Below are 57,671 nucleotides of genomic sequence, written 5' to 3'. Positions count from 1 at the left end.
TGGCGAGCTGTCCTGCCTGGCGGAGCGCCTTGGTCAGGTCCGGGATCACGCTGGGGTCCGAGGCCGTGTCCGTATCCAGCGAGAGCACCGAGGCGACGCTGTTCTTGCGGAAGTAGGCGGTGATGTCGCCCTGGGTGGGGAATTCCACGGTCGCGTCGTGGGCGTCTTTGAGGGTTTTGCCGGTAGGTGCCTTGAGGCTGCGCAAGGCGATCTTCTGGCCGGCGTCCAGGCCCAGTTGCAGCCCGTGGGGCGGCTCGCGGAAGGTGATGGTGTCGGGGATGCCTTCGAAGAGGATCAGTGTGGTCTCGGAGGCCAGGTGGTCGTTGCGGCGCGACCACAGCCGTCCGCCCTTGTCGTCTCGGGCTTCGATGAGCACATCGGGCCAGTGCGCGCACAGCTGGGAGCGGATCAGGATGCCGCTGGTGGGCGCGGAGGGGACGGCGGAGTCCAGGGCGCGGCGGACTTCCGCGTCCAGCAGCGCGTCGAGGTCGGTATGCAGGCCGGTGCTCAACAGGCCGTCTTCGAAGGCCCGCAGCCAGTCGGCGTCGAGGTAGAAAAAGCGCAGGCTTTCGGGCGGCAGTGTGCTGGACACCTGAGGGACGAGATGGTCGAACGGCATCAGGGCCAGCAGTTCACCTGCCGCGTCGAGTTGCTTGGCCCACCCCGGTGTGGTCGAGGCGTCCTTCACATCGCCGATGCGGGCTACCAGTTCTCTACGGAAGACCGTGCGCACCTCCCGGTCGGCCAGCAATGCCGAGATCCGGGCAACCGGCGCCACGCTCTCCGGCACCGCAGGCTCCGCCACGATCTCAGTGGCGCGGGCGCCGGTGGCGGTGGTGGCGGTTGCGTAGGCGGCGGTCAGACGCTCGTGCAAGCCGTCAGCGAGCAGCGTTTGTGCCGACTGCCGCAGGTGGCAGCCCCGCAACGCCTCCCGCAACCACCGTCGGTCCTCGGCCGTGGCCTGGGGAACAGCGCGGCCTGGGCCTGCGGGCGTGGCTTTCGTGGCGCGGCGCGGGTGGGGTTGCTGCGCCGCATCCAGCCAACCCCGTCCCGGCCCGGTGCCGGGCGTGGGCACGACGCGGTGCGGGCCCTGGGACAGGCTCGCGGCGTGCAGCCGCAAGGCGAGGGTGCGGGCATACGCGCGGGCGCTGAGCACCGGGGCGGTCAGATCCGCGCGCGCCAGAGCCGTCAGCCGGCCCAAGGTGAAAGCGGCGGCGTAGCTGATGTCGAAGACGCCCTGGTCGGTGAGGTAGATCAACAGGTCGTCGGCCTGCTGGTAGTGCTCGCCCGCCTTGCGGGGCGGGGGCTGGGGCACGGTTGCGGTCAGAGGCCCCCGGTACCAGGCGGTGGTCCGTTCGCCGGAGAACGTCTGGTAGGCGCACGGCAGGTATCCGGCGTCCAGGCGCTGGCGGACCTGCTTGGCCGCGGCGTCGTTACCGCCACCAGTGGCGCCGGCGGCCCGCAACGGACCTGCGCCTTGGGCGAGATGGTTCAAGACGGTGGCGAAAGAGCCGCCTGCTTTCGGCTGGGAGGTGAAGGACCAGGTGTGCAGGCACACCAGCCGCACGTGCGTGACGTCCTTGGCCAGTTGCGCCGGGGGCAGGTGGGCCGCGTGGCCTTCCAGGGAGACGAGGAAGGCGTGCCAGGTGCCGGCCTCGCTGACGCGGGGGAAGCGGTTGGTGGCGACCACACTGATGTTCGGGTCGTTGCCCGGCAGGTGACGTACGTGCGCGAGGTAGCGCAGTTCGTTTGCGCGGGGCGCAAGTTGGGTGAACAGGGCGGCGGGCAGGTCCACCACCTGGCAGGCGGTGTTCTTCACGTCTGCGGGCGCGTCCTTGATGATCTGCTGGTCGGGCAGCAGCACGCCGGTTCCGGCCTTGGTCAGCAGGTCCTGGGCGACTCCGTCGGTCAGCGGGACCGTGTCAGAGCCCAGTTCGCCGGAGTGCACCAGCAGCAGGGCCAGCCATGGCGTCTGCCGCACCTCGGTGAGTTCCGCGTCGGTGTGGGCCTTGGCTGCCGCAGCCGGGTCCAGGGGCCGCTCCCACGGCAGCAAGTAGTGGCGCAAGGTGACGTGGGCGAGGTCATCGTCAAAACCCCCGGCAGCATTCACGGGCGGGTGGACACTGTGGACCACACCGGGGTTGAGGCGGAACTGCGGCGCCCGGATCTCGAACTGCTGGGCCTCGCAGGTGAACTCCCAGTCCTTCTCGCCCTTCGGTAGCCCCGTCACGTCCTGGGTGACGGTGACCTCATACAGGCCAGGCGCCGCCGGACGGACAGCGTCCGACAGGTCCAGGTCGCCGATCGGCTCAGGGCGCTTACCGGAGCCGATGGTGTCAGTCGGGCTCATTTGCTCTCCCAACCGGAGGCGAACAGCGGCTCACTGCACAGGCGCTGCCCGGCGAGTTCGGCGTAGCCGGTCATGGCGTCATCGGCCTTGGCCGGGCATAGGCCCTTCGGCAAGGCCGCCCACAGGTCCCGCCGGACCTCCTTGCGGCCCGCGATCTCCTCGGCAATCACCAGAACGTGACTCTTCTCCGGATTGTCTTTCTTACCTTCTTGGTTCCAAGGTTTGGGGCGCGGGCCGGCGGGCTTGTCGCTGGCGGACAGCGGCAGAGGCCGCTGGGTGGCGCTTTCCATCCCAAGGTCGGCCGCTTTGGTCTTCCACACCACCGTGGAGGTGGCGTACGGCGCCGGCACACCGATCCGCACGCCGGTGTAGTAGTCGCTGCGGGTCGTGTCCTTCTCCACGACCTTGGGCGTGGGCTCCTTTTTGCCCCACAGGGCCTTGGGCACCGGCGCGGACAGCACCTGCACCCCCCACTTCTCCGCGTCGATCGGCACTGCCGTCTTGTCGCGGGTGAGCTTGATGCGGTGGGCGCTGGTGGCGCCGTGGTCGCCGGAGACACCCATCGGGCGGATGTCCAGCAGGGTCTTGTCCTTCGGCTTGGCCACGTGCGTGCCATTGAGGTAGACGTCGGTGGCCGGCACCGCGCTGTGGGTCTCGAAACTGAAGGCCAGCGCGGACACCCGCCGGATGGCAGGCAGTTTCGCAGCCGCTTGCTGCTCAGCTTCCAGCCCCGTCAGCGGGCGCACGGCCAGCACGTTCTCCTGACTCTTGCCGCTGTCGCCCGTGGCATGGGGCAGGAGATCGGCACGGAAGCGCTCGCCGGTGAGCGGCTTGGGCTTGTCCGTCTTCTTCTCACCGATCTCGATGGGGAACTCATAGCCCCAGAACGTGAAGCGGGCGCTGATCCCGACCGGCGGGCCGAAAACGTCGATCGAGATGCTCACTTCCCCGCTGGGCTTTCCCGCCCAACCCAAGTCAACCTGGGCCGACGCCTTCAGGTCGACGGAGACCTCGAAGTGGAACGGCGCCCACTGCACCAACGCATTGACCTGGGCCTCGAAACCAGCGCTGAGGATCCACCATGCCCAGGCGACCTTCAAAAGGCTGCCGACCATGAACGCCGACGGCGTCAGCGCCAGGTACGCCGTCCCCTCCACCGAACCCACTGGGGTCTGCCAGGTCAGCGACACCCGCTTCGCCGTCGGATAGTGCGCCGGACGGTCTTGGTCGCCATTGGGAGTGGGGTAGTAGCCGCCCAGCGTGAACACGAAGTCCCCCGGATGGGCACTGCGGCCGAACCACGCGCGCACCGCGAGCTCGCCACCCACGTGGCAGTCCTCGGTCAGCAGGAACGAACCGTCCTTGATCTTCGCGTCCAGACTGAACGTGTCGGTTGAGGAGCTGTAATTCGCCGCCGCATCGACTTCCACCTGGCCGTAGGGGGCGGCGGGAGCCTTGGGGAAAGCAGCCTTCGCGTGCAGCAGCACCTGCGCCGTCAGTACGGAACCGAACTCCACCAGCGCCAGCGCCTGGGCTGTGACGAACTCGAACGCCACGAACTCCAGACCGGCCGCAACCCACACCTGCCCCGGCTGCGGGGACACCCACGCCTTTTGCCCCGCGGACGACTTCGTCAGCTTCTCAAGCGCCGCCAGCGACGTAGCCGCAGCATCCCCCGCCGTCTGCTCGGACTTCAGCATGCCCATGAAGGGGAAGTCATCCATCTGCGCGAGCTTCACCTCACGCACCGAGCTGTTGTAGCCGAACCCCGCGGCGAACTTCGTGATCCGAAACTGCGGTGGCCCGATCCCCCGTTGCCCGCAAAAACCCAGCGTGCCGAACAGGAACAGCGACGGCTCTCCGCCAGCCTGGGGATGGGCGTAGAAGCCAACCGCCTCCACGCTGATGGTCGGCACCTCAATGACGGCCATCCCCGCCACCGCGAACCGGTACCCCTTGGGCGGAGGGGACAGGTTCAAAAGCTCCCCGGTGATCGTCACCGGCTTGCGGGTGAACCCGATCCCCAACCCGTCCAAGTGAGGCGCCGGCGTGTGGGGGGCCTTCAGCGGCATCTCCACGCCCAGGCCCCGGGTTGCCAGCACAAGCCCGCCTGCGGAGACCTGCGCGTCGAGCAGAACCCCCACTTTGCCTGCGGTGTAGACGGCCCCGACCCGCTCGACGCGAACCGGCCCCACCGCCCGGCTGACCTCCCACCATCCCGCGATCTGGCCAGCCCCGAGTGTCCTCTTATGCTTCTTCGGCTTGGCCTTCGGGCGCAGCTCGATCACCTGCGAGACCGTGCCCAGCCGCGCCTCCACCCGCACCGCCCCACCCGCCACAAGCGGCTCCGGCAGCGCCACCGCGCTCTTCCCGGACAGCAAGGCGTTCACCGCCGCCGCCTCGGGCTGCGTGAAGGCCTTGGAAGCCGCGAGCACCCCTACCCCCGACAAGCCCACGTCCACCCCGGACGGCAGCAACGGCCCCACGACGGGCAGGTCAGACACCCCCACCGTGAAAGGCACCCACAACACCGCAGCGTTCTTCCGCCCCTTGGAACCGTCGGCTAAGGAGGCCAGCAGCACCCGCGCCCGAGCCTTATCGACCTGCGCCTCCAGCGCCAGCGCCAGCGACTTCTCCGGCAAAGCACACCCGAACTCCGCACTGGTCAAGACAGGCGACAACGCCACGACCTCAGCCGGCACGTCAACAAGATCCACACCCAGCGCTTTGGCTACATCAGCTAACCCGACCCCACCCTCATCAGCGAGCGTCATCTCACAGCCCCACTAGGCCGCTGCGTCGACCCACCGACACACCTGTCACTCATCATCGCGGCCCTTTCACTTCCACTCAGGCTCGACCACTATGCATATGTCTCAGACATAGAACGCCTTCCTCTTCTTCGCACCCCCACCACACCGCACCTGGGCCAGGAGGACGCATAAACCACCCACACAGCCCACGCCCCACATTCACCATGGACCTTTCGGCGACACACCCACAGGGAGTCGCGCAAAGGTCCACCAGCCAACGCTCCACCAGCCCGCACACTCACCGATGAACAGTGCCGGACGCTCGCTGGCACGGGAACAACGAAACTGCCGGACAAGGGCGATTCGCACGCCTACCCACCGGCAAGATTGCGCGAAGTGCGACCGGTACACCAGCAAGGCCAAGGCTAGCGGAACAAGCGAAAATGAGCTTGCAAGTACTCACGCTGACAATAACCCTTGTCTCGAGTACCATTGCGGCCCCACCATCTGGCATCAAGATCGAGATGCGAATGCCGCAGTGGCACTGTCCACTGGAGAGCCGTCACAAGCCCACACCCATGTGCGCGGCGGGCCCCCCATTCGACAGATCACTTCCTGACCCATAGCGCCCATATCGAGCGAGATGCGAGGTGGAATCCACCATGCCTGACCGATATTCTGGCATTCTCGAAGAGGGCCGACGAGCCACGAAAGGCAACAGCATCCTACGAGGCAAGAAGACCCTTTATCGGCGAAAGCACCTCTCCGCCCGGCACCTTGGCCGTCTCATGTTCATGTGCACAGCCGCGCTGCTCAGCCCGACAGTCGCCCCAACCACCGCCGCCCACGCTGTCCCCAACCCCACGAACCAGACAGGCCCTGGAGCACCGGGGATCCCGGCGAGCATCACTCGGGTCGCTCACCTTTGGCGCCACGCGCCGGCAAGCGTCGGCATCCTAATCCACAACCAACTCGCGACACCGCCGATTCCCCCGGCGGGTGCCCGGTGGATAAGTGTCGCCCCTATTGTTCGCCCCTCGCCCACAGCTCCCGCTGCGCCGGCAGTCGCCCCCCGCCTCCCCTCACGTGGGGCTGTACCTCTGCCCCCTGCGGGCCTCGGGGGAAGGTACTACTACCGCTACTACTTCAACGGCCAAGACCCAGTAAACCCAACGGCCGCCCTCAGGAATCGATGGGTCGGAACTGGCGGAAGGTTCAGCAACAGTGCCGAAACGTGCGGGGCAAACGGATACGGGCCGGCCGTGGCGGGAACGCAGCCCTTTCCCGCAGCCCAGGGGCCGTTCTACGAGTTCGACACCAAAGTGAACTCGATTGGGTACCTGGGGGATGATCGAGGGAATGGGCGCCTCGTTCTGGAAGTCGCATCAGGGGAGCTCTTTTACACGCCGGACCACTACTGTCACTTCTACCCCATCGTCTTCTAGCCCGAACGGATGAACGCGTAATGCCTGGTACCGGCGGCACATTGGGAAAGATCACCATCGGGAAAAACACCACCATCAACCTCGAATTGGACTCGACCGGACGGCACGAGGTAGGAACCGCCGAAAAAGTAGACGTAGGCGAACTGGCCACCTGGCTCGCCGGCACTTCAGGACTTCCAGCCCCGCCGGCACTCGGCAACTTCACCATCCAAAGCCTCATCGTCGACGTGTACACAGCTCCAGGTGCAACCGCCAGGACCTATTCCTTGGACCTCATCGTCGCATTCGACGTGGACGCAACGAAAGCCGACCTTACGCTCCACGTTGGATTCACCACGGGGAATAAGTCCAGCAACACGTCCACCGCTCTTCAGCTGGGAGCAACTCTGCGCCTGCAGCTAGAAACCCCCCAAGGGCCCGAAGAAATGGCGTTCACGGGAACGATCGAGAAATCAAGCACCGGCTGGAGACTGGCTGCAGCCTGGGAAACATCGGTTGAAGGGTGAAAATCCTGGATACCGTCAAAACCTACTGGTGACCAGCAACTTCACCACCCGCAACCCTCCCAGCTTCACCTCCGCCCCGTCCTGTGCCCCACGGTCTGTGCATGCTGCCCGCAGCCAGCCCGCCAAAGGTCGGGGCGTTTCGCTGCACCAACGGATGGACGGGCACTGTCGCGAAGGAGGGACTGAGGAGGAATGACCCGGCAGGACCCTAGGCCACCGAGGGCGAGGTGAGTGGGTGTCAGGGGGTGGGAAGCCCGACGCGGATGACGAAGGCGCGTACACCCAGAAGGCTGCGGCCGCGGCGAAGTAGGCCGCTGGCTAGGTCTGCGACCGCTTCACGACTGATCTCTTGCGAGGCGGCGCGCTCGGCCGCCAGCAGCGCGGGAGGCACAGTTCGGAGTTTCCCCACTGTTCGAAGTCACGCTGACTCACGGGGTACGCGGCTGAAGTCGAGCCGCTGGAATCCACTGCGGGTCATTCAGCTCGTCGGTGAGCTGATGTGGCAGAACTGCCCCGCCGTGACCTCGACGGGCTCCGGCACCATAGGGGCGGAACGGACATCTCGACGAGGGCAGCCTTGAACATCCAGGAGGCCGAGAAGCCTGCCATCCAGAGATTCGCAGGCAAGATCCCAGGTCAGAGGCACCCAAAGACTTACCGCGCACGGCGGCACCTCGCCGAAAGCTGGATCCGCTAGGCTGTGCGCAGTCAGTCGGCTGCCCACCGCAGCCCGTGTCCGCTAAGTCGGATGACGGCTTGGAGAGCCCGGTTGACCAGTGGGTTTGCATAGCTACGTCTAACCCGAACCACTGGGTTTTCGACAAGCTTTTTCACAAGCCCCCGCCTCCGTAGCTCAGGGGATAGAGCACCGCTCTCCTAAAGCGGGTGTCGCAGGTTCGAATCCTGCCGGGGGCACCAGTGCGAAGGCCACCCAGGAACGTTCCTGGGTGGCCTTTGGCGTTCGCGTCTGCTGGCGTCAACGGGACGGTCGCTGCGGGCGGTTCACGACACGGGTCTGTAGGGGATTAGGCGGAGTCCTCGGGGCGAGGGTGGTGAGTTGTTGGTGGAGACGGTGGGTTTCGGTGGGGCGGTGTGGGGATGTGTAGAGGGCGAGGGCCTAGTGGTAGCGGTCGGCGGCCTCGTCGTGGTGGCCGGTGTGGTGGGCGAGCCGGCCGACCGTGCCGGTCGCGTTGTTGTGGATCCCGTCGGCACCCCTCGTCGCGCCCGTCATGGCGGTCGGTGTGGCAGGCGGGGGTGCGGTGGGAGGCCGGTTCAGTGGGCCGTTTGGGGGTGCCCGGCACCGGGGGCGGGGTGCGGTGGTGATGCTGCGGTCCGGTCGGTGGTGGCGCGGTGGGGGTGGAGTTGTCCACAGGCTCGGCGAGCGGTGGGGGAAGCTCGTAGGCTTTCGGGGTGGTACCGGCGGACGTGGGAGTGGTCGTGGGCGTGGAGGAAGACGTGCAGAGCGCGGCGGGCGTGGTGGGCGCGCCCGAAGGCGGTGTGCTGGCGGACGAGGCGGTGCAGGTGCTGCGCCGGGTGTTCGGGTACGACGCGTTCCGCGGGGAGCAGCGCGAGATCATCGAGCATGTCATCGGGGGCGGGGACGCGGTCGTCCTGATGCCCACGGGCGGCGGGAAGTCGCTGTGCTACCAGATTCCCGCGCTGGTGCGGCCGGGCGTCGGGGTGGTCATCTCGCCGCTGATCGCGCTGATGCAGGACCAGGTCGATGCGCTGCGGGCGCTGGGCGTGCGGGCCGGCTTCCTCAACTCGACGCAGGATCTTGAGGAGCGGCGGCTGGTCGAGGCCGAGTTCCTGGCCGGCGAGCTGGACGTGCTCTATCTGGCGCCGGAGCGGCTGCGGGTCGAGCAGACGGTGCAGTTGCTGGAGCGCGGGAAGATCTCGCTCTTCGCGATCGACGAGGCGCACTGCGTGGCCCAGTGGGGCCACGACTTCCGGCCGGACTACCTGGCGTTGTCGATGCTGCACGAGCGCTGGCCGGACGTGCCGCGGATCGCGCTGACCGCGACGGCGACGAAGGCGACGCACGAGGAGATCACCTCCCGGCTGCGGCTGGACGGCGCCCGGCACTTCGTCGCCAGCTTCGACCGGCCCAACATCCAGTACCGGATCGCGGCGAAGAGCGAGCCCAAGCGGCAGTTGCTGGAGCTGCTGCGCAGCGAGCACGCGGGCGACGCGGGGATCGTGTACTGCCTGTCCCGGGCCTCGGTGGAGAAGACCGCGCAGTTCCTGGTGGACAACGGCATCGAGGCCGTGCCGTACCACGCGGGGCTGGACGCCCGGGTGCGGGCGGCGAACCAGGCGCGGTTCCTGCGGGAGGACGGGCTGGTCGTGGTCGCCACCATCGCGTTCGGGATGGGCATCGACAAGCCCGATGTGCGGTTCGTGGCCCATCTGGACCTGCCGAAGTCGGTGGAGGGGTACTACCAGGAGACCGGGCGCGCGGGGCGGGACGGCCAACCGTCCACGGCCTGGCTGGCGTACGGGCTGCAGGACGTGGTGCAGCAGCGGAAGATGATCGACGGGTCGGAGGGGGACGACGCGCACCGGCGCCGGTTGTCCGCCCATCTGGACGCGATGTTGGCGCTGTGCGAGACGGTGGAGTGCCGGCGGGTGCGGCTGCTGGCCTACTTCGACCAGGAGAGCGGCCCGTGCGGCAACTGCGACACCTGCCTGACGCCGCCGCAGACCTGGGACGGGACGGTGTCCGCGCAGAAGCTGCTGTCGACGGTGGTGCGGTTGCAGCGCGAGCGGGGGCAGAAGTTCGGTGCGGGGCAGATCATCGACATCCTGCTGGGCCGGAAGACCGCCAAGGTCATCCAGTTCGATCACGACGCGCTGAGCGTCTTCGGGATCGGGGAGGATCTGCGCGAGGCCGAATGGCGGGGCGTGGTGCGGCAGTTGCTGGCCCAGGGGATGCTGGCCGTGGAGGGGGACTACGGGACGCTGGTCCTCACCGGGGAGAGCGGCGCGGTGCTGCGCGGGCAGCGGCAGGTGCCGATGCGGCGGGAGCCGGAGAAGCCGGCCCGGGCGGCCAAGGCGAAGATCAAGGGCAAGCGGGCGCCGGTGGATCTGCCGGCGGAGGCGCTGCCGGTCTTCGAGGCGCTGCGCGCCTGGCGGGGCCGCACGGCCAAGGAGCAGGGCGTCCCGGCGTATGTGATCTTCCATGACGCGACGCTGCGGGAGATCGCGGTGACGGGCCCGGCGAGCATCGCCGAGCTGGGCGCGCTCAACGGCGTGGGCGAGAACAAGCTCGCCAAGTACGGCGAGCAGATCCTCCAGGTGCTGGAAGGACGGGAAGACGAGGCGGCCGGGGCCGATGTGGCGCCTGGTGCGGTCGGGACCACTGCGGCGGCGACGCCGCCGCCCGCGAAGGTGCCGGCGGCGGTGCCGGCCGAGGACGAGGAGGTGCTGCCGGAGCCGCCGGATGACATCGATTGGTGAGGAGTGCGCGGGGCGAGAGAGGGCGCTCAACTCCCGCGTCTGATACGGCGGGTGGCGCTCACGGGCCGGCCGCGGCGTCTGCCGGGGGCTGCTGCGGGAAGGTGAGGATCGCGCTGGCGCCGCCGTCGGGGCCGTTGCCGAAGTGCAGGCCGATGCCGAGCACGGCGGCCTGGCCGACGGCGATGGTCAGGCCGAGGCCGTGGCCCTTGCCGCGACCCGGGGCGTCGGTGCGGAAGCGTTGCGGGCCGTGGCGGAGCAGCGCGTCGGGGTAGCCGGGGCCGTGGTCGCGCACCTCGATGGTGGGGGTGCCGCCGAGTGGCGCGACGACGGTGACGACGACCGGGGGCCGGCCGTGCCGGTGCGCGTTGAGGACGAGGTTGGCGAGGATGCGGTCCAGGCGGCGGCGGTCCGTTTCGACGACCGTGTCGGTGAGGATGCGCACCTCGGTGTCGAGGCCGGTGGCGCGCACGGAGCGGACGACCAGCGGGCCGAGTTCGTAGGCGGCGAGGTCGGCGTGCTCGGTGCCGGTGTCCAGCCGGGAGATCTCCAACAAGTCCTCGGTGAGCCGGTGCAGGGCCCGCAACCGGTCGTTGATCATCTCCTTGGGGCGGCCCTCCGGGAGCAGGGCGGCGGAGGCGAGGATGCCGGTGAGCGGGGTGCGCAGCTCGTGGGCGACGTCGGCGGTGAAGCGCTGTTCGGCCTCCAGGCGGCCCTGGAGGGTGGCGGCCATGGAGTCCAGGGCGGCCGCCACGGCCGTCACCTCGTCGCCCGCCGCGGGCCCGCCGCCGGGGCGTTGCCCCGCGGCCTCGCCGACCCTGGCGTCCAGGTCGCCGGCGCTGATCCGGCGGGCGACGGCCGCGGTGGTGGTCAGCCGGCGGCTGATGCGCCGGGCCAGGAAGAGGCCGGCGAGGGCGACGGCCGCGGCGGCGAGGACGGCCGAGCCGAGGATGGCGGTGTCGAACTTGTCCAGCGTCCAGCGGGTGTTCCCGTACGGCGACCAGACGGCCATGATCTGGCTGCCAGCCGGTGCCGCCGCCCACATCACGGGCTGGCCGCGATAGCTGCCGACCATGCTGCCGCGCCGCCCCTTGCGCACCAACGCCCGCAGCTCGCCGGGGAGTTCGGGCGGGTCGAGGACGGAGTTGATGCCCTCGCGCGAGGTGCCGTACTCGAAGAGGTCCAGCGCGACGTCGAGGTCGGCGTGGGTCTGCTTGCGGACCTGGCCGACGGTCTGGCGGGCCACCGCGTTGTGCACGAGCACCCCGAGGACGGCGGCGACCGCGCAGCACACCGCGGTCACGGTCAGCGCGATCTTCCAGCGGAGGGAGACGGCGGGCCGGCGGCGCCTCATGCGGCGCGCCCCTCCGGAGTGGGGGGCGGCGAGGAGGGCCTGGGCTTGTGGGCCACGTCGAGGGTGAGGTCCCACAGGCCCATCGCGTGGCCGTCCCAGACGTAGTCGGTGACGCTGACGTAGCGCGGGTCCTTGGTGGGTTCGCGGACCGCGAGGTGGCCGGCGGCGAGCTCGACGCCGGCGAGCACCGCGCGCAGCGCGAGGATCCGGGTGACCACCGCGTCCCGGACGGTGTAGACGCGCAGTTCGCTGGTGCGGCGGTCGAGGTCGACGACGGCGATCAGGTCGGGCTTGCCGTCGTCGGTGAGGTCGTGCAGCACCGGGCGGCGCACCGAACCGGGTGGGGGCGGGGCGGCACCGGAGGCGGCGAAGTCGGCGTCGAGGACGGTGAGCGGGTCGACGTGGGTCAGGTCGCCGCTCGGGACGCGCGGGAGGGCGGTGAGCGGCTTGAGGGCGGCCGGGTTCTCGTTCTCGCGCAGCGGGGCGGGCGAATACTGCGGCCAGAGCTCCAACGGGGCGGTGACGCGGCGCGCCCGGCCCTCGTCCTTGAGTCCCTCGGGGCTGGCGCAGCCGGCGAGCAGGGACAGGGCCAGGGGCAGGCAGAGGGCGGCCAGGGTGAGCGGCCCGGCGCGGGCACGGGGACCGGGCGCCGGGGCGTGCGGGCCGGCGATCGGGGCGCTCTCTACGGGGCGAAATGCGGGCATAGCGTGATCAAGCTACCCAAGGTGCGGGCCCGGGGAATCTTTGGAACGGCCGTTCCGGCGGCGGGCGGACGGGACGGCCGGGCCGGTGGGTGCGGAGGCGGCCGCGGCGGGGCGGGGGGCGGCACGGCGACGGCAACTGGCTCCGGCCCGCCCCGGAGCGCCCCTGCCCGCCCCGGGCCTCGGGAAACGCCCCGTCCGTCACAGGACTGACCGCAGAGGTGGGGCTGACTGTTACACAACGTACGGACCGCCGTTATGGACCCTCCGTAGCGTGCTCACACGAACCGCACCCCTAGGGCGGCCGCCGGCCGCCCATGTCGAGGAGCCCCCATGCGTGCTCAGCGCCGCTCCGTGATCCGTACCGCCGTCGTCGCCGCCGGTGCGCTGGCCGCCTTCGCGCTCCCCACGGGAGCCGCGTTCGCCGCCGGCTCCATGGTGCCGACGGAGAGCCGGGCGTCGATCATGCTCCCGGACGACGGGCTGGCCGGCCTCGCCGAGAAGGCCGGGCACCTGCCGAAGGCGGGCGTCCTCGGCGGCGCGGCCGCGCTGGGCGCGGTCAGCGTGGGCGTCGCGGTGCAGCGCCGGCGGCAGGAGCCGTCGGACCGGTCCCGGTAGGCGACCGGGTTCCGGTAAGCCGGCCCCCGGTCGCACCCTCCCCCGGCGCCTCAGTCGTCCTCGCCGCCCCCTTCCGCGGCCAGACGCTGGACCTGCGCGTACCCCAGGGCGTCCCCGGCGGGTGCGGTGCCCGCGCGGATCGCGTCGGCCGCCGCGCAGGCCGCGCCCAGGGCCGTGCGGAACAGCAGCGAGCCGGTGCTGATGCGGCGGACGCCGAGGTCGGCCAGCTCGCGGACGGTGTGCCGGCCCGGTGCGAAGAGGATGTTCAGGGGCGCGGGGATGCCGTCGACGAGCGTCGCGATGTCCGCCGGGGCGGCGACGCCCGGGACGAAGACGCCGTCCGCGCCGGCCGCCAGGTAGGTCTCGGCCCGGGCCAGGGCCGCCGACAGCGGTGGCGGGGCGTCCACCAACCAGTGGGTGTCGACCCGGGCGTTGACGAAGAGGCCCGGGGTGCGCTCCTTCACCGCGGCGATCAACTCGGCCTGACGGGCCGGGTCTTGCAGCCCCCCGCCGCCGGGGAGCCCGTCCTCCAGGTTGATCCCGGCCGCCCCGTAGGACGCCAACTCCGCCACGAGGTCGGCGACGTGTGCCGGCCCGCCGCCGTAGCCGCCCTCGATGTCGACGGTGTACGGGCAGGGCAGCCGGCCGGCGAGGCGGCGGGCCAGGGCGAGGGTGGCGTCGCGGACCTCGGCCAGGCCCAGGCCGTCCGGACGGCCGTGGGCGGCGGCGATGCCCAGGCTGGTGGTGCCGACCGCCGGGTGTCCGGCGTCGGCGAGGGCGGCGGCCGAGGCACTGTCCCAGGCGTTGGGGAGCAGCAGCGGGCGGCCGGGGGCCTGGTGCAGGGCGTGGAAGGCGGCGGACCGCGGGTCGGGGCCCGGGGTGCGCGCGGGGTCGGCGTGGGTGGTCATGCGGGCACCGTAGGACGACGACGTGTCGGCGGTCGCCGAAACGTGGCGGCGGACAATGGACGTATGACCTCGTCCAACGGGACACATGGGCACGGGACGCCGGAATCGGCGACCGGCACCGGATCCTCCGGGACCGCTGGGAGCTCCGGGGCCTTTGGGCGCCCGGTCCCGGCGCCCGCCCCCGACCAGAGCCACGAGCTGGCCCGGTTGGCCGCGCTGCTGGCCGACCGCACCCGGGCCGCGTTCTGCCTGGCGCTACTCGACGGGCGGGCCTGGACCGCCGGCGAGCTGGCCGCGTACGCGGGGGTGGCGCCGTCCACCGCGAGCGAGCACCTGTCCCGGCTGACCGACGGCGGGCTGCTCGTCGAGCGGCGGCAGGGCCGGCACCGCTACGTCCAGCTCGCCGGGCCGCGCGTCGCCGAGCTGCTGGAATCGGTGACCGCGCACCTCGATCCGCCGTCGGCGCCGCCGCGCGGGCTGCGGGCGGTCAACGCGTTGGCGGCGCTGGCCCGCGGCCGGACCTGCTACGACCACCTGGCCGGCCGGCTCGGCGTCGCCCTCACCGACGCGATGACCGCGCGCGGACTGCTGGACCAGGACGGCGGGTTCGCGCTCACCGACACCGGGCGGCAGTGGTTCACCGACGCCCTCGGGGTGCCGGCCGACGCGCTGCGCGGCGGCCGCCGCCCGCCGGCCCGGGGCTGCCTGGACTGGACCGAGCGCCGTCAGCACCTGGCCGGCGCGGCCGGCGCCCGGCTCTGCGAACGGCTGCTGGAGCGGCACTGGATCCGCCGCATCGGCACCGGCCGGGCGGTCCGCCTCACCTCGGAGGGCACGGACGCGCTACGGGAGTTGCTGGGGATCGACGGGGCGACGGCGGGGCTGGCGCAACCGCCCACCGGTCCGTAACCGCCCATGGGTCCGTAACGGGCCGCGGGGCGCAGCCCGTTGGGCACGCGGGACGCCCCGTAGTGGCCGGCGTCTCCCACGCCGCCCATACGGAACGCTCAGCAATACCCCGCGCCCCCGGGACCGCCCACCCGCGTGTACAGCGTGATCCGCGCCCCCCGTACCTGGGTGCTCCGGCACACCACGAACGACCCGCGCAGCGTGGCCCGTTTGGCGAGTTCCTGGTCGCTGTCGTCGAGGGGCTGCCCGGCCGGGTCGGCGGCGACCACGATGCGGCGGCTGGCCAGCATCCGGTCGCGGATCGCGTCGCCGGAGACCTCCGTGCCGTAGAGGGTGTGGGACGCCACCGGGCTCTGGTTCAGGGCGAGATCGCGCAGCCCGCGGAAGTCGCGCGGCCGGGTCGCCGCCCAGACCCGGCGGCGGGCCGGGGCGAAGAGCAGCCCGTCGCCCGGCTCGGACAGCCGCCGGACGGACCGGGCGACCGCGGTGACGTCGTCGACCCGGCTGTCCGGGCTGCGCAGATGGATGTCCACCGGCAGCAGCGCGAGCAGCACCGCCGCCACCCCCGCCAGCCGCCGCAGCCGCCGGCCGCGGGTCTGGTCGCCCTCGCCGGCCGGCCGCAGCAGTGGGGCCAGCGCGGCGCCGGCGACCAGCGCGAACCCGACGACGTAGTAGAGGACGTAGCGGTCCACGTAGGCGGGCTCGACGTTCGACAGGAGCAGCAGCAGGAACGTGGGGAGGAGCAGCAGCGCGAGGCCGAGGGCGCGCAGGCCGACGGGGCCGCGGGAGCGGATCGGGACGCGGGCGCAGAGGGCGCCGACGGCGGCGAGCACGGCGAAGGTCAGCAGTTGGATCGGGTCCGGCCAGGTCAGCCAACTGGTCTGGGCCGCCTGGCGGGTGCTGAAGACGGCGAGCGGGACCAGCGCCGCGACGACGGTGCCGGCGGCGAGCGCCCAGGAGCGCCGCACGCGACGCGGCAGCCGGGCCAGGACGACCGCGGCGCCGTGCGCGGGCAGCGCCAGCGACGCGAACTCGTGCAGCAGACAGGCCAGCAGCATCAGCGCGGTGTAGCCGGGCCAGAGGGCGCGGTGCGGACCGGGATGCGCGGTGGCGCGCGCCGGCGCCGCGGCGTGCTCGACGGCCAGCACCAGCAGGTACGACGCCCAGACGACCAGCGCGCAGACCGTCGCGTAGGAGCGGCCCTCCTGCGCGTACTGCTGGACGACCGGGACCAGCGCGAAGGTCAGCCCCGCGCACAGCCCGGCCCGCCGGCCGGCCAGGCGCCACCCCAGCAGCGCCACCCCGGCGGCGGCCGCCGTCATGGCCGCGACGGACGGCAGCCGCAGGCCGATCACCTCGCCGAGGGCATCGCCGAGCGTGGCGTCGTAGACCGCGAACCAGCAGTGCATCAGCGCGTAGTAGAGGCCGTGCACGACGTCGATGTGCTGGAGGGCCGCCCAGAGGTCGGGCAGGCTGCGGTGCGCCATGTCGTAGGTGACCGCCTCGTCCCGCCAGACGGCGTCGCCGCGGCGGATTCCCCAGGCGCCCAGGAACAACATCAGCCCCGCGGGCACCAGCACCACCGCGCTCCGCACCGCCCATACGGGGCGGACGGCGACGAAGGCGGTGACCCGGGGGTAGGGCGGGGAAGCGGTGGCCGTCCCGGCACCGGCGGCCGGGGCGACGGCCCGGACCGCCGCGACCGCCCGGCGCGGCCGCGGCTTCGGCGCCGGATGCGGGTTCTGCGCGGAACGCGGGGGGTGCGACGAGCGCGACGGGTCGATGGCGGGCTCCGGTCACCTCGGGAACGGCACGGCCCGACGGGCGCGCGGCGGGCGAGCGATCAGGCGCCCACCTTAGGGGGAACGAGGGGGAGCGAGCGGCAGCGAAAACGGCCGGACGGCCGGGGGATGGCCACCATCCCCCGGCCGTCCGGCCGCCGTTCTCAGCCCAGTCGGGTCAGCTTCGCCCCGAAGGACGGCTTGCCGAGGTCCGACTTCAGCGCCACCGGGACCTTCTGCTGGCTCTCGCCGTTGCCGACGGTCAGCTCGCCGACGACGGTGCCGGCCTTGGCCTCGTGCGGAATCGCCTTGCCGTCGTCGCCGAGGCTCAACTGGAGCTGCTGGCCCGGGACTCCGCCCGCGCTCAGGTCCTTGGTCGCGACGACCGGCGTCTGCCCGCCGAGCCCGTCGTCGACGTAGCCGACGACCTGGCCCTTGGTCACGGCCTTGGCCGAGGTGAGCGCGGAACGCACCGCCTCGATGACCTTCTTGCTGTTGTTCTTGACCATGGTCAGGCTGTTGGACGCGTCGGGGTCGAGCCCCTTGAAGTGCTGGTCCATCATCGTGCCGAGGATCAGCCGGTCCTTGCCGTCCACGGTCTTGTAGGCCGCCCAGGACAGCGTGCCGCCGGCCGCCGAACTGGAGCCGGTCTTGATGCCCTTGATGCTCATCCCGGCCAGCAGCAGGTTGTCGTTGTTGTTGTTGATCCGATCCGGCAGGCCCGGGATCTCGGCGTTGGGCATGGCGACGATCGGCCGGAAGGCGTCGAACTTCATGACCGCCTCCGCCAGCTTGATCTGGTCGACGGCGGTGCTCACCGTCTTGGCGTCCAGGCCGCTGGGGTCCGTGTAGGTGGTCTTGGACATCCCCAGGTCCTTGGCCGCGTCGTTCATCTTCTTGACGAACGCCGCCTCGTCGCCGGACTGGGTGTCCCAACGGGCCAGCAGCCGGGCGATGTTGTTGCCGGACGGGATCATCAGCATCTTGAGCATGTCCTGCTCGCTGAACTTCTGCCCCGCCTTGAGCCCCGCGATCCGCGACTCGCTCTCGGAGTTGCCCTCCTGCACCGCCTTGTCGTCGACCTCGATCTGCGGACCCTTCTCGCTCTTCTTGAGCGGGTGGTCCCGGAGGATCACGTAGGCCGTCATGATCTTGGCGACGCTGGCGGTCGGCACGGGCTTCTCCTCGCCGAACGTGCCGACCTGGCCGGAGCCGACGACCTTGACGGCCGCCTGCCCCTGCTCGGGCCACGGGATGGACAGCTTGTCGCCCCCGAAGGTGAACGAGGACTTGGCGTCGCCGAGGGTCAACTTCGGGTCGGGCAGCGGGCGCACCGCCTGGACCACCGCGAAGATGATCACCAGCAGCGCCACCAACGGGGTCCAGATCTTGACCCGTCGGACGAGGGTGCGCACCGGCGTCTCGGGCGGTGGCGGGGTGTTGGTGAGCTTCGCCAACAGGTCGAGCGGCGGCAGCGGTTCCTGCCGGGTCCGCTCGGACTCGGCCTCCGCGGCGTCGGGCTTCCCGGCGTCGGGCTTCCCGGCCGGCTTGTCCGGCGCGGCGGCGGGCGGCATCGCGTCGGACGCCTCGCCGGCGGGCTCGGCCTTGTCGGCGGCCTTGCCAGCGGGCTTCTCGGCGGGCGCCGACGCGGACTTCCCGGCGCCGGCGGCGCCGACTGCCGTGCCGGCGGCCTTCTTCCCGTCCTTCTGCGCGGCCTTCTTCGCGTCCTTCCCGTCAAAGGGCGCGCCCGCTTCCTTGTCCTGGCCCTTCGCGTCGTCCGCGTCCGCGGCGCTGCCGGGCTTGCCGAGCGGGGTCTTGGGCGCGGTCTTGCCGATCGACCGCTCCGCCGAGCCGTCGTCCGCCGGCTTCAACGCCACGAACTGGCTGGTCCGCTCCGCGTCCTGCTCCTCGGCGCCGGCCGCCTCGGCCTTGACGTCGTCGCGCTTGGCGTCGCCCGGCTTGGCGTCGGCGGGCTTGGCCTTCGCGTCGCCGGTCGTGCCGTCATCCGGCTTGGCGTCGTCGGAACCGGCCTTCGCCGCGCCGGACTTGGACGCATCGGCCTTGGGGGCATCGCCCCCGGCGGCGCTCGCGGGGGCACCCTTCCCCGCGCCCTTGCCGGCGTCCTTCTCGGCGTCCCGCGCCCCGCTCCCGCCACTGTTGCCCAGCTTGAAGGTGGTGGTCGGCTGATCGGCGGGACGTTCCTGCTCCGTCTCCTCCGCCTTCTCGGCCTTCTCGCCCTCGCCGGAGGACTCCGACTTCCCGGCCTTCGCTATGGCAAACACCCGCGTCGCGTCGTCGGCCGGTGCCTCGTCGGGGCTCTCGCCCTTGCCCTTCTGCGCGCCGACCTTCTGCGCCCCGACCGTCGTGAAGACGGCGGTCGCCTGGTCAACGGCCTTCGCGGCCGACTCGGCCTTCTCCTTTGACTCGGCCTTCTCCGCAGCCTCGGACTTCTCCTCGACCTCGGGCTTCTCCGCGGCCGCGGGCTTCTTCGTTGCCTCCGGCTTCTTCGCCGGCTCGGCCTTGTCGGCCGCCTCGGACTTCTTCGCGGGCTCGGCCTTCTTCGCCGGCTCGGACTTCACCTCCGAGGGCGCGTCGGCCCGCTGAGCACCCTCGCCACCCTTGGCCTCGGTTTCACCCTCAGCATCGCCCGCCGCGCCGTCCTGGGCCGCCCCAGGCGCCTTCACGGCCCCCTTCGCGGGCTCCTTCGAGGCCCACTTCGGCTTCGACCCGTTCGCCGCGCCGGAAGCCCTGCCGGCACCGGAGCCCTCACCCTTGCCGCCGGAGGGCTTGCCGTCGGAGGTCTTACCGTCAGCAACCTTCGCGCCGGACTCGGGCGCGTCCGTCCCGCCGGCGGACGGCTTCTCGTCGCGGCGGACCGTCAGCCGCGGATCCCGTTCGGTGCGCGCCGCCCTCCCCGACGACTGCTCCTTGCCCGACTTCTTGTCCGACTTGTCGGGGGACTCGCCCGCCACCGATGTCTCCTTCACTACGTCGCACTGCCCTGCCTGTGCTAGCTGGCCCGAACGGAACCAGTGTTCCCAAGTGTCCTGTGTCCGAGCGGCCGGTTCCCACCGCCACGCGAACCGGTACAGGCCGCGCCCCTCGGAAGATGTCGCCGACGTGCTAGACGAGAACGACATACCTACCGGTTCCCTACCGAACCACCCACGCACTCTCGACAGATGAATGTGAGAGGGGTCACCCTGTCATTCATCCACGCGGGGAGGCTTGGATGGGCAGGAGCCGCAGAACAATTCCGGAGGAGCTTCTGCTGCTGGCTTTGGACCCGGCCACGGGCACCACAGCACAGCCGCAGTCGCTCGACCTCGGCCTGGCAGGGGCCCAGCTAGTGGAGCTGGCCCTGGCAGGACGGATAGCCCCAGATGGGGATCGTATCGCCGTGGTGATGGCACGGCCGACAGGAGATCCGACTCTGGACTCCGCACTCGAACTGCTGCGCAGGCGCGGCAGTCCGGTACGCGCGGTCCACTGGATCGGCGGGCCCCGACTGGGGCTGCGCCAGACCTACCTCACGCATCTCGAACGGTGCGGCATGGTCCATGCCGTGGCGGGACAGATGTGCGGGGTGCTGCCGACGACGCGCTACCAAGCGACGGAGACGGCGATCAGCCGGGAGATCAGGACCCGGCTCGACAACGCGATCCGCACCGGCGTCCCACCGGACCCGCGGACCGCGGCGCTCGCCGCACTGGCCCATGCGGTCGGCCTCGGCAAGCACCTCTACCCGGGGAACGAGGGGCGCTCATCGCGCTCCCGTCTGCGGGACCTGATCCGGCACGACCCCATGGGCGGCCTGGTCGCGCACGCCGTCATGGACGTGCAGAACGGCGTCGCGGCGCAGCCGCGGCGGGGCTCGGGTCAAAGCGGCCCGGCCGGCCGGAAGTCCACGGGCCGGGCGGCCGACACGACCGGAGTGCCGGGCCAGTCCCGGCGACACGGACACGGCAGCATGGCCCGGGTCGGCGCCCGCTAGCGACCGCCGGCGCGCACCACCGGGCGCTCTCGCGCAGCATCGCACCACCCTTTCCCGGACCGTTCGGGAGCCGCAGTGAGAGGCGCGGGGTGGCGGACCGAGCCGTTCGGACGACGGCCGGCCCGCCACCCCGCGCACCTGTACGTGCTCGCCTTCTGTGGTCATTCGACTGCGCGGCGTCCACATGAAGTGGCAGTCTGCTCAAGAGGAAATGACAGCAGTACGGAGCCGGAGGTGCACGTACCGTGGCGTCCAACGTCAACCCCACCGTCAGGCGACGCCGATTGGGCCAGGAGCTGCGCAGGCTCCGGGAGGACAAGGGCCTGACGGCGGAGCAGGTGGCCGAGCGGCTGCTGGTCTCCCAGTCGAAGATCAGCCGACTGGAGAACGGCCGGCGCAGCATCAGCCAGCGCGACGTCCGCGACCTGTGCGGGGTCTACGAGGTCGAGGACCGCCGGATAGTGGATTCGCTGATGCAGATGGCCAAGGATTCGCGCCAGCAAGGCTGGTGGCACGCCTTCGGCGACATCCCGTACAGCGTCTACATCGGTCTGGAGACCGAGGCGGCGTCGCTGCGGACGTACGAGTCCCTGCTGGTGCCGGGCCTGCTGCAGACGCCCGGCTACGCCGAGGCGGTCATCCCCGGCACGATCCCGGAGCTGGCGCCGGAGGACCTGGAGAAGCGCATCCAGGTGCGGATGCGACGGCAGGAGCGGGTCAACGACCCCGATCGTCCGCTGCGGCTATGGGTCGTCCTGGACGAGAGCGCGCTACGGAGGGTGGTCGGCAGCCACCTGATCATGCGGGAGCAGTTGGAGCACCTCGTCGAGGTGAGCAAGCTGCCGCACGTGACGGTGCAGGTGCTGCCGTACGGCGCCGGGGCGCACGCCGGGATGTCCGGCACGTTCTCGATCCTGGAGTTCGACGACGCGGCGGATTCCAGCGTGGTCTACATCGAGGGCGTCACCAGCGACCTGTACCTGGAGAAGACCAACGACGTACACAAGTACACGATCATGTACGAGCACCTGCGGGCCCAGGCGTTGAGCGCGGAGGCGAGCCGGGAGTTCATCGCGGAGGCCGCCAAGCGCCATGCCGATGCGCTGAGTTGAGGGCGGGCTGGCCGGGTGTCGACGGCCGCGATCGGCCGGAATGTTGAATTCCGGTGAACGAGGTCGCAAGGTACACCCGCGCCAGCACGCCTGAGAAGCGATCATTGAATATGCCATGCGGACGGGTGAACGGCCCTCTCCGGCCGGTGATGTTGGCGCGTAGCGTCGGTCTCACCGAATCCCCGGTAACTCAGAGTAAGTTGGAGTGAAAATGGCCGTTCAGCCCAATTCCGCGTTCTCCTGGACCAAGTCCTCGTACTCCGGCGCCAACGCCTGCGTGGAGATCGCCGTGCCGACCGCCGCGGCCATCGCGGTGCGTGACTCCAAGGACCCCGAGGGCCCGCGCCTCACGTTCGACAACTCCTCCTGGCACAACTTCGTTTCGGACCTCTCCGCCGGCGCGTTCGACCTCTCCTGACCCGCGCCGCAGCAACCCCATTCCGTGTGATCGCAGGCACGGATACGAGCCCTCTCGACTGGATCGCCGTCCCGGCCGAGGGGGCTCGGCCATGTCCGCACTCCGGCGCGCGCGGCGCAACCGCCGCCGCGTTCACCGGAGTTCGTCCACGTACCGGTCCGTGCCGGGGACGGTCGGGACGAACGGGGCGACCAGTTCCACCCGGCCCAGGCCGGCGGCGGCCACCTCCGCGTCCAGGCCGGTGAGGTGCTCCGGGAAGGCGCGGCGCGGGTCCTGTTCCAGGAACCACAGCAGGGTCAGCCGGGTGTCGACGCCCGCGACCTGTTGGACGTAGGGCATCCGGTCGGCGGGCAGCGGCGTCGGCCGGAAGACGGTGACCAGCGCCGCCGGCGAACTCGCCAACCGGCGGGGCAGATCGTGGTCGCGCAGCCAGGCCAGCAGGGCGGCGCGGTGCTCCGGGCCGTCGGTGTCGATGACCTCCAGGACGAGTCCGGCGTAGGGGTGGTCGAGGGCGTGGGTGTCGCGGGGGCCGGCGGCGCCGTCCCGGTAGACGGTGGCCGCGTGGTCGTGGAAGGCGGTGAGGACGTGGGTGCGGTCCTGGAAGATCCGGCCGTCGCGGTGCAGGCGCTGGTTGGTGGCGACGGTCCACCGCATGTGGGCGTCGTAGCGGCCGGCGGTCAGCCAGTAGGTGGTGAGGTAGCAGCCGGCGGTGACGGGGCGGGCGACCGTGGAGTGCCGTGGGTAGCGCAGGAGTTGGAGGTCGCGGGTGGCGACCCAGCGGCGGCCGGCGAAGATCCAGGGCATGGCCATCGCGCCGGCGATGTAGTGGTCGTCCTCGTACCAGCGGTTGTAGGCGCGTTCGTGGCCGGGGTGCGGTTCGACCAGGGTGATCAGGGCGTGGCCGGGGCGGGCGGCGTACGGGCCGGTGGCGGGCAGGGCGGCGTAGGCGGCGAGGTCGTCGGGGGTGGCGGCGGGGGCGGTGTGGTGGTCGTCGGTCGTCATGGCGGCAGGTGTAACTGACGTGCCATCAGAAGTGGAGGGGTGCGGAGGAGGAATCCCGGCGGCGGGGCGGTGGTTCACCATATGGGCAGTCCTGCGCGGGCGGCCGGGGTCTTCCTAGGCTGCCCGGCACCTGCGGCTCACGGTGGTTCACGCAGCGTCCGAGCGAGGAGAGTCGACATGACGGATCAGGTCCACACCGCCGCGCCCGTCCCCGAGTTCGCCGCCCGGGCGAAGCGGACCGGTGCCTCGCCCGTGCGCGAGATCCTGGCGCTGACCGCGCGCCCCGAGGTGATCTCGTTCGCCGGCGGGCTGCCGGCGCCCGAACTCTTCGACGCCGAGGGGATATCCGCGGCCTTCGCCGAGGTGCTGGCCCGGTCGCCGGAGCGGGTGTTGCAGTACTCGACCACGGAGGGCGACCCGGCGCTGCGGGCGGCCGTCGCGGCCCGCACCACCGCCCGCGGGCTGCCCACCGCCCCCGACGACCTGCTGGTCACCACCGGCTCCCAGCAGGGGCTGACGCTGTTGGCCACCGCGCTGTTGGAGCCGGGCGACGTGGTGCTGGTGGAGGACCCCTGCTATCTGGCGGCGCTGCAGATCTTCTCCCTCGCGGGCGCCCGGGTGGTGGCGGTGCCCACCGACGACGAGGGGCTGGACCCGGTGGCGCTGGACGAGATCGCCGCCCGCGAGCGCCCCACCCTCCTCTATGTCATCCCGACGTTCCAGAACCCCACCGGACGGACGCTGACCGCCGAGCGGCGCGCGGCGGTCGCCCGGGTCGCCGCCCGGCGCGGGCTGTGGATCGCCGAGGACGACCCGTACGGGGAGCTGCGGTTCGAGGGCGAGCCGCAGCCCTGGATCGCCGCGCTGCCCGGGGCGGAGGACCGCACGGCGCTGCTCGGCTCGTTCTCCAAGGTGATGGCGCCGGGGCTGCGGCTGGGCACGCTGCGGGCGCCGGCGGCGCTGCGCCGGGCCTGCGTGATCGCCAAGCAGGCCGCCGATCTGCACACCTCGACCGTCGACCAGGCCGCCGCGGCGCGGTACTTGGCGGCATCGGACCTGGACGCGCATCTGGCGCGGGTTCGGGGCGCCTATCGGGAGCGGCGGGACGCCCTGGTGGCGGGGCTGCCGGCGGCGCTCCCCGAGGGCTCGCGGTGGAACCGCCCGGAGGGCGGGATGTTCGTCTGGGCGACGCTGCCGGCGGGGTACGACGCGGCGGCGCTGCTGCCTCAGGTGGTGCGCCACGACGTGGCGTATGTGCCGGGGGCACCGTTCTTCGCCGGGCGGCCGGACCCGGCGGCGATGCGGCTGTCGTTCGTGACGCACGGCCCGGAGGAGATCGACGAGGGGCTGCGGCGGCTGCGCGCGGCGCTGGCCTAGGGTGCGGCGGGGCGCGTCGGGTGGCGGAAAATCCGCTTCCCGGCGGGCCCGGTGCGGGCGCAGACTGGAGGGTCCACGGCGCGCGCCCCGCGACGCACGACGAACCGGCGGGTGCGCCAACCACCCACGCCGCACAGGAAGTTGCCAGGCGTCCGCCCTGGAGGCCGGATGAGCAGTGGCCCCGACCTGAGGGACCCCGGAGATCCCCCGACCCGCCCGTCCCCGTCGCTGCGGCGCCGCCTGCGGACCGGGCTGCGGGACCTCGGATCGCGGTGCCGCGGCGCCGGGCGCTGGCTGCGCGCGCACGCCCGGCACGCGCTGGTGGTGGGCGTGGTCACCTCGGTCGTCGGCGCGCTCGCCACGTTCGGCGTCAGCCAACTCCCCAAGCTGTACGAGAAGCCGCCGCCCAGCTGCCCCGGGGCCGGCTGCGACGGCAAGGACCCGAACGCCACCGGGTGCGGGGTGGACGCGGTGACCTACGAGCCGGCGGCGGGCAATCCGGTCCGCCTCCACCTGCGGTACAGCAAGCGCTGCGGCGCCGTCTGGGGGCGGATCGTGGCGGGCGGGGTCGGCGACGAGGTGACGGTGAGCGTGACCGGCGGCTCGTCCCGCAGCGCCTTCATCGCCTCCTACCACGACGTCTACACGCCGATGGCGTCGGTCGGCGACACCTTCCGGGCGCGGTTCTGCGCGGTGCCGACGAACAGCCCCAACCGGTCCGGCTCCTGGGTCAAGTACTGCTTCGAGGCGACGCAGGTGTCGACCTGGGACTGAGCGGGGAGCGGCGCGGCTCCGGCCTTCTCTTCGCGGTACCGCGCGCCTACCCTGTTCCCTCGCCACGCATCTGACGTAGCGTCAGACACCCGCTCCGTGGCCGATCGACAGGAGGCCCGCGCATGCTGCTCCGCGACAAGACCGTCATCGTCTCCGGGGTCGGCGCCGGGCTCGGCCACCGGGTCGCGGCGGCCTGCGTACGGGACGGCGCCCGCGTCGTGCTGGGCGCGCGCACCGAGCGGAACCTCGCGGACACCGCGGCCCGGATCGACGCGTCCGGCGGGCGCACGGCCTGGCGGGCGACCGACATCGGCGACGAGGCGCAGTGCGCGGCGCTGGCCGAGGTGGCCGTGGAGCGGTTCGGCGGGATCGACGCGGTGATCCATGTCGCGGCGCTGGACGACCAGTTGGGGGGCGTGCGGGACGCCGACTTCGACGCCTGGCGGCGGGTGGTCGACGTCAACCTCTTCGGCACGCTGCGGATGACCCGCGCCTGCCTGCCGGCGATGACGGCGGGCGGCGGCGGCTCGGTGGTGCTGATCGGCACCCAGTCGTCGGTGGCCGCGCCCTCGCAGGTGCAGCAGGCGGCCTACGCGGCGTCCAAGGGCGGGCTGGTGTCGGCGATGTACTCGTTGGCGCGGGAGGTGGGGCCGGACCGGATCCGGGTCAACACCGTGCAGCCGGGCTGGATGTGGGGCCCGCAGGTGGCGGCGTTCGTGCGCCGGACCGCGGCGGATGAGGGGGTGCCGGAGTCCGCGGTGCTGGGGCGCCTGGCCGGGCGGATGGCGCTGCCGGAGCTGGCGACCGACGCGGACGTGGCGGAGGCGGCGGTCTTCCTGGCCTCGGACCGGGCGCGGGCCATCACCGGCCAGTCGCTGCTGGTGAACGCGGGCGAGCTGATGCGGTAGCGGGCGGCGCGGGCCGGGCACGGACCGCGCCGCGCGACGGCGCCCAACGGCCGTACGGGGCAGAGCCCGTACGGCCGTCCTGCGTGTGGTGGCGCACCGCCCTCGTTCGCTTCGCTGACCTCCGTTCACACCCATGACCGTCCAGACCCTTGACCGGTGCGCTCGGCGAACGGTTCAATCCCCAAAGTCTCCGCTCCGAACGGGGACTTGGCACCGCAGGACCGCAGCACGGCGAAGTGTTTCCACATCTGGAACGTTCACAGGGCGGACCCCTGGAGGGGGCATGAACAGTCTCGACTGGGCCGTGCTCATCGGCTACTTCGGCGTGATGGTCGCGATCGGGATGTGGTCGCACCGGCGGGTGGACGACGTCGGCGACTTCTTCACCGCCGGCGGCCGGATGCCGTGGTGGCTGTCCGGCATCTCGCACCACATGTCCGGCTACAGCGCCGTGATGTTCACCGGCTACGCGGGCATCGCCTACCAGTACGGCATCACCTCCTACGTCACCTGGTCCTTCCCCATCGCCGTCGGGATCGCCATCGGGGCCCGGCTGTTCGCCGGCCGGCTGAACCGGCTGCGGTCCCGGCTCGGCGTCGCCTCGCCGCTGGAGTACCTCAAGAACCGCTACGACCTGCGCACGCAGCAGGCGCTCGCCTGGTCGGGGGTGCTGCTGAAGGTGGTGGACGTGGGCGCCAAGTGGGCGGCGATCGCCACCCTGTTGTCGGTCTTCACCGGGCTCTCGCTCAACCAGGGCATCCTGCTCACCGGGGTGATCACCGGCGTCTACTGCACGGTCGGCGGGCTGTGGGCGGACGCCCTGACCGAACTGGGGCAGTTCGTCATCCAGTTGGTGGCCGGGGTCGCGATGCTGGTGACGGTGCTGGGCGAACTGGGCGGCGTCGGTGGGCTGGCGACGGTCTGGGACCGGTTGCCCGCCGGGCACGCCCAGCCGACCGCCGGCCCGTACACCCTGACGTTCCTGCTCGCCTACCTCTTCATCAAGACCTTCGAGTACAGCGGCGGGATGTGGAGCCAGGCGCAGCGCTACATGGCCACCCGCTCCGCCCGGGAGGCGCGGCGCTCGGCGCTGCTGTCGGCGGGGCTGTGGCTGGTGTGGCCGGCCGTCCTGTTCTTCCCGATGTGGGCGGCGCCGCTCCTGGTGACGGCGAAGAAGCCGGACGCCTCGGACGCGTACGCGCTGCTGACCGAACGGCTGTTGCCGCACGGCCTGTTGGGGCTGGTGGTGGTCGGCTTCTTCTCGCACTCGATGGCGATGTGCTCCTCGGACGCCAATGCGATCGCCGCGGTGTTCACCCGGGACATCGCGCCGGCGGTGTCGGCGCGGGCCCGGGGCTGGTCGCACCGGACCGGGCTGCGGGCGGCCCGGGTGTCGACGGTGTGCTTCCTGGCGCTGTCGATGGCGATCGCGACGCAGGTCAACTCGCCGGCGTTCAAGGACATCATCACCGTCGTGATCAAGTGGGTGGCCGGGCTGGTCGGGCCGGTGTCGATCCCGTTCCTGCTGGGGATGGTGCCGGCGTTCCGCAGGTCGGGGCCGGTGGCGGCGCTGGTGTCCTGGGCGGCCGGGCTGGTGGCGTTCTGGCTGACCAACTTCGGGCTGTCCGGGGTGGAGTTGCAGCTCCAGATCGCGGCGCCGGTGGCGACCTCGCTGGTGCTGTTCACCCTGCTCGGCCTGGTCCGCCCGGAGAGCAGCGACGCGCGGGACGCCCTGCTGGCCCGGATCAACGGCCCCGGGGAGGGCGGGGAGGGAGCGGCCCGGGAGGCGGTGGCGTCGGGCGGCGGGTGACGGACCGCCGCCCGTCGTGGGGTGGCGCCGCCTCGTGGCCCGTTAGGCGCGGGGGTAGCGGGTCAGCCAGCCGGGGGCGGAGCCGGCGGGGCCGTGGAGGGTGGGGCCCTGGGTCATCTCCATGGCGAAGTCGTCGGCGAGTTGGAGGACGGTGGCCCGGCCCTCCAGCTCGACCAGCCAGTTGGCGGGCAGCGCCGTCTCGCCGTGCAGGGTGCCCAGGAGGTTGCCGCAGATGGCGCCGGTGGAGTCGCTGTCGCCGCCGTGGTTGACCGCGAGCAGCAGGCCGTGCCGGACGTCCTCGGCGACCAGCGCGCAGTACACGCCGATGGCCAGCGCCTCCTCGGCGGTCCAGCCCTCGCCCAGCGACTCGACCCGGGCGGCCGTCGGCATGCCCTGCCGGACGGCGCCCAGCGCGCCCTTGAGGGCGTCGGTGGTCTCCTCGTGGTCGGGGCGGGTGGCGAGGTGGGCCAGGGCCTTCTGGACGGCGCCGTCGAGGTCGTCGCCGCGGGCCAGGCCGTGGCTGATCACGGCGAACGCGCCGGCGGCGAGGTAGCCGGTGGGGTGGCCGTGGGTCTGCGCGGCGCATTCGACGGCGAGTTGGAAGACCAGGTGCGGTTCCCAGCCGACGAGCAGGCCGAACGGCGCGGAGCGCATCACCGCGCCGCACCCCTTGGAGTCCGGGTTCTTGGGCGTCTCCAGGGTGCCCATCACCTCGTCGCCGAGGCCGCTGAGGCAGGCGCGGCCGGGGGCCCGGCGGGCGTAGAGCCACTCCTCGCGCGCCAGCCAGCCGTCGTCGTCCCGGCGCTCGTCGGGGCCCCAGTCGCGCTGGGTGGCGGCCCAGCGCAGATAGGCGCGGTGCACGTCGGTGGGCGGGTGCCAGGCGCCGGTGTCCCGGCGGACCTGGGCGCGGATCAGGCCGTCGACGGTGAAGAGGGTCATCTGGGTGTCGTCGGTGACCGCGCCGCGCCGCCCGAAGGCGGGCACCAGGTCGGTCACGCCCTCCTGGCCGTGCGCCTCGCGGATCGCGTCCAGGGAGTCGAACTCGATGCCGGCGCCGAGCGCGTCGCCGATGGCGCCGCCCAGCAGGCAGCCGCGCACCCGGCTGCGGAAGTCCTGCTGCTCGGCGCGGCCCCAGATCGCGGTGCCGCCCCCTGCCGCACTCATGCCGGACCCCCGTCGCGCTCGCTCACTGCGCCCTCCCGACGCTCGCACACCCGTGTCTTAGGGCGTGGGACGCCCCTGGCGAAGCACTGTATCGACCGGGAATGATCGAAACTGGGCCGGGTTTGTTTCAGGTTCGTATGGTGATCTGACGGGTGGGGCGGCCCACTGCCCGCATGAGCCGGGAGGCCGCCCATGACCCCGCCCACCTCCGCCGCCCTGCCGCGCTGCGCGGTGCTGGACGACTACCAGGGCGTCGCGCTGACCATGGCCGACTGGTCGCCGCTGGCCGGCGCCGTGGACGTCCGCGTGCTGCGGGAGCCGCTGCGCACGGCGGACGAGGTGGTGGCGGCGGTCGGCGACTGCGAGATCGTGGTCGCGATGCGCGAGCGGACGCCGTTCCCGGCCTCGCTGCTGGCCCGGTTGCCGCGGCTGCGGCTGCTGGTCACCTCCGGGATGCGCAACGCCTCCATCGACCTGGCGGCGGCCGCCCGACAGGGCGTCACGGTCTGCGGCACCGCCAGCAACGGCGAACCGCCCGTCGAGCTGACCTGGGCGCTCATCCTGGGCCTGGCCCGCAACGTGGTCGCCGAGAGCACCGCGATGGCGGCCGGCGGCCCCTGGCAGAGCACGGTCGGCGCCGATCTGCACGGCCGGACGCTGGGGCTGCTCGGCGTGGGCCGGATCGGCGGCCTGGTGGCCCGGGTCGGGCTGGCCTTCGGGATGGACGTGGTGGGCTGGAGCCGGAGCCTGACCCCGCAGCGGGCCGCGGAGTTGGGCATCCGGGCCGCCGCCGGCAAGGAAGAGGTCCTGGAGGGCGGCGACTTCGTCTCGGTGCACCTCGGCCTTGACGACACCACCCGCGGGCTGCTCGGCGCGGCCGAACTCCGCCGGATGCGCCCCACGGCCTATCTCGTCAACACCGCCCGCGCCGCGATCGTCGACCAGGACGCCCTGCTCACGGCGTTGCGCGAGCGCTGGATCGCCGGCGCCGGGCTGGACGTCTACGCGCAGGAGCCGCTGCCCTCCGACGCCGCGCTGCGCACCCTGCCGAACGTGCTGGCCCTCCCCCACCTCGGCTATGTCACCCGTCGCAACTACGAGGGGTACTTCCACCAGGCCGTGGAGGACATCGCGGCCCATCTGGCGGGGGAGCCGATCCGCCGGTTGGCATGACGGGCCGGCCGGGGACGGCTGAGGCACGAGGGGCGGGTGCGGAAGGAGCGGTTCCACCTGGCGGGTTCTCCCCCCGCCCGGGCGTTCGATGATGGCCGCGCCGCCCACTGGGCATGCTCTCCCCATGTCCGAGTACGAGTGGGACCGCACCACCATGGCCGTCGTGGCCTCGGCCCTGTCCGGGGACAGCGACGGTGCGGTGGAACTCCTCCGGCCGCTCCCCCAGCGCGATGTGTGCCATGTCGCGGTGCGGCTGGCCGCGATGGCCGCCGACGCGCTGATCGTCGCCGCCCAGGACGCCGGCGGCGACCGCGAGGAGGCGCTGTCGCAGTGGCAGCAGTGCATCCTCCAGCACGAGGCGGAGTACGACGAGGGCTGACGGCCGCCGGCGGCCGGACGGAAGGTGCCCCCGCCCGGCCGTCCGCGCGCCGCCGCCGCTACTCCACCACCGGCAGCAGCTCCGGCAGATGGCCGTCCGACGCCAGCGCGGCGGCCTGGCGCTCCGCGGGGACCTGACCGTAGGAGGTCGTCCGGGGACGGGCCGGGCGGCCGGCGAGCTCGGCGATGGCGACCAGGTCCTGGATGGAGCGGTAGGAACCGTAACTCGACCCGGCCATACGGGAGATGGTCTCCTCCATCAGCGTGCCGCCGAGGTCGTTGGCGCCGGAGCGGAGCATCTCCGCGGCGCCCTCGGTGCCCAGCTTCACCCAGCTTGTCTGGATGTTGGTGATGTGCGGGTGGAGCAGGATGCGGGCCATCGCCGTCACCGCGCGGTTGTCGCGGGTGGTGGGGCCGGGGCGGGCGATGCCGGCCAGATAGACGGGGGCGTTGGTGTGGATGAACGGCAGCGTGACGAACTCCGTGAAGCCGCCGGTCTCTTGCTGGATCTCGGCCAGCAGCCGGAGGTGGCCGAGCCAGTGCCGGGGCTGGTCGACGTGCCCGTACATCATCGTCGACGAGGAGCCGATGCCCAGCTCGTGGGCGGTCTTGATGACCTCGACCCAGGTGGCGGTGGGGAGCTTGCCCTTGGTCAGGACCCAGCGGACCTCGTCGTCGAGGATCTCGGCGGCGGTGCCGGGGATGGAGTCCAGGCCGGCGGCCTTGGCCTCGCTCAGCCACTCCCGGATGGACAGGCCGGTGCGGGTCGCCCCGTTGACCACCTCCATCGGTGAGAAGGCGTGCACGTGCATGTCCGGGACCCGTTCCTTGACGGCGCGGGCGATGTCGAAGTACGCGGTGCCGGGCAGGTCGGGGTGGATGCCGCCCTGCATGCAGACCTCCACCGCGCCCACGTCCCACGCCTGTTGGGCGCGGTCGGCGACCTGGGAGAGGGAGAGGGTGTAGGCGTCGGCGTCGGTGCGGCGCTGGGCGAAGGCGCAGAACCGGCAGCCGGTGTAGCAGACGTTGGTGAAGTTGATGTTCCTGGTGACGATGTAGGTGACGGTGTCGCCCACGGTGGCGCGGCGCAGGTCGTCGGCGATCCGGCAGAGCGCGTCCAGGGCCGGGCCGTCGGCGTGCAGCAGGGCGAGCGCCTCGGCGTCGGTGAGCTTCGTCGGGTCGTCGGCGGCCTGGGAGAGGGCCCCCCGGACGTCGGCGTCGATACGGGAGGGCACCATGCCGGGCGCGGCGGCCTCGCGCAGCGCCTCCCAGTCGCCGTAGACCTCGTCGAAGTCGTCCCGGCGGTCCGCCGTGCGGCCCTCGGTGTCGATGGTGCGGTGCAGGTCCGTGCGGCCGGAGGGGACGAACGCCTCGTCGGGCTCCTGCCAGGGGTGGCCCTCGACCACGGCGTCCTCCCGGGCCAGGCCGGTCTCCGGGTCGGCGAGGGCGGCGACGTGCGGCCGCAGCCGGGGGTCCAGCCAGGGCTCGCCGCGCTGGACGAACTCCGGGTAGACGGCGAGCCGTTCGCGCAGCTCGAAGCCGGCGGCGGCGGAGCGCTCGGCCAGCTCCTCGATCCGGGGCCAGGGACGCTCGGGGTTGACGTGGTCCACGGTGAGCGGGGAGACGCCGCCCCAGTCGTCGATGCCGGCGCCGATGAGGCGGCCGTACTCGTCGTCCACCAGATTGGGCGGCGCCTGGAGGCAGCCGGAGGGGCCCATGATGTGCCGGGCGACGGCCACGGTGGCGACCAGGTCGTCCAGGGTGGCGTCCGGCATGCGGCGCATCGCGGTGTCCGACTTGGCGCGGAAGTTCTGGATGATCAGTTCCTGGATGCCGTGGTAGGCACGGGCGACCCGGCGCAGCGCGAACAGCGACTCGGCGCGCTCCTCCACCGTCTCCCCGATGCCGATCAGCAGCCCGCTGGTGAGCGGGACGGAGCTGCGGCCGGCGTCCTCCAAGTGCCGCAGGCGGACGGCCGGTTCCTTGTCGGGCGAGCCGTGGTGCGGCATGCCCGGCTCGCTCCACAGCCGCTGGGAGGTGGTCTCCAGCATCAGCCCCATGGACGGCGAGACGGGCTTGAGGCGCTGGAAGTCCGTCCACGACATGACGCCGGGGTTGAGGTGCGGCAGCAGGCCGGTCTCTTCGAGGATGCGGATGGAGATGGCGCGGACGTAGGCGATGGTGTCGTCGTAGCCGTGCGCGTCGAGCCACTCGCGGGCCTCGGGCCAGCGGTCCTCGGGCTTGTCGCCGAGCGTGATCAGGGCTTCCTTGCAGCCCAGTTCGGCGCCGCGGCGGGCGATGGCCAGCACCTCGTCCGGGGACATGAACATCCCCTCGCCGGCCCGGCGCAGCTTGCCGGGGACGGTGGCGAAGGTGCAGTAGTGGCACTTGTCGCGGCACAGGCGCGTCAGGGGGATGAAGACACTCTTGGAATACGTGATGACACCGGGGCGGCCGGCGGCCTCCAGGCCGGCGTCGCGCACCCGGGCCGCCGAAGCGCACAGGTCCTCCAGATCCGCGCCGCGGGCCTGGAGGAGCACCGCGGCCTCCGCGACGTCCAACGCCACGCCGTCCCGGGCCCGCTTGAGCGCCCGACGCATCGCGTTGGCCGTCGGCCGCGGGGCCGCCCCGCCCTGGGCGGCCCCGTCCGCTGCCTGGTCCGAGCCCTGCTCAGATCCCTGGCGAAGGCCCTGGTCAGATCCCTGCGCGCTGGAAGTCATGCCCCCGAGCATACGAGCGAGGACGGACATCTCCGCCGCCGGAGTCGGTCGGATCGATGTGCCACTGATCACGTTAAACGGAGGTTTCCTCCGGGGAGTTGGGCGCGGCGGACGGGGCCGAGGCGGTGGCGGGCGCCCCGGCCGACGACACCGGCCGCCGCCCCGCGCGCGACCCCGGTCGCGTACGGGCCCGGTGAACCCGCCGCGGATCAGATGGAGTTCAGCAGGTCCTCGGAGTAGGTCCGGGTCAGGAACTCCATGTTGTGGCCGTCGGGGTCGTTCAGGTACAGGCCCCGGCCGCCGTCGTGGTGGTTGATCTCCTGGGGCTTGGTGTGCATCGGGTCCGCCCAGTAGGGCAGGTCGCGCTTCTGTATGCGCCCCAGGATCCCGTCGAACTCCTCCTCGGTCACCAGGAACGCGTAGTGCGTGGCGACGAACTCCCGGCCGCCGGCGACGTGCTCGGCGTAGTCGAGGGTCACGCCGTTGTCCATCTTGAGCGCCGCGAACGGCCCGTACGCCTTGGGTTCCGGGGCGTCCAGCAGCTCGGCGAGGAAGCGGGCCGAGGCGAACCGGTCCTTGCTGTGCACGATCGTGTGGTCGAGGCGGGGCATGACGTCTCCCTAGGTCTCCCGGAGCTCGGCGGAACCCTCCGACGAGGCGTTCCACTGCCTTCACCGCCGACGCTACGCCCGCCCGGCGCCGCCGCGGATCGGTCTGCGGTACCGATCCTCGGGGAACCGCCGTACACCGCTGGACCTAGGGCGGGGCGGGGCGGGCGGCGCCCCTTCGCCGCCTCGCCGGTACCGCTCGCCGCCTCACAAGTACTGCGCGTAGTCGTCCAGGGTCCGCAGGACCTCCGCCTCGCCGGCCGGCGGCAGTTGGAGGACCACCTCCGCCGCCCCCAGCTCCCGGTAGTGCGCCAACTTCCCCGGGGTGGGCCGCACCGCGTACGGCACCACGTCCGGCTCGCCCGCGCGACCGGCGTCCGCCCAGGCGCGCCGCAGCGCCGGGAGGGCCTCGGCGAGGCCGCGGCCGCCGATCGGCAGCCAGCCGTCCGCGTCGGCCGCGATCCCCGCGAACAGCTTGGGACCGGCCGCGCCGCCCAGCAGGACGCGCGGCGCGCCGCCGGCCGGCTTGGGGTGCGCGAGGGAGGCGCGGACGGAGCCGAACCGGCCCTCGTAGCCGGTGGGTTCGGCGGCCCACAGGGCGCGCATCAGCGCCAGCCGGTCGCGTACCAGGGCGCGCCGGGTCGCCCACCGCACACCGTGGTCGGCCGCCTCCTCCACGTTCCAGCCGTAGCCGACGCCGAGGGTGAACCGCCCGTCGGAGAGGTGGTCCAGGGTCGCGATCTGCTTGGCGAGGTCGATCGGGTCGTGCTGGGCGACGAGGGTGATGCCGGTGCCCAGGTGGAGCCGCTCGGTGACCGCGGCGGCCTGGCCGAGGGCGAGGAACGCGTCGAGGGTGCGGCCATATGCGCGGGGCAGCGGCTCGCCCATGGGGGCCGGGGTGTCCCGGGAGGCGGGGATGTGGGTGTGCTCGGGCAGGTACAGCCCGTCGAAGCCGCGCTGTTCCAACTCCTGTGCCAGCCGGACCGGCTGGATCGTCTCGTCGGTCAGGAAGATCGTGGTCGCGATCCGCATCCTGGGCGTCCTCCGCGTCGGGGTGGGGTGGGGCGTTGGGGCGTGCGGTCGGGCGGGTGGGGTGACCGCATGGTGCCTCACCGTCCGTGAGTTATCCACAGGGCTTTTCCGGCGTGTCACACGCGCGTACAACGGTTTTCACACGGCGAAATGAAGCTGGGTGTGAGCGTGGGCGTGGGGTCGTGGGCGTGCGGCATGTCGGTGGTGCGGCCGACGCCCCGGCGACGCGCGGCCCACGGCCGGCGGACGACGACCGATGGCCGAACGACCGAGCAGAACGATCGAGGACAACGACCGAGCACGACGACCGGGGGCGGAGATGGAGCGACGCGAGGTACTGAAACTGTCGGCGGGCGCCGGTGCGGCGGGGGCGCTGACGCTGGGGCGGGTGAGCTTCGCCGAGGCGGCGCCGGCCGCCGGGCAGGGCGGAAGAGGGCCGGCCGAGCAGACCCGCACGGTCCGGGGCCATCTGCCGCCCGGCGCACCGGACTTCGTCTACGTACCGGTCGACGTCCCGCACGGCGTCCGGGAGATCGCGGTCGCGTACCGCTACGACAAGCCGAGCGTGCCCGACGGCACCGCGGGGAACGCCTGCGACATCGGCATCTTCGACGAGCGCGGCACGGAGCTGGGCGGTGCCGGCTTCCGCGGCTGGTCGGGCGGGGCGCGGTCGGAGTTCTTCCTGCGCGCCGACGACGCCACCCCGGGCTACCTCCCGGGCCCGGTCAACGCCGGCACCTGGCACATCGCCCTCGGCCCGTACACGGTCGCCCCGCAGGGCCTGAACTACGAGGTCACCGTCACCCTGCGGCACGGCCCCCGGGGGAAGACCCCGACGCCCGTCCACCCGCCCGAGCGGGCCCGGGGCCGCGGCCGCGCCTGGTACCGCGGGGACAACCACCTGCACTCCGTCTACTCCGACGGCAAGCGCACCCCGGCCCGGATCGCGGCCCTGGCCAGGGCCGCCCGGCTGGACTTCCTCACCACCACCGAGCACAACACCACCGCCAGCCACGGCGCCTGGGAGGGCCTGTGGGGCGACGACCTGCTGATCCTGACCGGTGAGGAGGTGACCACCCGCAACGGGCACGTGGTGGCGATGGGCACCGACCCCGGTGTCTTCATCGACTGGCGCTACCGCGCGCGGGACAACGCCTTCGGCCGGTACGCGCGCGCCATCCGCCGGGCCGGCGGCCTGGTCATCCCGGCGCATCCGCACGCCACCTGCGTCGGCTGCAACTGGAAGTTCGGGCTGAACGAGGCCGATGCGGTGGAGGTGTGGAACGGCCCGTACGGCCCCGACGACGAGATCACCCTCGCGGAGTGGGACAACACCCTGGTCGCCCATGTCCGGGGCGGCCGTGGCCCGTGGTTGCCGGCCGTCGGGCACAGCGACGCCCACCGCGATCCGGACGTGGTCGGGCTCCCGCAGACCGTGGTCCTGGCCGACGACCTCTCGCGCCGCGCCCTCCAGGACGGCATCCGGGCGGGCCGGGTCTGGATCGCCGAGTCCTCCGCGATCGACCTGTCGTTCGCCGTCACCGGCGAGCGCGGCGAGCACGCCGGGATCGGCGGGCGCCTGGAACTGCCGGGCGGGGCCCGGGTCACCGCCCGTCTGACGGTCTCCGGCGCACCGGGCTGCACGGTCTCCTTCGTCACGGACCAGGGCGTCCGGCACACCGCCCCGCTGCCCCCGTCCGGAGCCGGCACGGTCACCTGGTCCACCACCCCCGACAACGCCGCCTACCTACGCGCCGAGCTCCGCCACCCGCCCACCACGCCGGCCCTCCCGGGCCCCATGGCCGCCCTGACGAACCCGATCTTCCTGGGCGAGTGGTGAGTTGACCACGGTCGAGCTGGCCCGCGCGAGGCGGTGAGGTGGTGAGGTGGCGCCTCGCGAGGCGGTGAGGTGGCCGCTGGCGAGGCGGTGGCCGGTACGTCGACGCGTGGCAAGTCGGCGCGTAGCCCGCATGGCTCGGGTGACCTACGTGACCCGCGTGACCCACATGCGTGCCGGCCGCTGACTGCCGCGTGGGAGTGGTGAGTTGCCGCCTGCCGGGGCCCTCTCCCGCCCCTACTCCTCGACCACCAACGCCGGTGTGGCCGTGGTGAGGACCTCGCCGCGGAAGAAGGCGGGGCTGCGGCGTTGCATGATCAGCATGAGGACGGCGCCGAGGAGGAGCAGACCGACGCCGATGAGGAAGACCGAGCCGATGCCGAGGACCGAACTGCCCGATCCGTAGGCCGGGTTCCACGTGTCGATCAGGGTCTTGCAGAAGACCGCGGCCAGCAGGAGCCCGCCCAGCAGCGGGAAGACGCCCTTGAGGAAGAGGTCGCGGACGGAAGCACGCAGAGCGCGCCGGAAGAACCAGGCACAGGCGAAGGCGGTGATCGAGTAGTAGAAGCAGATCATGAGGCCCAGCGCGTAGATGGTGTCGATCAGCACGTTCTGGCTGATGAAGCTCATCACGGCGTAGAAGACGCCGGTGGCGATGCCGGCGGCGACGGTGGCCTTGCCCGGGGAGCGGAAGCGCGGGTGGATCTTGGCGAAGGACGCCGGCAGCGCCTCGTAGGTGCTCATCGCCAACACGGTGCGGGCGACGGGGATGAAGGTGGTCTGGAGGCTGGCGGCGGCCGAGGCGAGGACGGCGACGAAGAGCAGCACGCCGAGCACGGTGCCCATGACGGGGTTGGCGAGGGCGGCGAAGACGTTGTCGGCGGTCTGCGGGTTGCCGAGCCCGAGGCCCTTGCCGCCGACGCCGGCGAACATCTGGGCGGCGACGGCGGTGAGCAGGTAGGAGCCGATCAGCACGACCATGGCCAACAGGGCGGCGCGGCCGGGGGTCTTCGCGCTGCCGGCGGTCTCCTCGTTCACCGTCAGACAGGTGTCCCAGCCCCAGAACATGAAGATCGAGAGGGAGAGTCCGGCGGTGAAGGCGGAGAAGGACTTCACCGCGAAGGGGTCGAGCCAGGTCCAGGAGAAGTGCAGGGAGCCGGTGAAGTCCCCGGAGCGGGCCTTGACCACGGCCAGCACCACGAACACGGCGAGCACGGCGAGTTGGAGGCCGACGAGGGTGTACTGCACGCCCTTGGTGGCGGTCATGCCGCGGTAGCTGATGGCGGTGGCGAGGGCGATGAAGGCCAGGCAGGTCAGGACGTGGGCGATCCGGTTGTGGTCCAGGGCGGCGAGCGCGGGGCTGCCGGTGAGTTCGCCGAGCAGGAGGTAGAAGAACGAGGTGGCGACGCCGGCCAGGTTGGAGAGCACGATGATGGTGGCGATCACCAGGCCCCAGCCGCACATCCAGCCGACCCGCGGCCCGAACGCCTTGACGGTCCAGGTGAAGGAGGTTCCGCAGTCCGGGACGGCCTTGTTCAACTCGCGGTAGGCGAAGGCGACCAGCAGCATCGGCAGGAATCCGGCCAGGAAGACGGCGGGCATCTGCACGCCGACCTCGCCGACCGTGGGGCCGAGGGTCGAGGTGAGGCAGTAGACGGGCGCGACGGTGGAGACGCCGATGACCGCGCTGCCGAGCAGGCCGACGGAGTTGCCGCTGAGGCCCTTGTTCCGGGTGTCGCCGAGGCCGCCGCGGGCGCTACTGCCGGTAGCGGCGACGCTCGTTACCGTGTCTCCGGTCTGGGGCCGGGGGTCAACCTGAACCATGAACAGGACGTTAAGTGCTGCTGTTTTCGTATCCGGAAGATCACCCTCCGGGGCTGCCGACTTCACTCCACAGGAAAATCCGGCACCCCAATCACCCAATCCCAAGGAGAAGTTGAGTTGGACCTTGGACTTTACGACCGCGGCTGACGCCTTCCGCATTACGGGAATCGCAGCACTGTCCGTTTTGGCCGGGTTCTAAAATTTCCCGTCCGGATTCCGAACGTCACGTTCCGGCCATGGTGCGGCCATGCGGTCGGCCTGTCCCGACCGGGCCCGCGGCCCCGACCGGGGCAGGCCCACGCCCCTCACGCCTCGGCCCTCACCCCGGCCACACGATCGCCTGGAGCTCGCTGTACGCGTGCAGCGCGTAGGAGCCGACGTCCCGCCCGACGCCGCTGCGCTTGAAGCCGCCGAACGGCGCCTCCATGTTCCGGCCGACGGTGTTGACGCCGACCCCGCCGGCCCGCAGTCGCCCCGCCACCCGGAAGGCGCGGGCCACGTCGCCGGACCAGACGTAGTCCAGCAGCCCGTAGTCGCTGTCGTTGGCCAGATCGATACCCTCCTCCTCGTCGTCGAAGGGGACCACCGTCACCACCGGCCCGAAGATCTCCTCGCGGACCGCCCGCATGGCGGCCGTGCAGTCCGCGAAGAGCGTCGGCGCCACGTAGAAGCCGCGCGCCGGATCCGGCCGTTCGCCGCCGGTGACCAGGCGCGCCCCCTCCTTCACCGCGAGCGCGAGGTACCCCTCGACGCGGTCCCGGTGCGCGGCGGAGATCACCGGCCCGACGACCGTGCCCGGCCGCCGCGGATCGCCGACGGTCAGCCGCTCCGCGTACCGGGCCAGCCCCGCCACCAGCCGCTCGTAGACGCCGCGTTGGGCCAGCACCCGGGTCGGCGCGGTGCAGATCTGGCCGCTGTAGAAGGAGAAGGTGGTGCCGATGCCGGACACCGCTGAGGCCAGGTCGGCGTCGTCGAAGACCAGCGCCGCGCCCTTGCCGCCCAGCTCCATGAGCTGCCGCTTCATCCCGCGGCCGCATTCCTCGGCGATCCGCCGCCCGACCGCGGTGGAGCCGGTGAAGCTGACCATGTCCACGCCGTCCGCGGCCACCGCGGCCTCGCCGACCTCCGGCCGCGATCCGCTGACGACGTTGACCACCCCGGGCGGAACGCCGGCCTCCGCCAGCGCCTCGGCCATCCGGTACACCGACAGCGGGTCCTGCGGGGCCGGCTTGACCACCACCGTGTTGCCCATCGCCAGCGCCGGCGCGACCTTCCCCGCCGCGTTGGCCCACGGGTTGTTGTAGGAGGTGACGCAGGTGACCACGCCCACCGGGCGGCGCACCGCGACCGCGCCGAAGACGCCCCCGCCGCCCATCGGCCCGGCCTCGTTGATCTGCGGCGGCACCGCGGTCTCCACCGGTTCCAGCGCGCCGCGCGCGTACCGGGCGAAGCGGGCCGCGGAGACCCCGACCTGGAGGGCGCGCGCCGTCCCGGTCGTCGCGCCGCTCTCCGCCTGCGCCAGCTCCGCGTACCGGTCGGACTCCCGGCGGATCACCCGCGCGGCCCGGGAGAGGACGGCCGCGCGCTCCTCCGGCGCGGTCCGCGACCAGCCGTCGAAGGCGGCCCGGGCCGCGTCCACCGCCGCCGCGACCTGCGCCCGTCCGGCCTCCGGGGCGTGCCCGACGACCTCCTCGGTCGCCGGGTCGAGCACGGCGTAGTGCCCGCCGTCGGGCTCCACCCACTCCCCGCCGATGAACAGCGGCTGGACCAGCGGCCGCCCGCCGGCGCCAACTCCCGCGCCCCCGGCTCCGGTTCCGCCGCCGCTCACCGCGTGCTCACCGTCCTCGTGTCCCGTCCCGAGCGCAGTACGGTCCCGGGCACCGCGCCGGTCACCGCGTCGTCCCGGATCGTCTCCACCCCGTTGACCCGCACGCTGACCACGCCGATCGCCGTGGAGTCCAGCCGCGGGCTGTCCCCCGGCAGGTCGTGCACCAGCGTCGCGGCGCCCGCGTCGATCCGTTCCGGGTCGAAGAGCACCAGGTCGGCGTGGTACCCCTCGGCGATCCGGCCCCGGTCGCGCAGCCCGAAGAGCTGCGCCGGGTCGTCCGTCAGCATCCGCACCGCCCGTTCCAGCCCGACCAGCTTCCGGCCGCGCAGACAGTCGCCGAGGAAGCGGGTGGTGTAGGGGGCGCCGCACATCCGGTCCAGGTGCGCGCCGGCGTCCGAGCCGCCCAGCAGGACGTCCTCGTGCTGCCAGGTCTGCTGCCGCAGCGCCCAACTGGCCGGGTCGTTGTCGGTCGGCATCGGCCAGAGCACGGTGCGGAGTCGGTCGTTGGCGCAGATCTCGGTCAGGCAGTGGAAGGGCTCCTGGCCGCGTTCGGCGGCGATGTCCCGCACCACCCGCCCGGTGAGGCCCTCGTTGGCCGCCGAGTAGGTGTCCCCGATGACGTAGCGGGCGAAGTCGGTGAGCCGGCGGAAGACCCCGGCCTCCTTGCCGTGCGCGCGGCGCAGCAGTTCGGCACGGACGTCGGGGTCGCGCAGCCGGGCGATCCGCTCGGGCACCGGCAGGCCGAGGACCTCGCCCCAGCCCGGTATGAGGTTGAGGGCGCAGAAGGTGCCCAGCGACATGTTCATCGGGGTGAGGATCGGCATGGTGAGCGCCACGATCCGGCCGCCGGCCTTGCGGGCGCGCTCGCTGGCGACGAGTTGTCGGGGCACCCGCTCGGGGACGGCGGCGTCGATGGTCAGCACGTTCCAGTTGAGCGGGCGGCCGGCCGCCGCGGACATCTCCACCAGCAGGTCGATCTCGTCGTCGGCGAACTGGTCCAGGCAGCCGGCGACGATCGCCTCGATCTGGGTGCCCTCGTGGTGGGCGACCGCCCGGGAGAGCGCGAGCAGTTCGTCGGGGCGGGCGTGCCGGGAGGCGACCGGTGCGCCGTCACCGTCGGAGTGGCTGGACGACTGGGTGGTGGACAGCCCCCACGCCCCGGCATCCATCGCGTCGTGGAACAGCCGCAGCATGGCGTCGAGTTGGGCCGGCGAGGGCTGTCCGCCGATCGCGTCCGGCCCCATGACGTGCCGGCGCAGCGCGCAGTGGCCGACCATGAAGCCGGCGTTGACCGCGATCCGCCCCTCCAGCGCGTCCAGGTACTCCCCGAACGTGTGCCAGTTCCAGGGCGCGCCCTGTTCCAGCGCGACCAGCGACATCCCCTCGACCCGGCTCATCATCCGCCGGGTGTAGTCGGCGTCCGCGGGCCGGTCGGGGTGGAGCGGGGCGAGGGTGAAGCCGCAGTTGCCGCCGGCGACGGTGGTCACGCCGTGGTTGAGGGACGGGGTGGCGTAGGGGTCCCAGAACAGTTGGGCGTCGTAGTGGGTGTGCGGGTCGACGAACCCGGGGGCGAGGACCAGCCCCTGCGCGTCCTCGCTCGTTTGGGCCTCCTCGGTGACGGTGCCGGGCCGGCCGATCGCCGCGATCCGCCCGTCCCGGATGCCGACGTCGGCGGCGTAGGCCGGCGCGCCCGTGCCGTCCACGACGGTCGCGGCCTGGATGAGGTGGTCGAGCATGGCGTGCGTCCTTTCTGGGGTGCGGGCGGGCGGGACGGGCGGGTGACGCGCGGGGCGGGTCGGGCTCAGCCGGCCGCCGCCCCCGCCGCCCGCCGGAAGCGGGTCGTCCGGTGCACCGGATCGGTGTCGATCTTCGGGATGACGTGCTCGCCGATCAGCTTGATGGTGGTCATGGTGTCCTCGTAGGAGATCCCGATCGGGAGCCCGAAGGAGAGCTGGTCGGCGCCGGCCTGCTCCCAGCGCTTGCACTGCCGCAGCACCTCGTCGGGGTCGCCGCAGATCATCAACTCCTCGGCGATCAGCAGCTCGACGAGCTCCTCGGTGTACTCGGGGAGCAGCTCGGGCCACTGCGGTATACCGTCCGGCCGCGGGAAGGTGTCGTGGTAGCGGAAGAGCAGCGACTGGAGGTAGTTGAGCCCGCCGCCGACCGCGATCCGGACCGCCTCCTGACGGGTCGGCGCGCAGATCGCGGTGGAGGTCACCATGACGTTGTCGTTGACGAAGTCCCCGACCGGCTCGGCGTCCTTGACCGCGTTCTTGTACGAGTCGACGACCCACTCCATGTCGGCGACCTTCTGCACGCTGAAGCCGAGGACGCCCAGCCCCTTCTTCCCGGCCATCGCGTACGAGGACGGCGACCCGGCGGCGTACCACATCGCCGGGTGGGAGCCCCCGTACGGCTTGGGTAGCACCTTGCGCGGCGGGAGCTGCCAGTGCTTGCCGGTGAACCCCTGGTACTCGTCCTGCAGCCACATCCGGGGGAATTCCGCGATGGTCTCCTCCCAGATCTCCTTGGTGTGGTTCATGTCGGTGATGCCCGGCAGGAACCCCAGGATCTCGTGGCTGCCGGCGCCCCGCCCGGAGCCGAACTCGAAGCGGCCGGCGGAGAGATGGTCGAGCATGGCGACCTTCTCGGCGACCTTCACCGGGTGGTTGACGGGGGCGAGCGGGTTGAAGATGCCCGAGCCCAGGTGGATCCGCTCGGTCGCGTGGGCGAGGTAGCCGAGGTAGACGTCGTTGGCGGAGAGGTGGGAGTACTCCTCCAGGAAGTGGTGCTCGGACGCCCAGGCGTACTTGAAGCCGGACCTGTCCGCCTGGATGACGTACTCGGTCTCCTCCATCAGTGCGTGGTGCTCGGCCTCCGGATCGACCTGCGCCCGCGCGGCGGGCACATAGCCCTGCACAAAGAGCCCGAATTCCAAGGGGGTTCACCGTCCCTTACCCGCTGCCGCGGCAGCCCGTTTCCGACGTTGGCATTTCCGACGCTGGTCGACTCCGACGCTGGCGGCACGCGCTTCCACTCCATTTCTGACGTACCGTCAGATTCGCGCGACGGGATCGACTGTTCCAGCGGCACCGGGGCCCGTCAATACCCGCAACGAGCAAACCTGACGGACCATCAGCAAGTCGTGCCGAGGCGGCCTCAGAACGGGCTCACCCCGGCCAGCCACCCCCCGTCGATCACGAACGGCTGCCCCGTGATGTACGACGAGTCCTCCGAGGACAGGAAGAGCGCCAGCCGGGCCACCTCCTCCGGCCGCCCGATCCGCCCCAGCGGCACCAGCTTCCGGTACAGCCCGTCCACGGCCCGCGCGCTCCCCTCCGGGACGGCCCCCCGCTCCAGCGCCGCCGGGTTGGTCATCGGCGTGTCCACCGCCCCCGGGCAGACCGCGTTCACCCGTATCCCCTGGGCGGCCAGCTCCAGCGCGGCCACCCGGGTCAGCCCCACCACCGCGTGCTTGGTGGCCGCGTACGCCCCGACGAACGCCATCCCGGTCAGCCCCGCGTACGAGGCGGTGTTGACGATCGTCCCGCCGCCGGCCGCCGCGATCCGGGGCGCCACCGTCCGTATCCCCAGGAAGCACCCGGTCTGGTTCACCGACAGCACCTGCTGGAACTCCTCCAACGGCGTGTCCACCAGCGCGTGGAACCGCAGGATCCCCGCGTTGTTCACCAGCCCGTCGATCCGCCCGAACGCCTCCTCGCCGGCCTCGACCAGCGCCGCCCAGTCCCGCTCCACCGCCACGTCCAGCCGCACGAACCGGGCCCGCTCCGCCCCCAACTCCGCGGCCAGCGCCGTCCCCCGCTCCTCCAGCACGTCCCCCAGCACCACCCGCGCGCCCTCCGCCACGAACAGCCGCGCCTCCTGCTCCCCCTGCCCCCGCGCCGCCCCGGTGACGACGATCACCCTGCCGTCCAACTTCCCCATCCCGGCCCTCCTGTGGTCTACGTACGGACAGCGACACCCCCGCCGGCCCCTCAACCGTTCAGCAACGGCCCCACCTCGGCCCCGAAGACCCCGACCTGCTCGACCAGTTCGGCCCGCCCCCGGCTCCGGAACCGCACCTGGATCTGCCGCACCCCCATCGCCCCGTACTCCCGCAGCGACCGGGCGATCCGCTCCGGTGCCCCGACCAGCGTCCGCCGCCCCACGTCCCACCCGGGCTTCCCCACGTACACCGGCTCCGCGATCGCCCCGACCTCGACCGGCTCGACCACCCCCGCCGCCTCCCGCAACCGCCGCAACGTCGCTATCTGGGCGGGCAGTTGCTCCCGCCGGTCCCCCTGCGGCAGCCAGCCGTCCCCCCGCACCGCGGCCCGCCGCACCGCCGCCGGGGACGAGCCCCCCACCCACACCGGCGGCCGCGGCCGCTGCACCGGCCGCGGCGCCTGCCCCAACCCCCCGAACGCGAACCGCTCCCCCGTGAACTCCGGGAACTCCTCCTCCCCCAGGGCCGCCTTCAACGCGTCGATCGCCTCGTCCAGCACCGCCCCCCGCCGCGCGAAGTCCACCCCGACCGCCGCGAACTCCTCCGCCACGTGCCCGGCCCCCACCCCGAGGATCAACCGCCCCCCGGACAGCCGGTCCAAGGTCGCGTACTGCTTCGCGGTGAGCAGCGGATGCCGCAGCCCGACCACCGCCACATGACTGAGCAGCCGCACCCGCTCCGTCACCGCCGCCAGATACGACAGCGTCGCCACCGGGTCGTACCAGACCGTCCCCATCGTCCCGGCCAGCCGCCGCGGGATCGCCACGTGCTCACAGCACGCCACGTACGCGAACCCGGCCCGATCCGCCGCCCGCGCCACCGCCACCAGATCCTCCGGCCCGGCCCCCGCCTCCCACCCCTCCGCGAACACCACGCTCTGCGCCTGCACCGGCAGTTGCATCCCGTACGACAGCGCACCCTGCGGCAGCACCTGCACCATGCCCCGAACCCCTTCCCCTGACGAGTCGCCGTCCCGCGACCGGGTCCGGTCATGGTGATAGCTGACGCATCGTCATACAAGGGGTCCGGGCGCCGCCACGGTCCCGACGGTCGCCTCCCGGCCCGCCTGGCCGGCGCGCGGCGTCGGCCCGCCGCCGACCGTCACCCCCTCGCCGCCCCCGGCCCCCAGAGCCCCTCCGGCGTCAGCCCGAGGAGGTCGATGGCGTTGCCGCGGACGATGCGGTCGATGGTGTCGGGGGGCAGGTGGGACATCTGGGTCTCGGCCACCTGGCGGGACCTGGGCCAGGTGGAGTCCGAGTGCGGGTAGTCGGTCTCGTAGAGGACGTTGCCGACGCCGATGGCGTCGAGGTTCCGCAGGCCGAACGCGTCGTCGAAGAAGCAGCCGTGGACGTGGCCGGCGAAGAGCTCGGAGGGCGGGCGGAGGACCTTGTCCGCGACGCCGCCCCAGGCGCGGTTCTCCTCCCAGACGACGTCCGCGCGTTCCAGGATGTACGGGATCCACCCGATCTGCCCCTCGGCGTACATGATCTTCAGATGCGGGAAGCGGTCGAACGCGCCGCTCAGCAGCCAGTCGACCATCGAGAAGCAGCAGTTGGCGAAGGTGATCGTGGAGCCGACGGCCGGCGGGGCGTCGGCGGAGGTGGAGGGCATCTTCGACGAGGAGCCGATGTGCATGGCGATGACCGTGCCGGTCTCGTCGCAGGCGCGCAGGAACGGGTCCCAGTAGTCGGTGTGGATGCTGGGCAGCCCCAGGTGGGGCGGGATCTCGCTGAAGCAGACGGCGCGGACGCCGCGGGCGGCGTTGCGGCGCACCTCCTCGGCGGCCAGTTCCGCGTCCCAGAGGGGGATGAGGGTGAGCGGTATCAGCCGGCCGCCGGCCTGCGGGCCGCACCACTCCTCCACCATCCAGTCGTTGTACGCGCGCACCCCGAGCAGCGCCAGCTCGCGGTCCTTGGCCTCGGTGAAGGTCTGGCCGCAGAAGCGCGGGAAGGTGGGGAAGCACAGGGCGGACTGGACGTGGTTGACGTCCATGTCGGCGAGCCGTTCGGGGACGCTGAAGGAGCCGGGGCGCATCTGCTCGTAGGTGATGCCCTCCAGCTTGATCTCGTCGCGGGAGCAGCCGACGGCGGTGTCCAGGCGGGTCAGCGGGCGGTGCAGGTCCTCGTAGATCCACCAGTCGGTCATCGGGCCGTCGTCGCCCGGGGCGCCCATCTTGGGCGCGAACTTGCCGCCGACGAAGGTCACTTCGGTCAGCGGCGCGCGGACGATGCGGGGGCCGGTGTCGTGGTACTTCGACGGGAGCCGGTCCCGCCAGACATCGGGGGGCTCCACGGTGTGGTCGTCGACCGAAATGATCCTGGGGATGGGGGTGTTGGTCTCCACGGGGTTGGTCTCCATGGGCGTTACGGTAGCGCTGATCTGACGGTCCGTCAGTAAGTCGGAAGAGGGGGATGCGGGTTGGCGCGGCACGGGTTCGTAGCCGGTGGGGCGAGCCCGCGGAGGCCGACCCGGGGCCCGCGTGCGAGAACCAACCGGCCTGCTCGTGCGTGTACGCACCCGGGCGCCTCGTTGACGGAGCCCGACCGGTCCGCGGGGGAAGGGGAGCCCCTTGGCACCTCCCGCAATCCCCCGGGAGAAACAAACCAGCCAGTCGGGGATGCGGCTCGGAGGCCGGGGTAGAGGGGCCACGGGCAGTGGGTCGTTGCGTGGGGCACGGGCCTGGCGGCCGAGCGGCGAGGGGACGGACGGGTGGCAGCCACCGCGAACACCGGTGCCGAGCTGGGACATTGCCGCGGGAGGGGCGCGCCGGGAGAAACCGGAAGGTTTGCCTCCAGGTCCCCGTCGGGCGGCCGCGCCGCGCCGCCGGAACCGCACGAGGAGGCTTTGTGCACGCTCCGGACCCCTACTGACGTAACGGGTCGCGACAAGGCAGACTGACCGTTGCGCACGAGGTAAAGGCGCGAGGGGCCATGACAACGCGGACGGACGGGACACGGCAGGGGGACACCATGGACGACGGTCCGGGACAGGTGCGGGAGCGGCTCCGCTTCACCGTGCTCGGTCCCGTGCGGGCCTGGCGCGGCGGGTCGCCGCTCGCGGTGGGTTCGCCGCAGCAGCGCGCCCTGCTCGCCGCGCTGTTGCTGCGCGGCGGGCGGACCGCCACCGCGCCCGAGCTCGTCGACGCCCTGTGGGGCGACGAACCGCCGCACGCCGCGCTCGCCGCGCTGCGCACCTACGCCTCCCGGCTCCGCAAGGCGCTCGGCGACGACGCCGAGGCGCTGGCCAGCGAGTCCGGCGGCTACGCCCTGCGGCCGGTGAACGGTACGCCCCTGGACCTCGACCACGACACCGCCGAGCAGTACGCCGCCGACGCCGAGAAGGCCAAGGCCGCCGGGGACCGCGACCGGGCCCGCGAACTGCTCGACGCCGCCCTGGACTTGTGGGACGGCGAACCGCTCGCCGGCGTCCCCGGCCCGTACGCCGAGAACCAGCGCACCCGCCTCCAGGAATGGCGGCTCTCGCTCACCGAGCACCGCCTCGACCTCGACCTGGAGGCCGGCTACCACGCCGAGGCGGTCTCCGAACTCACCGCGCTGACCGCCGCGCACCCGCTGCGCGAGCGGCTGCGGGAACTGCTGATGCTGGCGCTGTACCGCAGCGGCCGGCAGGCCGAGGCGCTCGCGGTCTACGCCGACACCCGCAAACTGCTCTCCGACGAGCTGGGCGTCGACCCCCGCGCCTCGCTCTCCGAGCTCCACCAGCGCATCCTGCAGGCCGACACCGAGCTCGACGCCCCGGCGCCCTCCGGCGGCCCGGATGCGCTGGAAGCCACCCTGGTCCGCCCGCGCCAGCTCCCGGCCACCGTCGCCGACTTCACCGGCCGCACCGCGTTCGTCAGGGAACTCAGCGACCAGTTGGCGACGGCGGACGGCAGCGTGATGGCCGTCTCGGCGGTCGCCGGCATCGGCGGCGTCGGCAAGACCACACTCGCGGTGCACGTCGCGCACGCCGCGCGGGAGCACTTCCCGGACGGGCAGTTGTACGTGGACCTCCAGGGCGCCGGGCACACCCCGGCCGAACCGGAGGCGGTGCTCGGCGCGTTCCTGCGCGCCCTGGGGACGGCCGACTCGGCCATCCCCGACGGCCTGGAGGAGCGCTCCGCCCTCTTCCGCTCCACCCTCGCCGGCCGGCGGGTCCTGGCCCTGCTGGACAACGCCCGGGACGCGGCGCAGGTCCGGCCGCTGCTGCCGGGCACCGCGGGCTGCGCGGCGCTGATCACCAGCCGCTCGCGGATGATCGACCTGGCCTCGGCCCATCTGGTCGACCTCGACGTGATGAGCCCGGAGGAGGCGCTGACCCTCTTCACCCGCATCGTCGGCGAGGAGCGGGTCACCTCCGAACGACAGGCCGCCATGGCCGTCGTCGGCGCCTGCGGCTTCCTCCCGCTGGCCATCCGCATCGCCGCCTCCCGCCTGGCCGCCCGCCGCACCTGGACGGTCTCCACGCTCGCCAGCAAGCTGGCCGACGAGCGCCGCCGGCTGGACGAACTCCGCGCCGGCGACCTGGCGGTGAAGGCCACCTTCGAACTGGGCTACAAACAACTGGAGCCCGCCCAGGCCCGCGCCTTCCGCCTACTGGGCCTGGCCGACGGCCCGGACATCTCCCTGACGGCGGCGGCCGCCGTCCTCGACCTGGACGCGGACGCCGCCGAGGAACTCCTCGAATCGCTCGTCGACACCTCCCTCCTGGAGTCCGCCGCACCGGGCCGCTACCGCTTCCACGACCTGGTCCGCCTCTACGCCCGCGCCTGCGTCGAACGCGACGAACACCCGCCGTCCGAACGGGACGCGGCCCTGACGCGGTTGCTGGACTTCTACCTGGCGACGGCGGCCCGGATGTACGCACTGGAGCGCCCCGGCGACCGGTTGATCGCGCACATGGAGCGCACCGACTACCCCGGACTGGACTTCCAGGACCGGGCCCTGGCCCTGGAGTGGCTGTTCAGCGAGGCGGGGTGCCTGCTCTCCTGCGCCCGCCAGTCCAGCGGCCCCGCCGCGATCCGGGGCGCGGCCGACCTGCTGTTGCTCGTCAAGGACCTCGCCGAGTCCGGCGCCGAAGCCCTCCAGTACGAGCAGACCAGCATCGCCCTGCTGAAGGCCGCCCGGGAGCTCGGAGACCAGCACGCCGAGGCCCGCCTCCACCTCGCCCTGACCTATGTGCGCACCCTGACCGGACGGCTGGGCGAGGCGGACGAGAACGCCAAGTCCGCCATGCTGTTGGGCCTCGCCACCGAGGACGCCTTCACCTGCTCGTACGCGCCCAACGACCGCGGCATCATCGCCAACGCCCAGGGCCGGCACAGCGACGCCGAGGGGTACCTGCGGCAGGCCCTGGCCGCCTTCCACGACGACGACAACCGGCAGTCCGAAGCCAGCGCCCTGTGCAACCTCTCCCGGGTGCACCTGGCCACCGGGCGGGTGGACAGCGCCATCCAACTGGCACAGCAGGGCATCGCCATCTACCGCGAGTTGGGCGCCCGGCGCCGGCTCGCCAACGGCATGTACGCGCTCGCCCTGGCGTACACCGAGGCGATGCGGTTGGAGGAGGCCAACCAGCAACTGACCGACGCGCTGGCCATCTTCAAGGACAGCCGCCAGCGGTTCTGGGAGGCGATGACCAACTTCCGGCTCGCCGAGGTCGATCTGGCCGGCGGCCGGCCGGCCAGTGCCGCCAACCGTGCCGAGCAGGCCCTGACGGCGCTGCGCGGCATCGGCGGCGACTCCTGGCGGGCGACCTTCCTGACCGCGCTGGGCCGGGCCCTGCACGCGCTCGGGCACGTCGGCCGGGCGCGGGTGTGCTGGCAGGAGGCCCTGGCCATCTTCGAGCGCCTGGGCTCCCCCGAAGGCGGCGCTGTGCAGGCACTTCTCACCCCTGCCGCGGTCGCGTAAACCGCCACCGCATCTCCCCAACGCCGTCGTTTATCGATCGTTCATCGCGGCGGGCCACTCTTAACAGCATCGAACCGCCGCCTCGGGGGGCAAGCGGCTCGGTGCCCAGGCCGCACAGTTATCGTGAGCGGCCGCGCCACGCCCGTCCGGCGACCAACGGGGGAGTCGCCGGGCGGGCTGGCCCAAGCTCAAGCGCCCATTCAGGAGTTGATCTCTGTGAGCACCGACAACAAGGCCCAGGTGACCGCCGAACGGGATGCCATCCGGCCGATGGACAACCACCAGCCCATCATCGCGCCGGGTGTCACCCCGCGAGCGAAAAAGAAGAAGCCCGGTGAGCGGGACATCATCAAGCCGATGGACAACCACCAGCCCATCGCCGCGACGGGTGTCACCACCGAGGACAACCACCAGCCGCTCGGTGAGCCCAAGTAAGACCCACTGAACCGACGGGGGAATACGGGGGAGCACAACCGGGGGGGGATCCGGGGGATCGCAGGGGCCGTCTTCCGTGGCTTGGAGGGGAAGCCACGGAAGTTCGGCCCCTGCGGCGTTTCCCGACCGGGCAGGAAAAACCCACGACATTCGACCGCTTTCCCTCACAAGCGTCGAACGTCTGCGCACGCTAGCCGCTAGTTTGTTTCCGGGAACAGCAACGCCCCCTTAATTCCGAGGAGTTGGAATGACCCGCACGAGAGAATTCCTGGCCGTCGCCGCCCTCACCGCGGCCGCGCTCGGCACGGCCGCGGTGCCTGCCATGGCGGACAACCACATACCCAGCGCGCCGGCCGTCGTCACCACCCAGGACAGCCACGCACCCATGGCGCCGCAGGACAACCACATGCCGGTGCCCTCTCAGCGGGTCCACGCGCCGGTGACGCCGATGGACAACCACATGCCCTGACCGAGGGTCATGACGACGGGCCGCGCGACACAACATCACGGACGGGGCCGGGCGGTTGCCCGGCCCCGTCCTCGCTTCCGAAGACGATGGCGTTTCCGTTCCGAAACGGTCGGCGCGGCCCCGGACGCGGCCTAACTCACGGCGCCCACCCCGCACACAGCAACCCATCCAGTTCACCACGACTATCTGACGCTTCGTCAGTTTCGGTGCTAGAGTCGCGCGGCACACCCGCCCACCACCCCAGGAGGCGCGCCGTGTTCGAAGTCGCCCGTATAGGCACGTTGTGGGAGCTGGTCGAGTACCGGGCCCGGGCCTCCGGGGACGTGCCGATGTTCTTCGACGGGGGCGGCGGGGGTGCCGTGACGTTCGGGGCGGTGCGGGACGCGGCGCTGCGGGCGGCGGCCGGGTTCCTGGCCCTGGGGGTCGGGCCCGGGACGCGGGTGATGTGGCAGTTGCCCACCCGCGTCGACACCGTGGTCGCCTCGCTCGCGCTGGCCCGGCTCGGGGCCGTGCAGACGCCGGTGATCCCGCAACTCCGCTCCCACGAGGTCGGTTTCGTCCTGCGCGACGCGGCGGCGGAGTACGCGCTCGTACCGGGGGTGTGGCGCGGGTTCGACCACGCGGCGATGGTGCGCGGGGCGATCGGTGAGGCTGGTGGGGTGCGGGTGGTCTCCGTGGCGGACGGGCTTCCCGTGGGGGACCCGGGCACGCTGCCGGACCCGCCGGACGCCGCCGACGACCGCACCCGGTGGATCTACTACACCTCCGGAACCACCGCCGCGCCCAAGGGAGTCGAGCACACCGACGCCTCGCTGATCGCCGGCGGGGTGGGGCTGGCCACCGCGCTGGGGATGACCTCCGACGACATCGGCTCGATCGCGTTCCCGTACGCGCACATCGCCGGCCCGGACTACGTCGTCGCGATGCTGGTCAGCGGATTCCCGGCGGTGGTGCTGGAGACCTTCGACGCGGACCGGGCGGCCGAGGTCTACCGGCGCCACGGGGTGACCATGGCGGGTGGCAGCACCGCGTTCTACCAGGCGTTCCACGACGCCTCGCGGCGCCGCCGGGCGGCCGCACCGGGCGGTGCCGGACCGCTGATCCCGTCGCTGCGGCTGCTGTCCGGCGGCGGGGCGCCGCTGCCGCCCGAGCTGTACCGGGCGGCCGGGCGGGAGTTGGGGTGCGCGATCGTGCACGGGTACGGGATGACCGAGTGCCCGATGATCGCGATGGGCACGCCGTACGACGGCGACGAGCAACTGGCGCACACCGTCGGCCGACCGGTGACGGGCGCCCGGATCCGGATCGTCCGGCCCGACGGGAGCCAGGCCGCGACCGGGGAGACCGGCGAGGTGACGGTGGCCGGGCCGATGCTCTTCCGCCGGTACACCGATCCCGCGCTGAGCGCGGGGGCGTTCGGCCCGGACGGCGCGTTCCGCACCGGCGACCTGGGCCACCTGCGCGCCGACGGGCATCTGGTGCTCACCGGGCGGCTGAAGGACATCATCATCCGCAAGGGCGAGAACATCTCCGCGCAGGAGGTCGAGGACCTGGTGCACACCCACCCGGCGGTGGCGGAGGCGGCGGTGATCGGACTGCCGGACCGGGAGCGGGGGGAGCGGGTGTGCGCGGTGGTGACGCTCAAGGGGATGGCGGACACCCCCGGGGCGGGCGGCGGCACCGGTACGGGCGGGGCGCCGGCGCTCACCCTGGCGGGGCTCACCGCGCATCTGCGGGCGGCCGGGCTGATGGCGCAGAAGCTGCCGGAGCAGCTGGAGATCACCACGGAACTGCCGCGCGGCGGGCCGCTGAACAAGGTGCTGAAGACGGCGCTGCGGGAGCGGTACGGCAGGAGCGGCGGGTAGCCGGGCCTCCCCTTCGGCCCGGCGGCGGCCCTGTCCGTCGGCGGCGCGGCGATGCGTTTCCCGGAGCATCGCGGTCTTCACTGGTGTGGGGCGGACCGCCATGGCCCGCCCCACACCAGTGAAGACCGCGAAGGCAGTGAAACCAGCGAAGCCGGTGGAGTCGGCCAACGGCCGGTGAGGCCGGGCGAGAAGGGAGCCGGACGATGACGGACGCGGAGCGGAACCCGGACCAGCACCCGGAGCAGGGGCCGGCGGCGGGTGCCCCGTTGATCGATCTCGCGGCGCAGGCCCGGGAGGTCGCGCGGCTCGCCGCGGGCACGGCCGAGGAGCAACTGGCCGCGCCCACCCCGTGCAGCGCCTTCGCCGTGCGCGATCTGCTCGGCCACCTGGTAGGGCTGACCGCCGCGTTCCGGGACGCCGCGCGCAAGGACCGGGGGCCGACCACCGAGGCGCCTCCGGGCGCGGCACTGCCGGAGCTCGCCCCCGGGTGGCGCGCGGAGCTGGCGGGCAACCTGGACGCGTTGGCGGCGGCCTGGCGCGCCCCGGCCGCCTGGGAGGGCGAGACGCAGGTGGGCGGCGTCACCCTGCCCGGGGCCGCCGCGGGCAGGTTCGCACTGAACGAACTGGTCGTGCACGGCTGGGACCTGGCGCGCGCCACCGGCCAGGAGTACGCGCCCGACGGCCCGAGCCTGGACGTCTCGTACGCACTGCTCGCGGCCACCGCCGCCGGTCCGGAGGGCGGGTCGCCCTTCGGCGCGGCGGTCCCGGTGTCGGAGGGCGCGCCGCTGCTGGACCGGGTGGTGGCGCTCAGCGGTCGGCACCCGGACTGGACGCCTCCGCGGAACCCGCGCGCCTCGTGCCCCTGACGTCCGAGTAGAGGGCGTGGGGAGGGGGCATCCGGTCCGGCCCGGCCGCCAGCCCCCGCACGTCACCCGACGCCACGGCGCCACGACCTCGCGGCGTCACGGCGTCATGTCCCACCGCCCCCGTCCCCCTCCCCCGCAACATCCCCTTCACCACCTTGCCGCTGGCGTTGCGTGGGAGGTCGGGGACGAACTCCACTTCCCTGGGGACCTTGTAGTTGGCCATCTCGCGGCGGGACCAGGCGATCAGGTCGTCGGCGGTGAGGCGGGAGCCGGGGCGGCGGACCGCGTACGCCTTGCCGACCTCGCCGAGGCGGCGGTCGGGGATGCCGACGACGGCGGCCTCGGTGATGTCCGGGTGGCGGGCGAGGAGTTGCTCTATCTCGGCGGGGTAGGCGTTGAAGCCGCCGACGATGAACATGTCCTTGATCCGGTCGGTGATCCGGAGGTTGCCGTCCGCGTCGAGGACGCCGACGTCGCCGGTGCGCAGCCAGCCGTCGGGGGTCAGGGCACGGGCGGTGGCGGCCGGGTCCTCGAAGTAGCCGGACATCACGTGGTAGCCGCGGACCAGGACCTCGCCGGGCTCGCCGGGCGGCCGCGGGCGGTCGGCGGCGTCCACGATCCGGACCTCGGTGTCCGGTATCGCGCGGCCCGAGGTCGCCGCGATCACCCCGGGCGGGTCGCCGCGGCGGCACATGGTGACCACGCCGGTGCTCTCCGAGAGCCCGTAGGCGGTCAGGACGGTGGCCACCTTCAGCTCGCCGCGCAGCCGTTCCACCAGCTCCAGGGGGACGACGGCGGCGCCGGTGACGACCAGGCGCAGCGCCGAGAGGTCGTGCTGGGCACGGTCGGGGTGGTCCAGCAGTTGCTGGTGGAGGGTGGGCGGGCCGGGGAGGACGGAGATCCGCTCGGCGGCGATGTTGGCGAGCGCGGTCTCCACGCCGAAGACCGGCTGCGGGACCATCGTCGCGCCGCGCAGCAGGCAGGCGAGGGCGCCGGCCTTGTAGCCGAAGGTGTGGAAGAACGGGTTGACGATGAGGTAGCGGTCGCCCTCCTCCAGGCCGGCCAGTTCGCTCCAGACGTCGTAGGCGCGCAGGGTCTGGCCGTGGGTGATCACGGCACCCTTGGGGTGACCGGTGGTGCCGGAGGTGAAGATGATGTCGGACGGGTCGTCGGGGCCGAGGGCGTCGGCCCGAGCGCGCACCGTCTCGGGCGGCACCGCCGCGCCCTCGGCGAGGAAGGCGCGCCAGGTGGTGAAGTCGGCGGGGGCGTCGTCGGCGAGCACCACCACCCGCTCCAGGTGCGGCAGTCCGGGCAGCGGGCCGCGCCCCTCGCCCCGCTCGGCGGCCCGGCGCAGCGAGGCGACGTAGGAGGTGCCGAGGAAGGTGCCGGTGACGAAGAGCAGCCTGGCGCGGGTGCGGCGCAGGATGTCGGCGGCCTCGGCGCCCTTGAAGCGGGTGTTGACCGGGACCAGGACGGCGCCGGAGGTCACCGCGCCGAGCGCGGCGACGAGCCAGTCGAGGGTGTTGGGCGCCCAGACGGCGACCCGGTCGCCTCGGGTGACGCCGGCCGCCACGCAGGCCGCGGCGGCCCGCTCCACCCGCGCGCCCAACTCGACGTAGGAGAGCCGGGTGCGGCCCTCGACGACGGCCTCCCGGGGGCCGTACCGGTCGGCGGCGGCGCGCACCAGGTGGGCCAGCGAGCCGTACGCCAGGTCCGCTCGCGCATCGAGCCGTTCGTCCATCGCGCTGCCTCCCGTGTGCCGCAAGGACCCGTACCGTCGCACTAGCTGACTGTCCGTCAGATTAGCGGTAGCCTCCTCCGCTGTCAGCAGTGACCGCCGACCACGGAGGTGGCGATGGGGGCGACCCTCAAGGACGCTACGGCGATCGTCGGTATCGGACAGACTCCCTTTGCCAAACGACTCCCCGAATCCGAGAAGAGCTTGGCGTGCCGGGCGATCGTCGCCGCCCTGGACGACGCCGGCATCGCACCCTCCGAGGTGGACGCCTTCGCCTCGTACACCATGGAGGAGACCGACGAGGTCGAGATCGCCAAGTCCATCGGCGCCGGCGACGTCACCCACTTCTCCAAGGTCGGCTACGGCGGCGGCGGTTCCTGCGCGACGGTGGCGCACCTGGCCGCCGCCATCGCCACCGGGCAGGCCGGCGTCGGCGTCGCCTGGCGGTCCCGCAAGCGCGGCTCGGGGCCGCGACCGTGGACCAACACCCGTGCCCAACTGCCCACTCCGGGACAGTGGACCCGCCCCTTCGGACTGCTCCGCCCGGCCGACGAGATCGGCCTGCTGGCCCGGCGCTACATGCACGAGTACGGCGCCACCCGCGACCACTTCTTCAACGTCGCGCTCGCCTGCCGCAACCGCGCCAACCAGAACCCGGCCGCGATGATGTACGACCGCCCGCTGACCCGCGAGATGTACATGACCGCGCGCTGGATCAGCGAACCGCTCTGCCTCTTCGACAACTGCCTGGAGACCGACGGTGCGTTGGCCTGCGTCGTGGTCGCCGCCGAGCGCGCCCGCGACTGCCGCCAGCGGCCCGTCTACGTCCACGCCGCCGCCCAGGGGCTGCCCGCGCAGCACCACGGCATGGTCAACTACTGGAACGACGACCCGCTCACCGGCCCGGCCTGGACCGCCGCCCGCCACCTGTGGAAGGGCGCCGACCTGGGACCGCAGGACGTCGACGTGGCGCAGATCTATGACGCGTTCACCCCCCTGATCCCCCTCTCCCTGGAGGGCTACGGCTTCTGCGGGCGCGGCGAGGGCGCGGCCTTCACCGAGGGCGGCGCCCTGGAGAGCGGCGGCCGCCTGCCCCTCAACACCGCCGGCGGCGGCCTCTCCGAGGCGTACGTCCACGGCTTCAACCTCATCACCGAGGGCGTCCGGCAACTGCGCGGCACCAGCACGGCGCAGGTCCCGGACGCCGCCACCTGCCTCGTCACCGCGGGCGAGGGCGTGCCCACCTCCGCGCTGCTGCTGAGGAGTTGAGACCCGATGCGCGCAGACCGCTCCCCGCGCGGCGCCACCGCCGCCGGGACCGACCCCACGACCACCCACGATTCCGCGCCCCACGACGCCCCCGCAACCGACCGCGATTCCATGACCGACCCCGCCCCCCTCACCGTCCGTGATCCGATGAACACAAGCGTGCCGGCCGCCACTGACAATCGACCCCCCGATCTCGCCGACCCCGCCGCCGACCTGCTGCGTCCCGTCCCCGACGACGACGGCGCCCCGTTCTGGGAGTACGCGGCCCGCGGCGAACTCCGCGTCCAGACCTGCTCCGACTGCGACGAACCGCGCTTCCCGCCCCGCCCCTGCTGCCCGCACTGCCAGTCGTTCGCCGCCCACTGGCAGCGGAT

The 57,671-nt window shown here is 72.4% G+C and carries 41 protein-coding genes and 1 tRNA gene (2 of these 42 only partly in view); 22 read left to right on the top strand and 20 right to left on the bottom strand.

The genetic code is table 11. The features are described from left to right. A protein-coding gene (locus ACIQU6_RS17295) for a hypothetical protein (protein ID WP_403482456.1) crosses the window boundary here: on the bottom strand, positions 1–2,350 show its 5' portion. 83 nt of this gene lie to the left of the window's left edge; only the first 2,350 of its 2,433 coding nucleotides appear in the window; it begins with the start codon at positions 2,348–2,350; the stop codon falls past the left edge of the window. Continuing rightward, positions 2,347–5,124 carry a DUF6603 domain-containing protein gene (locus ACIQU6_RS17290; protein WP_403482455.1) on the bottom strand — a complete coding sequence of 926 codons (2,778 nt, stop codon included), beginning with the start codon at positions 5,122–5,124 and terminating at the stop codon, positions 2,347–2,349. Before ACIQU6_RS17290 ends, ACIQU6_RS17295 begins: the two co-directional genes overlap by 4 nt. 1,444 nt (positions 5,125–6,568) lie before the next feature. Between ACIQU6_RS17290 and ACIQU6_RS17285 the strand changes: the two genes are divergently transcribed. The 3 genes from ACIQU6_RS17285 (at position 6,569) to recQ (ending at position 10,513) form a co-directional block, all read left to right on the top strand. Beyond that, positions 6,569–7,054: a hypothetical protein gene (locus tag ACIQU6_RS17285; protein WP_403482454.1), complete on the top strand. Its 486-nt coding sequence runs from the start codon at positions 6,569–6,571 to the stop codon at positions 7,052–7,054. A gap of 842 nt (positions 7,055–7,896) precedes the next feature. Further along, positions 7,897–7,972: transfer RNA gene (locus ACIQU6_RS17280), tRNA-Arg, on the top strand. A gap of 537 nt (positions 7,973–8,509) precedes the next feature. Then, positions 8,510–10,513 (top strand): DNA helicase RecQ, encoded by a 2,004-nt coding sequence (recQ, locus tag ACIQU6_RS17275; protein ID WP_403482470.1) that lies wholly within the window; start codon positions 8,510–8,512, stop codon positions 10,511–10,513. A 58-nt stretch (positions 10,514–10,571) separates the two neighbouring features. Here recQ and ACIQU6_RS17270 read toward each other — a convergent pair whose 3' ends face one another. Continuing rightward, complete coding sequence (locus tag ACIQU6_RS17270) at positions 10,572–11,864, bottom strand: sensor histidine kinase (RefSeq protein ID WP_403482453.1); 1,293 nt, start codon at positions 11,862–11,864, stop codon at positions 10,572–10,574. Continuing rightward, complete coding sequence (locus tag ACIQU6_RS17265; RefSeq protein ID WP_403482452.1) at positions 11,861–12,568, bottom strand: hypothetical protein; 708 nt, start codon at positions 12,566–12,568, stop codon at positions 11,861–11,863. Before ACIQU6_RS17265 ends, ACIQU6_RS17270 begins: the two co-directional genes overlap by 4 nt. A 330-nt stretch (positions 12,569–12,898) precedes the next feature. Here ACIQU6_RS17265 and ACIQU6_RS17260 point away from each other — a divergent pair, with 330 nt between their 5' ends. Beyond that, complete coding sequence (locus ACIQU6_RS17260; RefSeq protein ID WP_403482451.1) at positions 12,899–13,183, top strand: hypothetical protein; 285 nt, start codon at positions 12,899–12,901, stop codon at positions 13,181–13,183. 50 nt (positions 13,184–13,233) lie between these two features. Here ACIQU6_RS17260 and ACIQU6_RS17255 read toward each other — a convergent pair whose 3' ends face one another. After that, positions 13,234–14,091, bottom strand: a complete 858-nt coding sequence (locus ACIQU6_RS17255) for an isocitrate lyase/phosphoenolpyruvate mutase family protein (protein ID WP_403482450.1) — start codon at positions 14,089–14,091, stop codon at positions 13,234–13,236. Between the two features lie 63 nt (positions 14,092–14,154). Between ACIQU6_RS17255 and ACIQU6_RS17250 the strand changes: the two genes are divergently transcribed. After that, positions 14,155–15,000, top strand: a complete 846-nt coding sequence (locus tag ACIQU6_RS17250) for an ArsR/SmtB family transcription factor (RefSeq protein WP_403482449.1) — start codon at positions 14,155–14,157, stop codon at positions 14,998–15,000. Between the two features lie 98 nt (positions 15,001–15,098). Here ACIQU6_RS17250 and ACIQU6_RS17245 read toward each other — a convergent pair whose 3' ends face one another. After that, entirely contained in the window at positions 15,099–16,559 is a 1,461-nt protein-coding gene (locus ACIQU6_RS17245) for a hypothetical protein (RefSeq protein WP_403482469.1), read from the bottom strand. Positions 16,560–16,945: 386 nt separating this feature from the next. After that, a complete protein-coding gene (locus ACIQU6_RS17240) occupies positions 16,946–19,753 on the bottom strand; it encodes a D-alanyl-D-alanine carboxypeptidase (protein WP_403482448.1) in 2,808 nt (935 codons plus the stop codon). 260 nt (positions 19,754–20,013) lie between these two features. On the opposite strand from ACIQU6_RS17240, the gene ACIQU6_RS17235 reads away from it, so the two are divergent. The 3 genes from ACIQU6_RS17235 (at position 20,014) to ACIQU6_RS17225 (ending at position 22,305) form a co-directional block, all read left to right on the top strand. Then, positions 20,014–20,775: a GPP34 family phosphoprotein gene (locus ACIQU6_RS17235; protein WP_403482447.1), complete on the top strand. Its 762-nt coding sequence runs from the start codon at positions 20,014–20,016 to the stop codon at positions 20,773–20,775. A gap of 245 nt (positions 20,776–21,020) precedes the next feature. Further along, positions 21,021–21,887, top strand: coding sequence for a helix-turn-helix domain-containing protein (locus tag ACIQU6_RS17230; protein WP_403482446.1), 867 nt, complete (start codon positions 21,021–21,023; stop codon positions 21,885–21,887). 211 nt (positions 21,888–22,098) lie between these two features. Then, positions 22,099–22,305: a DUF397 domain-containing protein gene (locus ACIQU6_RS17225; protein WP_403482445.1), complete on the top strand. Its 207-nt coding sequence runs from the start codon at positions 22,099–22,101 to the stop codon at positions 22,303–22,305. A 132-nt stretch (positions 22,306–22,437) separates the two neighbouring features. Here the strand turns inward: ACIQU6_RS17225 and ACIQU6_RS17220 are convergent, their stop codons facing one another. Continuing rightward, positions 22,438–23,307 (bottom strand): hypothetical protein, encoded by an 870-nt coding sequence (locus tag ACIQU6_RS17220; RefSeq protein WP_403482444.1) that lies wholly within the window; start codon positions 23,305–23,307, stop codon positions 22,438–22,440. 177 nt (positions 23,308–23,484) lie between these two features. Between ACIQU6_RS17220 and ACIQU6_RS17215 the strand changes: the two genes are divergently transcribed. The 4 genes from ACIQU6_RS17215 (at position 23,485) to ACIQU6_RS17200 (ending at position 28,176) form a co-directional block, all read left to right on the top strand. Next, entirely contained in the window at positions 23,485–24,684 is a 1,200-nt protein-coding gene (locus ACIQU6_RS17215) for a PLP-dependent aminotransferase family protein (protein ID WP_403482443.1), read from the top strand. Positions 24,685–24,852: 168 nt separating this feature from the next. Further along, positions 24,853–25,458 (top strand): DUF2690 domain-containing protein, encoded by a 606-nt coding sequence (locus ACIQU6_RS17210; protein ID WP_403482442.1) that lies wholly within the window; start codon positions 24,853–24,855, stop codon positions 25,456–25,458. A 122-nt stretch (positions 25,459–25,580) separates the two neighbouring features. Next, on the top strand, positions 25,581–26,366 hold the full coding sequence (locus ACIQU6_RS17205) for an SDR family oxidoreductase (protein WP_403482441.1): 786 nt from the start codon (positions 25,581–25,583) through the stop codon (positions 26,364–26,366). Positions 26,367–26,649: 283 nt separating this feature from the next. Then, a complete protein-coding gene (locus ACIQU6_RS17200) occupies positions 26,650–28,176 on the top strand; it encodes a sodium:solute symporter family protein (RefSeq protein ID WP_403482440.1) in 1,527 nt (508 codons plus the stop codon). 42 nt (positions 28,177–28,218) lie between these two features. Here ACIQU6_RS17200 and ACIQU6_RS17195 read toward each other — a convergent pair whose 3' ends face one another. Further along, positions 28,219–29,340, bottom strand: coding sequence for an ADP-ribosylglycohydrolase family protein (locus tag ACIQU6_RS17195; RefSeq protein ID WP_403482439.1), 1,122 nt, complete (start codon positions 29,338–29,340; stop codon positions 28,219–28,221). A gap of 192 nt (positions 29,341–29,532) precedes the next feature. On the opposite strand from ACIQU6_RS17195, the gene ACIQU6_RS17190 reads away from it, so the two are divergent. Together ACIQU6_RS17190 and ACIQU6_RS17185 are read left to right on the top strand one after the other, a co-directional pair. Beyond that, a complete protein-coding gene (locus ACIQU6_RS17190) occupies positions 29,533–30,513 on the top strand; it encodes a D-2-hydroxyacid dehydrogenase family protein (RefSeq protein ID WP_403482438.1) in 981 nt (326 codons plus the stop codon). A gap of 124 nt (positions 30,514–30,637) precedes the next feature. Then, a complete protein-coding gene (locus ACIQU6_RS17185) occupies positions 30,638–30,892 on the top strand; it encodes a hypothetical protein (RefSeq protein ID WP_274915168.1) in 255 nt (84 codons plus the stop codon). 58 nt (positions 30,893–30,950) lie between these two features. Here ACIQU6_RS17185 and ACIQU6_RS17180 read toward each other — a convergent pair whose 3' ends face one another. From ACIQU6_RS17180 to ACIQU6_RS17170, 3 genes are all read right to left on the bottom strand, one after another. Continuing rightward, complete coding sequence (locus tag ACIQU6_RS17180; RefSeq protein WP_403482437.1) at positions 30,951–33,611, bottom strand: bifunctional FO biosynthesis protein CofGH; 2,661 nt, start codon at positions 33,609–33,611, stop codon at positions 30,951–30,953. Between the two features lie 209 nt (positions 33,612–33,820). Then, positions 33,821–34,222 carry a VOC family protein gene (locus ACIQU6_RS17175; RefSeq protein WP_403482436.1) on the bottom strand — a complete coding sequence of 134 codons (402 nt, stop codon included), beginning with the start codon at positions 34,220–34,222 and terminating at the stop codon, positions 33,821–33,823. A 204-nt stretch (positions 34,223–34,426) separates the two neighbouring features. Further along, positions 34,427–35,251: a TIGR03619 family F420-dependent LLM class oxidoreductase gene (locus ACIQU6_RS17170; RefSeq protein WP_403482435.1), complete on the bottom strand. Its 825-nt coding sequence runs from the start codon at positions 35,249–35,251 to the stop codon at positions 34,427–34,429. Positions 35,252–35,570: 319 nt separating this feature from the next. On the opposite strand from ACIQU6_RS17170, the gene ACIQU6_RS17165 reads away from it, so the two are divergent. After that, positions 35,571–37,091 carry a CehA/McbA family metallohydrolase gene (locus ACIQU6_RS17165; RefSeq protein WP_403482468.1) on the top strand — a complete coding sequence of 507 codons (1,521 nt, stop codon included), beginning with the start codon at positions 35,571–35,573 and terminating at the stop codon, positions 37,089–37,091. Positions 37,092–37,325: 234 nt separating this feature from the next. Here the strand turns inward: ACIQU6_RS17165 and ACIQU6_RS17160 are convergent, their stop codons facing one another. The 7 genes from ACIQU6_RS17160 to ACIQU6_RS17130 form a co-directional block, all read right to left on the bottom strand. Further along, complete coding sequence (locus ACIQU6_RS17160) at positions 37,326–38,912, bottom strand: APC family permease (protein WP_403482434.1); 1,587 nt, start codon at positions 38,910–38,912, stop codon at positions 37,326–37,328. 319 nt (positions 38,913–39,231) lie between these two features. Further along, complete coding sequence (locus ACIQU6_RS17155; protein ID WP_403482467.1) at positions 39,232–40,683, bottom strand: aldehyde dehydrogenase family protein; 1,452 nt, start codon at positions 40,681–40,683, stop codon at positions 39,232–39,234. Positions 40,684–40,736: 53 nt separating this feature from the next. Next, positions 40,737–42,476 (bottom strand): amidohydrolase family protein, encoded by a 1,740-nt coding sequence (locus ACIQU6_RS17150; protein WP_403482433.1) that lies wholly within the window; start codon positions 42,474–42,476, stop codon positions 40,737–40,739. A 65-nt stretch (positions 42,477–42,541) separates the two neighbouring features. Continuing rightward, positions 42,542–43,678, bottom strand: coding sequence for an LLM class flavin-dependent oxidoreductase (locus tag ACIQU6_RS17145; RefSeq protein ID WP_403482432.1), 1,137 nt, complete (start codon positions 43,676–43,678; stop codon positions 42,542–42,544). A gap of 221 nt (positions 43,679–43,899) precedes the next feature. Further along, a complete protein-coding gene (locus tag ACIQU6_RS17140; RefSeq protein WP_403482431.1) occupies positions 43,900–44,685 on the bottom strand; it encodes an SDR family NAD(P)-dependent oxidoreductase in 786 nt (261 codons plus the stop codon). 50 nt (positions 44,686–44,735) lie between these two features. Then, positions 44,736–45,686 (bottom strand): TIGR03619 family F420-dependent LLM class oxidoreductase, encoded by a 951-nt coding sequence (locus ACIQU6_RS17135; protein WP_403482430.1) that lies wholly within the window; start codon positions 45,684–45,686, stop codon positions 44,736–44,738. 161 nt (positions 45,687–45,847) lie between these two features. Beyond that, positions 45,848–47,104: an amidohydrolase family protein gene (locus ACIQU6_RS17130; protein WP_403482429.1), complete on the bottom strand. Its 1,257-nt coding sequence runs from the start codon at positions 47,102–47,104 to the stop codon at positions 45,848–45,850. Between the two features lie 611 nt (positions 47,105–47,715). Here ACIQU6_RS17130 and ACIQU6_RS17125 point away from each other — a divergent pair. The 5 genes from ACIQU6_RS17125 (at position 47,716) to ACIQU6_RS17105 (ending at position 54,290) form a co-directional block, all read left to right on the top strand. After that, positions 47,716–50,655: a BTAD domain-containing putative transcriptional regulator gene (locus tag ACIQU6_RS17125; protein WP_403482428.1), complete on the top strand. Its 2,940-nt coding sequence runs from the start codon at positions 47,716–47,718 to the stop codon at positions 50,653–50,655. A gap of 216 nt (positions 50,656–50,871) precedes the next feature. Then, complete coding sequence (locus ACIQU6_RS17120) at positions 50,872–51,090, top strand: hypothetical protein (RefSeq protein WP_403482427.1); 219 nt, start codon at positions 50,872–50,874, stop codon at positions 51,088–51,090. Between the two features lie 247 nt (positions 51,091–51,337). Then, positions 51,338–51,559, top strand: a complete 222-nt coding sequence (locus ACIQU6_RS17115; protein ID WP_403482426.1) for a hypothetical protein — start codon at positions 51,338–51,340, stop codon at positions 51,557–51,559. A 254-nt stretch (positions 51,560–51,813) separates the two neighbouring features. Continuing rightward, positions 51,814–53,424 carry an AMP-binding protein gene (locus ACIQU6_RS17110; RefSeq protein WP_403482425.1) on the top strand — a complete coding sequence of 537 codons (1,611 nt, stop codon included), beginning with the start codon at positions 51,814–51,816 and terminating at the stop codon, positions 53,422–53,424. A gap of 203 nt (positions 53,425–53,627) precedes the next feature. Continuing rightward, on the top strand, positions 53,628–54,290 hold the full coding sequence (locus ACIQU6_RS17105) for a TIGR03086 family metal-binding protein (RefSeq protein WP_403482424.1): 663 nt from the start codon (positions 53,628–53,630) through the stop codon (positions 54,288–54,290). Here ACIQU6_RS17105 and ACIQU6_RS17100 read toward each other — a convergent pair. Beyond that, positions 54,232–56,031 (bottom strand): FadD3 family acyl-CoA ligase, encoded by a 1,800-nt coding sequence (locus tag ACIQU6_RS17100; protein WP_403482423.1) that lies wholly within the window; start codon positions 56,029–56,031, stop codon positions 54,232–54,234. The two genes, ACIQU6_RS17105 and ACIQU6_RS17100, sit on opposite strands and share 59 nt — an antisense overlap. A 114-nt stretch (positions 56,032–56,145) precedes the next feature. Here ACIQU6_RS17100 and ACIQU6_RS17095 point away from each other — a divergent pair, with 114 nt between their 5' ends. Both ACIQU6_RS17095 and ACIQU6_RS17090 read left to right on the top strand, forming a co-directional pair. Continuing rightward, positions 56,146–57,297 carry a lipid-transfer protein gene (locus ACIQU6_RS17095; protein ID WP_403482422.1) on the top strand — a complete coding sequence of 384 codons (1,152 nt, stop codon included), beginning with the start codon at positions 56,146–56,148 and terminating at the stop codon, positions 57,295–57,297. Between the two features lie 147 nt (positions 57,298–57,444). Next, on the top strand, positions 57,445–57,671 hold the 5' end (the start) of the coding sequence (locus tag ACIQU6_RS17090; RefSeq protein WP_403482466.1) for a Zn-ribbon domain-containing OB-fold protein. It continues 268 nt past the right edge of the window; only the first 227 of its 495 coding nucleotides appear in the window; it begins with the start codon at positions 57,445–57,447; the stop codon falls past the right edge of the window.

It is taken from the genome of Streptomyces sp. NPDC090442 (assembly GCF_044769405.1).
GTDB lineage: Bacteria > Actinomycetota > Actinomycetes > Streptomycetales > Streptomycetaceae > Streptomyces.
The sequence above is the reverse complement of the archived record's forward strand: the minus strand, read 5'-3'. Positions and strand labels throughout refer to the sequence as shown.

Coding starts and splice junctions, on each gene's coding strand:
- ACIQU6_RS17165 (WP_403482468.1), top strand. CDS start 35,571: ATGGAGCGACGCGAGGTACTGAAACTGTCGGCGGGCGCCGGTGCGGCG.
- ACIQU6_RS17150 (WP_403482433.1), bottom strand. CDS start 42,476: ATGCTCGACCACCTCATCCAGGCCGCGACCGTCGTGGACGGCACGGGC.
- ACIQU6_RS17095 (WP_403482422.1), top strand. CDS start 56,146: ATGGGGGCGACCCTCAAGGACGCTACGGCGATCGTCGGTATCGGACAG.
- ACIQU6_RS17195 (WP_403482439.1), bottom strand. CDS start 29,340: ATGAGTGCGGCAGGGGGCGGCACCGCGATCTGGGGCCGCGCCGAGCAG.
- ACIQU6_RS17105 (WP_403482424.1), top strand. CDS start 53,628: ATGACGGACGCGGAGCGGAACCCGGACCAGCACCCGGAGCAGGGGCCG.
- ACIQU6_RS17270 (WP_403482453.1), bottom strand. CDS start 11,864: ATGAGGCGCCGCCGGCCCGCCGTCTCCCTCCGCTGGAAGATCGCGCTG.
- ACIQU6_RS17180 (WP_403482437.1), bottom strand. CDS start 33,611: ATGACTTCCAGCGCGCAGGGATCTGACCAGGGCCTTCGCCAGGGATCT.
- ACIQU6_RS17265 (WP_403482452.1), bottom strand. CDS start 12,568: ATGCCCGCATTTCGCCCCGTAGAGAGCGCCCCGATCGCCGGCCCGCAC.
- ACIQU6_RS17130 (WP_403482429.1), bottom strand. CDS start 47,104: ATGGAGACCAACCCCGTGGAGACCAACACCCCCATCCCCAGGATCATT.
- ACIQU6_RS17215 (WP_403482443.1), top strand. CDS start 23,485: ATGACGGATCAGGTCCACACCGCCGCGCCCGTCCCCGAGTTCGCCGCC.
- ACIQU6_RS17245 (WP_403482469.1), bottom strand. CDS start 16,559: ATGTTGTTCCTGGGCGCCTGGGGAATCCGCCGCGGCGACGCCGTCTGG.
- ACIQU6_RS17225 (WP_403482445.1), top strand. CDS start 22,099: ATGGCCGTTCAGCCCAATTCCGCGTTCTCCTGGACCAAGTCCTCGTAC.
- ACIQU6_RS17210 (WP_403482442.1), top strand. CDS start 24,853: ATGAGCAGTGGCCCCGACCTGAGGGACCCCGGAGATCCCCCGACCCGC.
- ACIQU6_RS17190 (WP_403482438.1), top strand. CDS start 29,533: ATGACCCCGCCCACCTCCGCCGCCCTGCCGCGCTGCGCGGTGCTGGAC.
- ACIQU6_RS17170 (WP_403482435.1), bottom strand. CDS start 35,251: ATGCGGATCGCGACCACGATCTTCCTGACCGACGAGACGATCCAGCCG.
- ACIQU6_RS17285 (WP_403482454.1), top strand. CDS start 6,569: ATGCCTGGTACCGGCGGCACATTGGGAAAGATCACCATCGGGAAAAAC.
- ACIQU6_RS17220 (WP_403482444.1), bottom strand. CDS start 23,307: ATGACGACCGACGACCACCACACCGCCCCCGCCGCCACCCCCGACGAC.
- ACIQU6_RS17260 (WP_403482451.1), top strand. CDS start 12,899: ATGCGTGCTCAGCGCCGCTCCGTGATCCGTACCGCCGTCGTCGCCGCC.
- ACIQU6_RS17115 (WP_403482426.1), top strand. CDS start 51,338: ATGACCCGCACGAGAGAATTCCTGGCCGTCGCCGCCCTCACCGCGGCC.
- ACIQU6_RS17200 (WP_403482440.1), top strand. CDS start 26,650: ATGAACAGTCTCGACTGGGCCGTGCTCATCGGCTACTTCGGCGTGATG.
- ACIQU6_RS17160 (WP_403482434.1), bottom strand. CDS start 38,912: ATGGTTCAGGTTGACCCCCGGCCCCAGACCGGAGACACGGTAACGAGC.
- ACIQU6_RS17135 (WP_403482430.1), bottom strand. CDS start 45,686: ATGGTGCAGGTGCTGCCGCAGGGTGCGCTGTCGTACGGGATGCAACTG.
- ACIQU6_RS17175 (WP_403482436.1), bottom strand. CDS start 34,222: ATGCCCCGCCTCGACCACACGATCGTGCACAGCAAGGACCGGTTCGCC.
- ACIQU6_RS17250 (WP_403482449.1), top strand. CDS start 14,155: ATGACCTCGTCCAACGGGACACATGGGCACGGGACGCCGGAATCGGCG.
- ACIQU6_RS17125 (WP_403482428.1), top strand. CDS start 47,716: ATGGACGACGGTCCGGGACAGGTGCGGGAGCGGCTCCGCTTCACCGTG.
- ACIQU6_RS17100 (WP_403482423.1), bottom strand. CDS start 56,031: ATGGACGAACGGCTCGATGCGCGAGCGGACCTGGCGTACGGCTCGCTG.
- ACIQU6_RS17255 (WP_403482450.1), bottom strand. CDS start 14,091: ATGACCACCCACGCCGACCCCGCGCGCACCCCGGGCCCCGACCCGCGG.
- ACIQU6_RS17235 (WP_403482447.1), top strand. CDS start 20,014: ATGGGCAGGAGCCGCAGAACAATTCCGGAGGAGCTTCTGCTGCTGGCT.
- ACIQU6_RS17290 (WP_403482455.1), bottom strand. CDS start 5,124: ATGACGCTCGCTGATGAGGGTGGGGTCGGGTTAGCTGATGTAGCCAAA.
- ACIQU6_RS17140 (WP_403482431.1), bottom strand. CDS start 44,685: ATGGGGAAGTTGGACGGCAGGGTGATCGTCGTCACCGGGGCGGCGCGG.
- ACIQU6_RS17185 (WP_274915168.1), top strand. CDS start 30,638: ATGTCCGAGTACGAGTGGGACCGCACCACCATGGCCGTCGTGGCCTCG.
- ACIQU6_RS17205 (WP_403482441.1), top strand. CDS start 25,581: ATGCTGCTCCGCGACAAGACCGTCATCGTCTCCGGGGTCGGCGCCGGG.